The 57671-nt window shown below is 45.8% G+C and carries 42 protein-coding genes, 1 tRNA gene and 1 riboswitch (1 of these 44 running past the window's edge); of the genes, 33 read left to right on the top strand and 10 right to left on the bottom strand.

The annotated features are described in order from the left end of the window. Nucleotides 1–43 precede the first annotated feature (43 nt). Nucleotides 44–120: transfer RNA gene (locus tag ABMY42_RS23190), tRNA-Asp, on the top strand. 650 nt (nucleotides 121–770) lie between these two features. Here ABMY42_RS23190 and ABMY42_RS23195 read toward each other — a convergent pair. Then, entirely contained in the window at nucleotides 771–2096 is a 1326-nt protein-coding gene (locus ABMY42_RS23195) for a sodium:proton antiporter (RefSeq protein ID WP_005444304.1), read from the bottom strand. A gap of 189 nt (nucleotides 2097–2285) precedes the next feature. Between ABMY42_RS23195 and metH the strand changes: the two genes are divergently transcribed. Continuing rightward, nucleotides 2286–5966: a methionine synthase gene (metH, locus tag ABMY42_RS23200; RefSeq protein WP_349266842.1), complete on the top strand. Its 3681-nt coding sequence runs from the start codon at nucleotides 2286–2288 to the stop codon at nucleotides 5964–5966. A 67-nt stretch (nucleotides 5967–6033) separates the two neighbouring features. Here the strand turns inward: metH and lysC are convergent, their stop codons facing one another. Next, nucleotides 6034–7386 (bottom strand): lysine-sensitive aspartokinase 3, encoded by a 1353-nt coding sequence (gene lysC, locus ABMY42_RS23205; RefSeq protein ID WP_005444309.1) that lies wholly within the window; start codon nucleotides 7384–7386, stop codon nucleotides 6034–6036. A 123-nt stretch (nucleotides 7387–7509) separates the two neighbouring features. Next, a riboswitch (Lysine riboswitch) is annotated at nucleotides 7510–7688 on the bottom strand. Nucleotides 7689–7911: 223 nt separating this feature from the next. On the opposite strand from lysC, the gene ABMY42_RS23210 reads away from it, so the two are divergent. Then, nucleotides 7912–9033, top strand: coding sequence for an alanine--glyoxylate aminotransferase family protein (locus ABMY42_RS23210; protein WP_349266843.1), 1122 nt, complete (start codon nucleotides 7912–7914; stop codon nucleotides 9031–9033). A 56-nt stretch (nucleotides 9034–9089) separates the two neighbouring features. On the opposite strand, the gene ABMY42_RS23215 is transcribed toward ABMY42_RS23210, so the two are convergent. From ABMY42_RS23215 to ABMY42_RS23230, 4 genes are all read right to left on the bottom strand, one after another. After that, nucleotides 9090–10880 (bottom strand): PglL family O-oligosaccharyltransferase, encoded by a 1791-nt coding sequence (locus ABMY42_RS23215; RefSeq protein ID WP_349266844.1) that lies wholly within the window; start codon nucleotides 10878–10880, stop codon nucleotides 9090–9092. A gap of 67 nt (nucleotides 10881–10947) precedes the next feature. Beyond that, nucleotides 10948–13770, bottom strand: a complete 2823-nt coding sequence (gene uvrA, locus ABMY42_RS23220; RefSeq protein WP_029789689.1) for an excinuclease ABC subunit UvrA — start codon at nucleotides 13768–13770, stop codon at nucleotides 10948–10950. Nucleotides 13771–13907: 137 nt separating this feature from the next. Next, on the bottom strand, nucleotides 13908–14780 hold the full coding sequence (gene galU / locus ABMY42_RS23225) for a UTP--glucose-1-phosphate uridylyltransferase GalU (protein ID WP_005444317.1): 873 nt from the start codon (nucleotides 14778–14780) through the stop codon (nucleotides 13908–13910). A gap of 161 nt (nucleotides 14781–14941) precedes the next feature. Next, nucleotides 14942–15586, bottom strand: coding sequence for a LuxR C-terminal-related transcriptional regulator (locus ABMY42_RS23230; RefSeq protein ID WP_009698824.1), 645 nt, complete (start codon nucleotides 15584–15586; stop codon nucleotides 14942–14944). Between the two features lie 294 nt (nucleotides 15587–15880). On the opposite strand from ABMY42_RS23230, the gene ABMY42_RS23235 reads away from it, so the two are divergent. From ABMY42_RS23235 to tldD, 26 genes are all read left to right on the top strand, one after another. Beyond that, entirely contained in the window at nucleotides 15881–16417 is a 537-nt protein-coding gene (locus ABMY42_RS23235) for a single-stranded DNA-binding protein (RefSeq protein WP_038898313.1), read from the top strand. A 251-nt stretch (nucleotides 16418–16668) separates the two neighbouring features. Further along, nucleotides 16669–18678, top strand: a complete 2010-nt coding sequence (gene csrD / locus ABMY42_RS23240; RefSeq protein WP_009698823.1) for an RNase E specificity factor CsrD — start codon at nucleotides 16669–16671, stop codon at nucleotides 18676–18678. Between the two features lie 11 nt (nucleotides 18679–18689). Next, nucleotides 18690–20138, top strand: a complete 1449-nt coding sequence (locus ABMY42_RS23245; protein ID WP_005444325.1) for an MSHA biogenesis protein MshI — start codon at nucleotides 18690–18692, stop codon at nucleotides 20136–20138. Continuing rightward, nucleotides 20135–20785 (top strand): type II secretion system protein GspM, encoded by a 651-nt coding sequence (gene gspM, locus ABMY42_RS23250; RefSeq protein ID WP_005444327.1) that lies wholly within the window; start codon nucleotides 20135–20137, stop codon nucleotides 20783–20785. Before ABMY42_RS23245 ends, gspM begins: the two co-directional genes overlap by 4 nt. Next, nucleotides 20778–21107, top strand: a complete 330-nt coding sequence (locus tag ABMY42_RS23255) for a hypothetical protein (RefSeq protein ID WP_009698822.1) — start codon at nucleotides 20778–20780, stop codon at nucleotides 21105–21107. The genes gspM and ABMY42_RS23255 overlap by 8 nt, the downstream gene beginning before the upstream one ends. 20 nt (nucleotides 21108–21127) lie before the next feature. Then, the gene (mshL, locus tag ABMY42_RS23260; protein WP_029789687.1) at nucleotides 21128–22771 is read left to right on the top strand and encodes a pilus (MSHA type) biogenesis protein MshL; all 1644 of its coding nucleotides are present in this window, start codon (nucleotides 21128–21130) and stop codon (nucleotides 22769–22771) included. A gap of 45 nt (nucleotides 22772–22816) precedes the next feature. After that, entirely contained in the window at nucleotides 22817–23662 is an 846-nt protein-coding gene (locus tag ABMY42_RS23265) for an AAA family ATPase (protein ID WP_017187907.1), read from the top strand. Then, nucleotides 23647–24744: a tetratricopeptide repeat protein gene (locus tag ABMY42_RS23270; protein ID WP_349266845.1), complete on the top strand. Its 1098-nt coding sequence runs from the start codon at nucleotides 23647–23649 to the stop codon at nucleotides 24742–24744. The genes ABMY42_RS23265 and ABMY42_RS23270 overlap by 16 nt, the downstream gene beginning before the upstream one ends. Continuing rightward, entirely contained in the window at nucleotides 24741–26465 is a 1725-nt protein-coding gene (locus ABMY42_RS23275; RefSeq protein ID WP_045491885.1) for a GspE/PulE family protein, read from the top strand. Before ABMY42_RS23270 ends, ABMY42_RS23275 begins: the two co-directional genes overlap by 4 nt. Nucleotides 26466–26473: 8 nt before the next feature. Continuing rightward, entirely contained in the window at nucleotides 26474–27697 is a 1224-nt protein-coding gene (locus ABMY42_RS23280; RefSeq protein ID WP_005444339.1) for a type II secretion system F family protein, read from the top strand. Nucleotides 27698–27701: 4 nt separating this feature from the next. Next, nucleotides 27702–28163 carry a hypothetical protein gene (locus ABMY42_RS23285; protein ID WP_053050432.1) on the top strand — a complete coding sequence of 154 codons (462 nt, stop codon included), beginning with the start codon at nucleotides 27702–27704 and terminating at the stop codon, nucleotides 28161–28163. A 290-nt stretch (nucleotides 28164–28453) separates the two neighbouring features. Beyond that, nucleotides 28454–28945, top strand: a complete 492-nt coding sequence (locus ABMY42_RS23290; protein WP_017187904.1) for a type II secretion system protein — start codon at nucleotides 28454–28456, stop codon at nucleotides 28943–28945. 68 nt (nucleotides 28946–29013) lie between these two features. Beyond that, nucleotides 29014–29244: an MSHA biogenesis protein MshA gene (locus ABMY42_RS23295; RefSeq protein WP_005432800.1), complete on the top strand. Its 231-nt coding sequence runs from the start codon at nucleotides 29014–29016 to the stop codon at nucleotides 29242–29244. A 119-nt stretch (nucleotides 29245–29363) separates the two neighbouring features. Continuing rightward, a complete protein-coding gene (locus tag ABMY42_RS23300) occupies nucleotides 29364–29912 on the top strand; it encodes a prepilin-type N-terminal cleavage/methylation domain-containing protein (protein ID WP_017187903.1) in 549 nt (182 codons plus the stop codon). Then, nucleotides 29909–30490: a type II secretion system protein gene (locus tag ABMY42_RS23305; RefSeq protein WP_349266846.1), complete on the top strand. Its 582-nt coding sequence runs from the start codon at nucleotides 29909–29911 to the stop codon at nucleotides 30488–30490. Before ABMY42_RS23300 ends, ABMY42_RS23305 begins: the two co-directional genes overlap by 4 nt. After that, nucleotides 30490–31203, top strand: a complete 714-nt coding sequence (locus tag ABMY42_RS23310) for a prepilin-type N-terminal cleavage/methylation domain-containing protein (RefSeq protein ID WP_017187901.1) — start codon at nucleotides 30490–30492, stop codon at nucleotides 31201–31203. The genes ABMY42_RS23305 and ABMY42_RS23310 overlap by 1 nt, the downstream gene beginning before the upstream one ends. Continuing rightward, nucleotides 31193–31636 (top strand): hypothetical protein, encoded by a 444-nt coding sequence (locus ABMY42_RS23315; protein ID WP_005533762.1) that lies wholly within the window; start codon nucleotides 31193–31195, stop codon nucleotides 31634–31636. Before ABMY42_RS23310 ends, ABMY42_RS23315 begins: the two co-directional genes overlap by 11 nt. 8 nt (nucleotides 31637–31644) lie before the next feature. Then, entirely contained in the window at nucleotides 31645–36066 is a 4422-nt protein-coding gene (locus ABMY42_RS23320) for a DUF6701 domain-containing protein (protein WP_349266847.1), read from the top strand. Nucleotides 36067–36218: 152 nt separating this feature from the next. Beyond that, nucleotides 36219–37262: a rod shape-determining protein gene (locus tag ABMY42_RS23325; protein WP_005381144.1), complete on the top strand. Its 1044-nt coding sequence runs from the start codon at nucleotides 36219–36221 to the stop codon at nucleotides 37260–37262. Nucleotides 37263–37409: 147 nt separating this feature from the next. After that, the gene (mreC, locus tag ABMY42_RS23330; protein ID WP_005444357.1) at nucleotides 37410–38300 is read left to right on the top strand and encodes a rod shape-determining protein MreC; all 891 of its coding nucleotides are present in this window, start codon (nucleotides 37410–37412) and stop codon (nucleotides 38298–38300) included. Then, nucleotides 38290–38778, top strand: a complete 489-nt coding sequence (gene mreD / locus ABMY42_RS23335) for a rod shape-determining protein MreD (protein WP_005444359.1) — start codon at nucleotides 38290–38292, stop codon at nucleotides 38776–38778. The genes mreC and mreD overlap by 11 nt, the downstream gene beginning before the upstream one ends. A gap of 4 nt (nucleotides 38779–38782) precedes the next feature. Continuing rightward, the gene (locus ABMY42_RS23340; RefSeq protein WP_009703017.1) at nucleotides 38783–39352 is read left to right on the top strand and encodes a Maf family protein; all 570 of its coding nucleotides are present in this window, start codon (nucleotides 38783–38785) and stop codon (nucleotides 39350–39352) included. An 18-nt stretch (nucleotides 39353–39370) separates the two neighbouring features. Beyond that, nucleotides 39371–40840: a ribonuclease G gene (gene rng / locus ABMY42_RS23345; protein WP_005444363.1), complete on the top strand. Its 1470-nt coding sequence runs from the start codon at nucleotides 39371–39373 to the stop codon at nucleotides 40838–40840. An 11-nt stretch (nucleotides 40841–40851) separates the two neighbouring features. Further along, complete coding sequence (locus tag ABMY42_RS23350) at nucleotides 40852–44730, top strand: YhdP family protein (protein WP_349266848.1); 3879 nt, start codon at nucleotides 40852–40854, stop codon at nucleotides 44728–44730. 39 nt (nucleotides 44731–44769) lie between these two features. Beyond that, nucleotides 44770–45591 (top strand): carbon-nitrogen hydrolase family protein, encoded by an 822-nt coding sequence (locus ABMY42_RS23355; protein ID WP_349266849.1) that lies wholly within the window; start codon nucleotides 44770–44772, stop codon nucleotides 45589–45591. An 11-nt stretch (nucleotides 45592–45602) separates the two neighbouring features. Beyond that, nucleotides 45603–47048: a metalloprotease TldD gene (gene tldD, locus ABMY42_RS23360; RefSeq protein ID WP_005444369.1), complete on the top strand. Its 1446-nt coding sequence runs from the start codon at nucleotides 45603–45605 to the stop codon at nucleotides 47046–47048. Between the two features lie 70 nt (nucleotides 47049–47118). Here tldD and ABMY42_RS23365 read toward each other — a convergent pair whose 3' ends face one another. Next, nucleotides 47119–48495 carry a PhoH family protein gene (locus ABMY42_RS23365; RefSeq protein WP_005444370.1) on the bottom strand — a complete coding sequence of 459 codons (1377 nt, stop codon included), beginning with the start codon at nucleotides 48493–48495 and terminating at the stop codon, nucleotides 47119–47121. 536 nt (nucleotides 48496–49031) lie between these two features. Here ABMY42_RS23365 and rapA point away from each other — a divergent pair. Beyond that, complete coding sequence (gene rapA, locus ABMY42_RS23370) at nucleotides 49032–51941, top strand: RNA polymerase-associated protein RapA (RefSeq protein ID WP_349266850.1); 2910 nt, start codon at nucleotides 49032–49034, stop codon at nucleotides 51939–51941. Between the two features lie 99 nt (nucleotides 51942–52040). Here the strand turns inward: rapA and ABMY42_RS23375 are convergent, their stop codons facing one another. Then, nucleotides 52041–53306, bottom strand: coding sequence for a divalent metal cation transporter (locus tag ABMY42_RS23375; RefSeq protein ID WP_105067007.1), 1266 nt, complete (start codon nucleotides 53304–53306; stop codon nucleotides 52041–52043). 238 nt (nucleotides 53307–53544) lie between these two features. Between ABMY42_RS23375 and rluA the strand changes: the two genes are divergently transcribed. Next, a complete protein-coding gene (gene rluA / locus ABMY42_RS23380; protein ID WP_349266851.1) occupies nucleotides 53545–54297 on the top strand; it encodes a bifunctional tRNA pseudouridine(32) synthase/23S rRNA pseudouridine(746) synthase RluA in 753 nt (250 codons plus the stop codon). Nucleotides 54298–54329: 32 nt separating this feature from the next. Next, nucleotides 54330–55292 carry a D-2-hydroxyacid dehydrogenase gene (locus tag ABMY42_RS23385; RefSeq protein ID WP_069687490.1) on the top strand — a complete coding sequence of 321 codons (963 nt, stop codon included), beginning with the start codon at nucleotides 54330–54332 and terminating at the stop codon, nucleotides 55290–55292. A 65-nt stretch (nucleotides 55293–55357) separates the two neighbouring features. On the opposite strand, the gene yjgA is transcribed toward ABMY42_RS23385, so the two are convergent. After that, nucleotides 55358–55882 (bottom strand): ribosome biogenesis factor YjgA, encoded by a 525-nt coding sequence (yjgA, locus tag ABMY42_RS23390; protein WP_005444375.1) that lies wholly within the window; start codon nucleotides 55880–55882, stop codon nucleotides 55358–55360. 110 nt (nucleotides 55883–55992) lie between these two features. Between yjgA and pmbA the strand changes: the two genes are divergently transcribed. Further along, a complete protein-coding gene (pmbA, locus tag ABMY42_RS23395) occupies nucleotides 55993–57336 on the top strand; it encodes a metalloprotease PmbA (RefSeq protein ID WP_069218935.1) in 1344 nt (447 codons plus the stop codon). 83 nt (nucleotides 57337–57419) lie between these two features. Here the strand turns inward: pmbA and mgtE are convergent, their stop codons facing one another. Next, on the bottom strand, nucleotides 57420–57671 hold the final stretch of the coding sequence (gene mgtE, locus ABMY42_RS23400; protein ID WP_005444378.1) for a magnesium transporter. Its footprint extends 1104 nt past the window's final position; only the last 252 of its 1356 coding nucleotides appear in the window; the start codon falls outside the window, past its right edge — the gene reads right to left on this strand; its stop codon occupies nucleotides 57420–57422.

Genomic DNA, 57671 nt, shown 5'->3' on the forward strand with positions numbered 1-57671 from the left:
AAAAAGTGAAGACAAAAACTTAGACTTTAGGTCTAACCAGTGCGGAGCGGTAGTTCAGTTGGTTAGAATACCGGCCTGTCACGCCGGGGGTCGCGGGTTCGAGTCCCGTCCGCTCCGCCACTTATTCAGACAAAGCCCTAGCAGAAGTGCTAGGGCTTTTTCGTTTGCGCTATTATTTTGGTTTACGACCAACGAGTCCCGCTCGTGTGCAGTCCAATTGAGTGCAAGTCCAACCGCTCCGCCACTTATTTAGAAACCCAGTCTCCGGACTGGGTTTTGTCGTTTCTAGAATACGATTCCCTCTTTCTAGGAAACGAGCCCGTAAAAGTTTCAGGTAACCTGCAATTTCTTCCGACGTCCCTACCTTAATTACTCTTATTCAGAAAAACACCACACAACGACGTGGTTCGACAGAACAACTTTTATATTTAGATACTCATTGACTTTTCAACTAGAGCTCAGTGGCTCGTAAATTTGCTTGAGCATTAATGTTTGGACTTCGTCACACTCACATAGAACGTTTTGTCCTCGCTAGTAAAGATCTCGAGGTTTGCAAAAGTGAATCTGATAGATTTTGCTAGCCATCTTTATGCATTCCTGTAGATTTTTCTCAAGTTGAAGCTATTCATTACCACTTTGGCTGCATTTGGTTGATCGAACTATAAAAGGTGCTGGGCTAGGGAATAGAATATTGTCTAGAGGTCTAGTCGCGAACAAAGTATAAAAAAGGCAGCCAGTTGGCTGCCTTTTTTTAAGAATTATCGCGGTACTTATTCTTGAGATGCTTTTGCTTCTTGTGGTTCCGATGAAACTTCTGCTTCCATGTCTTTCTCTGCTTGTTTCGCTTTCTCGATCATTGGCGTAATGGTGGAGCCTTGAATCAGGATTGAGAACACAACCACCGAGTAGGTCATCACCATGATGATCTCTTTCACATCAATCAATTTCTCTGGAATAACTAAGATACCCGATGGGATTGATAGTGCCATAGCTAGAGCGAGGCCGCCGCGCAAGCCACCCCAAGTTAAGATCTTAATAGACCAAGGATTATATTTTCTATAGCGCTTAAATCCGATGTAAGAAATGAACACGCTTAGATAGCGAGCAGCCAGTACTAGTGGTACTGAAATTGCCATCATGATCCAGTCTTCTTTGTGGAATTCGAACAACAGCATCGACATACCAATAAGAAGGAATAGCACCCCATTTAGGAACTCATCGACCAATTCCCAAAAGTGGTCTAGATGATCTTCACTCTCTTTAGAGAAGCCAATGAAGCGCGTCCAATTACCGATCATGATACCCGATACCACCATCGCAAGTGGTCCAGATACGTGAAGGTATTCTGCAAATGCGTAACCAGCGGTTGGTACACCTATAGTAAGTAGTAGTTCCATTGAGTGGTCATCAGTTGCGCTGATTAGGTAATGGAAAATTAAACCTAGTACGAAGCCGTAAACGATGCCACCAATCGCTTCTTGAATGAATAGCATTGTCACACTACCTACCGTTGGAGCTTCAGTACCGAAGGCGATGGTGAATAGTGTTACGAAAATAACCAGACCAAAGCCGTCGTTAAACAGAGATTCACCTTCGATCTGTGTAGAGATTCGTTTTGGTGCATTAAGCTTTTTAACAATGGCGAGTACTGCAATCGGGTCGGTTGGGGAGATAAGCGCACCGAATAGCAGGCAGTAGACGAGGTCGAATTGAATGCCGATAGCTTGGCAGAAGCCGTAAAGTACAAAACCAATAAAGAAGGTTGAGAAGAGTGTTGCACCTAAAGCGAGTACGGTGATTTCCCATTTTTGGTCTTTGAGGTTAGGGAGTTTTATACCCAAACCACCGGCAAAAAGTAGGAATCCGAGGATACCTTTAAGAAGAAAGTCCTCGAAGTTAATGCTGGTAACCGTTTCGGTCGCTATCTCGGTGAGATGAAACCAATCATTTTGACCTGCGATTAGAATGAGGAGTGAAAGAATCATCGAACCGGCAGTGATTGCGATGGTGGTTTGCATCTTTCCTATCTTACTGTTTACAAAGGCAATAACCATTGCCGCTGCAGATAGAAAACATAAAGTATGATAGACCGACATAGAGCTCTCTATTTGTAACATTTTATGAATGGAATTCTCGGACGATGTTGACTAAATAGCAAACATTTTTTCGAGATTATTTTGTAACTCGACGGAGACAAAATAATCAGTAATTCGTATTTTAGACGTCTAGACTCCTTTAATTTGTGTGATAGGATGGAGAAATAACTAAAGGAATGAGGCTGTACTGTGGGAAGTAATGTAAGACAACAGATTGAAGCTCAATTAAAGCAACGTATCTTGCTGATCGATGGTGGTATGGGCACCATGATTCAGGGATATAAACTTGAAGAGCAAGACTATCGAGGAGAGCGCTTTGCAGATTGGCATTGTGATCTAAAAGGCAACAACGATTTGTTGGTGCTTACTCAGCCTCAATTGATTAAGGAAATTCACAGCGCTTACTTAGAAGCAGGCGCTGATATTCTTGAGACCAACACCTTTAACGCGACGACGATCGCGATGGCTGACTATGAAATGGAAAGCCTGAGTGAGGAAATCAACTTCGCCGCTGCAAAGCTTGCTCGTGAAGCCGCTGATGAGTGGACGGCAAAAACGCCAGAGCGCCCACGTTATGTCGCGGGTGTGCTTGGTCCAACAAACCGTACTTGTTCTATCTCCCCTGATGTAAACGATCCGGGCTATCGTAACGTCAGCTTCGATGAGCTTGTTGAAGCTTATTCAGAATCAACTCGAGCGCTGATCAAAGGTGGCTCTGACCTTATTCTGATCGAGACTATCTTCGATACACTTAACGCGAAAGCTTGTGCCTTCGCGGTTGATAGCGTCTTCGAAGAACTAGGCATCGAGTTACCAGTTATGATCTCCGGTACCATTACCGATGCTTCTGGACGTACGCTTTCTGGTCAAACAACGGAAGCCTTCTATAACTCTCTTCGTCATGTTAACCCGATTTCATTTGGTTTGAACTGTGCGCTTGGTCCTGATGAACTGCGCCCGTACGTAGAAGAGCTTTCTCGTATTTCTGAATCTTTTGTTTCTACTCACCCAAACGCGGGTCTACCGAACGCTTTTGGCGAGTATGACCTTTCGCCAGAAGATATGGCGGAACACGTTAAAGAGTGGGCGGAGAGCGGTTTCCTCAACCTAATTGGTGGTTGTTGTGGTACCACGCCAGAGCATATTCGCCATATGGCAATGGCAGTTGAAGGTGTGAAACCTCGTGATTTGCCTGAGCTTACGGTTGCGTGTCGTTTATCCGGTCTTGAGCCTCTTACTATTGAAAAAGAGACGCTGTTTATCAACGTGGGTGAACGTACTAACGTAACTGGTTCTGCTCGATTTAAACGTCTGATCAAAGAAGAACTCTATGATGAAGCGTTAGAGGTCGCCCGACAACAAGTTGAGAACGGCGCTCAGATCATCGACATCAACATGGATGAAGGCATGTTGGATGCAGAAGCCTGTATGGTACGCTTCCTAAACCTATGCGCATCTGAGCCTGAGATCTCTAAAGTGCCTATCATGGTCGACTCCTCTAAGTGGGAGGTCATTGAGGCGGGGCTGAAGTGTATTCAGGGCAAGGGCATCGTAAACTCCATCTCTTTGAAAGAAGGTAAAGAGAAGTTTGTTGAGCAAGCAAAACTGATTCGTCGCTATGGTGCTGCAGTTATCGTTATGGCGTTTGACGAAGTTGGTCAGGCAGAAACACGTGAGCGTAAGCTAGAAATCTGTACTAATGCTTATCGTATCTTGGTTGATGAAGTCGGCTTCCCACCAGAAGACATCATCTTTGACCCGAACATCTTTGCGGTTGCGACGGGCATCGAAGAGCATAACAACTACGCCGTGGATTTCATCGAAGCGGTTGCCGACATTAAGCGCGACTTGCCTCACGCGATGATCTCCGGTGGTGTCTCTAACGTTTCCTTCTCATTCCGCGGTAACAACTACGTTCGTGAAGCGATTCACGCGGTGTTCCTATACCACTGTTTTAAAAACGGTATGGACATGGGCATCGTGAACGCGGGTCAGTTAGAAATTTACGATAACGTTCCTGATAAGTTACGTGAAGCAGTAGAAGATGTGGTTCTTAACCGCCGTGATGATTCGACCGAGCGACTACTTGATATCGCGGCAGAATACGCCGGAAAGGGTGTTGGCAAAGAAGAAGATGCTTCTGCACTAGAGTGGCGTACTTGGGCGGTAGAAAAACGTCTAGAGCATGCGCTGGTTAAAGGCATTACTGAGTTCATCGTTGAAGATACCGAAGAAGCTCGCCTTAATGCCTCTAAGCCACTTGAAGTCATTGAAGGTCCATTGATGGACGGCATGAACGTGGTGGGTGACTTATTTGGTGAAGGTAAGATGTTCCTTCCGCAGGTAGTGAAATCAGCGCGTGTTATGAAGCAGGCGGTAGCGCACTTAGAGCCTTTCATTAATAAAGAGAAGCAAGCCGGTTCTTCCAACGGTAAGATCTTACTGGCTACGGTAAAAGGTGACGTGCACGATATCGGTAAAAACATTGTTGGCGTGGTTCTGCAATGTAACAACTACGAGATCATCGATCTTGGCGTAATGGTGCCATGTGAGAAGATCCTCAAGGTAGCCAAAGAAGAAAACGTCGACATCATTGGTCTTTCTGGTTTGATTACTCCGTCCCTCGATGAAATGGTGCATGTAGCCAAAGAAATGGAGCGTCTTGACTTTGATCTTCCGCTTCTGATTGGTGGTGCGACAACATCCAAAGCGCATACGGCGGTAAAGATTGAGCAAAACTACAAACATCCAGTGGTTTACGTCAATAACGCTTCTCGTGCGGTTGGTGTATGTACATCATTACTTTCAGACGAACTTCGTCCTGGCTTTGTTGAGAAACTTGACGTGGATTATGAACGCGTACGTGATCAGCATAACCGTAAGAAGCCGCGCACTAAGCCTGTTACTTTAGAAGAAGCAAGAGCGAACAAAGTCGCGATTGATTGGGATAAGTATACGCCTCCTGCTCCGGTGAAGCCGGGCATCCATATCTTTGATGACTTTGAAGTGTCTACTTTACGTAAGTACATCGACTGGACACCTTTCTTTATGACTTGGTCATTAGTCGGTAAATACCCAACAATCTTTGACCATGAAGAAGTGGGTGAAGAGGCGCAGCGCCTGTACAAAGACGCTAATGAGTTATTGGATCGTGTTGAGCGTGAAGGCTTACTCAAAGCGCGAGGTATGTGTGGTCTGTTCCCTGCTGCAAGCGTGGGTGATGATATCGAAGTCTACACCGACGAGTCGCGTACTGAAGTGGCGAAAGTGCTGCATAGCTTGCGTCAGCAAACGGAGAAACCAAAAGGCTTCAACTACTGTCTGTCTGATTATGTTGCACCGAAAGAGTCTGGTAAGCGCGATTGGGTTGGTGCTTTTGCAGTAACTGGTGGTATCGGTGAGCGTGAACTTGCCGACGAATACAAAGCGCAAGGTGATGATTACAATGCCATCATGATTCAAGCGGTAGCGGACCGTCTGGCGGAAGCATTTGCTGAGTATCTACATGAGCGTGTGCGTAAAGAGATTTGGGGTTACGCTGCGGATGAAGCTCTGTCGAATGAAGACCTGATTCGTGAGAAATACCAAGGTATTCGTCCTGCTCCTGGCTACCCAGCATGTCCAGAGCATACTGAGAAAGGATCGCTTTGGGAGCTTATGAATGTTGAAGAAAACATTGGAATGTCACTGACATCGAGCTATGCGATGTACCCAGGTGCATCCGTTTCGGGTTGGTACTTCTCGCACCCTGACTCTCGTTACTTTGCGATCGCTCAGATCCAAGAGGATCAGCTGCAAAGCTATGCTGATCGCAAAGGCTGGGATAGGATCGAAGCGGAAAAATGGTTAGGTCCCAACATTAACGGTTAACCAAACCAGATCGAAACGAAAAGGGCTGCCATGTGCAGCCCTTGCTTATTAGTGGATGAAAGAGTTTTTATTGCTCGAACAATTCAGTATGCAGTTTTTGAATCGCTTGGCGAGATACCGACTCGTGAACAAGGAAGCACAGGTTATGTGGACTTGCTCCGTAACAGATCATACGTAGGTTGAAGTCTTCTAGCGTGCCAAATACTTGCTTCGCGTAGCCTTTGCTTTCACTCATGTTGTTACCAATCAGAGCGACGAGACATAGGTCGTGTTCTACTTCTACTTTACATAGCTCTTCAAGCTCTTCACGCGCGGCTTGTGGTAACTGAGGAGCACCGCCAGACGTGTCTGTTTGGTCAAGAGTGAGTGACACACTGATTTCAGATGTGGTGATCAGATCTACAGAGATTTTGTGCTTCGCTAGGATCTCAAATACTTTGGCTAAGAAGCCGTATGCGTGGAACATGTTAGCACTGCGTAATGTCACCATGGTTTGGTTGCAGCGCAGAGCAAGTGCTCGGAATAAAGGTGAGCTCTCTACTTGGTGGCGGATCCATGTACCACCTTTTTCCGGTTCTTTAGACGAGCCTACGAATACAGGGATGTCGTGACGAAGTGCCGGAACTAGCGTTGAAGGGTGTAGAATTTTTGCGCCGAAGTTTGCCATCTCTGATGCTTCGCTAAAGCTGATCTCTGGGATTGGCGCTGCTTTTGAGGCGATACGTGGGTCTGTGGTATAGATGCCCGGTACGTCGGTCCAAATCTCTAGACCTGCTGCTTTCACACCTTCTGCAATGAGTGCTGCACTGTAGTCACTGCCGCCACGACCAAGCGTGGTGGTATTACCTTCTTCATCTGAGCCAATAAAACCTTGGGTGATAACCACATATTCTTGGCAAAGTGGTACTAACTTTTCTTGTGCTAGCTGCGAAATTGTCTCGACATTAGGTTCAGCTCGACCAAAATTACCATCGGTTTTTAGCACGTCGCGAATATCAAAACGAACTGCGTTCACACCACGCTCACGCATTAGTTGTGCAAGGATATGAGTCGACATTAATTCACCACAAGCGACTAAATGGTCTGTCAGTTTGGTGCTTGCTTGGATTGAAGCAGCCTCTGCCAAGCTCGTGACGGTATCAAGAATCGAATAAACCTCAGCTGCTGCTTCGGTTGCGTTTTCTAGCTGCGACAGAATCGATTCGTGGATACCTGCTAGTTTCTGAAGTACTTCTGCTCGATGTTCTTGGTCTTGAACACCATTTGCCAGCTCAACCAATAAGTTAGTGACACCTGAGCAAGCGCTGCTGACGACAAGACGAGTATTTGGGTTGTTTTCTATGATAGTGGAGCAACGACTCATTGCCTCAAAGTTGGCAACACTGGTTCCACCGAATTTTGCTACGTTAAATGCGCTCACTGCGTTCTCCCACGACTTCCTGAAAAAATAACAACAATTAATTGGTTGCCCAATACATCCAATGTTTGGTGAGGAAAGGAACAGAGCAAATAGAGAGGTAGTTAGAATGTAATTTGAAAATTTACCCTCAGAAGCTCTTCATCATACGGCGCTGATGACAGTTGATGGGACTCAACCCAAGTCAACCGACAAGTCAAATCCTGCAACTTTGACTTACCTCGGCACTACTCCCCCTGAGTGATTGGTATTGGAATTGCGGCTCCACAAATCACCTGCCTGGGTAGTGCTCCTCTTCTGCATAAAGCTTAAACATTGAACGGTTTTGCTGTCACATTGTCAACCAATATCTCAACCATTATGAAAGTTTTTATTAACGAATTTGTGACAGTGGTTTGACCTCTATACTTAGGGCTAATTGCCGATAGAGGAAAAATCTATTAGGGTGAAAACTCCGATGCCTGAGCCAGCATTTTACATAGAACTTTTATAACGCTCAGGATGAATGACTGCAATCAAGGAGCTGACATGCCGATCCAAAGCTTTATTCCCCCACATCGTATTTTAATGGGACCTGGTCCATCTGATGTTTCACCTCAGGTTTTACAAGCGCTTAGCCGTCCAACGGTTGGTCACCTAGACCCACTTTTCATTGCTATGATGGATGAACTAAAACAACTGCTTAAATACGCTTTCCAAACGGAAAATGAATTTACTATCGCAGTCTCTGCGCCGGGTAGTGCAGGTATGGAAACGTGCTTTGTCAACTTGATTGAAAAGGACGACAAAGTCATCGTCTGCCGCAATGGTGTTTTCGGTGAGCGTATGCGTGAAAACGTGGTTCGTGCTGGTGGTGAAGCGGTTGTCGTCGATGATGAGTGGGGAACGCCTGTATCGGTCGATAAAGTTGAAGAAGCATTAAAGCAGCACCCTGATGCGAAGATTCTTGCTTTTGTTCATGCAGAAACGTCGACGGGCGCGGTGAGTGACGCTCAAGTCTTGGGTAAGCTTGCGAAGCAATACGGTCTGCTATCGATTGTCGATGCCGTGACTTCGCTTGGTGGTGTACCTCTCAAAGTCGATGAATGGCAGTTAGATGCTGTGTATTCTGGCAGCCAAAAATGTTTGTCTTGTGTTCCCGGCTTATCGCCAGTGACTCTTTCTCCGGCTGCTATTGAGAAGATTCAATCCAGGACGACACCGGTTCAAAGCTGGTTCTTGGATCAAAGCTTAGTATTAGGTTACTGGAGTGGAGAAGGCAAACGCAGCTATCACCACACTGCGCCGGTGAATAGTTTGTATGCGCTACATGAAGCTCTACTTATCCTTAAAAATGAAGGCTTAGAAAATGCATGGGCGCGTCACCAGTTAATGCATGAGAAGCTTAAAGCGGGTCTGCAAAAACTAGGTTTTGAATTCGTGGTAGAAGAAGAATATCGACTACCGCAATTGAATGCGATTTATGTCCCTGAAGGAATTGATGAAGCAAAAGTGCGCAATCACTTACTTGAAACCTACAACCTAGAGATTGGTGCAGGTCTTGGTGCACTTGCTGGTAAAGCATGGCGAATTGGACTGATGGGCTATGGTGCTCGACCTGAAAATGTTGCTTTGTGTTTGCGAGCTTTAGAAGAGTCACTGACTGAATAAATCGCCTCGGTAATGAGGTAAAGAAAAGCGAAGGTTATTCCTTCGCTTTTTTGTATTTATTGCTCAGCGCTGGACGTTGGTGTTGGTGTTGGTGAGGCTGAGATAGCTTGAGAAGGTGGCTGATAGTTGACGCCACTGAAATCAATTTTAGGGAACAAGAACTGTGCCTCTGCACGAATTTGTTCTGCCTTGCTTGTGTCATCCAACCCTTGATATGCCAGTATCAAGTTGTTGTAAAACGCTGGGCGTGGCTTGTCTTTAATGATTTCCAGAGACCAATCAATGTAAGGCTGAATCAAGGTTGGATCTTGTTTATATAAGCCGATGTTTAAGAAAGTACTGTATACATCCCAATCGAAACGATCTTTCCAAACCACAGGATTTGTCACCTGATTCAAGATGTCCGGGTTGGTCGGGCGCGTTGTTTCAAACTTGGTTAAGACATAGTTGGTGTGCAATGCGCTAACCATATAGAAAGTAAATACTGCTGGAATGACGAGGCTACATACTCGCAATAAACTTTTGGTTACTTTGCTAAACGGTGCTTGGCGGTAACGAGAAACTCGTTGGTCGACCCAATAAAGCAGAATCACAAAGATCAGCCAATGCACCAATGAATGATAGAAGGGATATTCTAATTGCGAGTGCAGCACGATTGGAATAAACAGTGCCAGCAGTGCTAAGCGAGTACCGCGTTTGGCTTGGTAGATGCGATATAGCACTAACGCCATTGCCAAAAAGATCCCCAGAATTGGCAACAATCCGCCCTCTACTGCCCAGTACAACAATTCATTGTGCGGGTGATCCATCGATGGCAAGCCCGCAGGATAGCTTTCATTGAGTGCATGCTGACGCGCTGTGTATAGCATGTATTCTGACTCAAACTTGCCGTAACCGTACCCAGTGAATGGCTTCTCAATCACCATGTCCAATGTTTGTGGGAAGGTGTAAGCACGTGGTGACTCCATATTCACCTTTTCACTGGCAAGACCGTTTCCATCTGGGAAGGCAATATTCATCACCACAATCGACAGCGCGAGACCTGTTGCCATCGCCATTACCCATCGAACAAAACGTGCACGCGTTGCAAAGCGATACATGTATGGAATCACCAGCAAAATAGCAATGATGGATGCTAGCCAACCAGTACGAGAGGCAAGGGCAACAATAAGAGGCAGTGTCAGTACAGGTACGGCGTACAACAGGTAAATATCGCTGAGTTTACGAGAATATTTGTAAGATTGTCTGGCGAGTAGATAGCTGGCAATCACTAAACCAGTTGCAAGGAAGCTCGCCATGACATTTGGTTGCTGGAAGATGCCATAAGGGCGGTTAGCTATCGTGTCGTATCCAAATACGTTTCCTGGTTTAAGGTAAAGATATTGCGTTAAACCGAAAATCGCTTCGATAACAACGGCAAGGACAATAAACCACAACAAGCGCTGGCGATGCTTGTTACTGAAGTGGAACTGCTGCAGTACAACGAAGAACAACATGCCGCACCACAAGCCAATCAGTTTATTTGCTGCGAGCGCACTATCCGCATTGGGGTAGAAGATAGGTAGCGTCATGATGATACAGCTGATCAACAGACCGATTGTTAATTTGGAATAGCGTAATACACGATTGGTCGCAAGTTGGTAGCAGCCAATACCAAGTGCAAAGCTGAACGCAATCCACGTGGTCGCATTAAAAGACAGTGCTAGTCCAGAGCCACCCGGATTTGGCATAAAGAAGTGCATCGCCAACAGAAAGAGAGCTGCTAACGCGATGAGAAACTTGCGGTTAAGAGGAACTTGGACTTTCCCTGGAGAAAGCTTAGTTCCACTGACGTGTATAGTTGCCATAGTTATTGTGTTGTTTTGAATGAAAAAAGACCAGCATTGGCTGGTCTTTGTACTTTACCTGTTTTTTCTACTTCAACATAGGCTTAAGGAAGCGAGCTGTGTGCGAACCTTCGATCTGAGACACATCTTCAGGCGTTCCTTGTGCGATGATCTCACCGCCGCCTTGTCCACCTTCAGGACCTAAGTCAATAATCCAGTCTGCCGTCTTAATTACATCGAGGTTGTGCTCAATGACGACAACGGTATTTCCGTGGTCTCGCAGACGGTGCAGTACAGTTAGTAGCTGCTGGATATCGTGGAAGTGCAGACCGGTTGTCGGCTCATCCAAAATGTATAAGGTTTTACCAGTATCACGCTTAGACAGCTCTCGAGCCAGTTTCACTCGCTGAGCTTCACCACCTGACAACGTAGTTGCTGCTTGACCTAAGCGAATGTAAGACAAACCAACATCCATTAGCGTTTGCAGCTTACGAGCAATCGCTGGCACTGGGTCGAAGAAAGTACGTGCATCTTCTACCGTCATTTCTAGTACTTCATCAATGGTCTTGCCTTTGTAACGAACCTCAAGTGTTTCGCGGTTGTAGCGTTTACCTTTACACACATCACAAGGAACGTAAACGTCAGGTAAGAAGTGCATTTCCACCTTGATTACGCCGTCGCCCTGACAGGCTTCACAGCGACCACCACGAACGTTAAAGCTAAAGCGCCCCGGTTTGTACCCGCGAGAGCGCGACTCTTGTGTACCCGCAAACAGTTCACGAATCGGAGTAAATATGCCTGTGTAAGTGGCAGGGTTTGAACGTGGTGTGCGACCGATAGGGCTTTGGTCAATGTCGATAACTTTATCGAAGTGCTCTAAACCTTTGATCGCTTTGTATGGTGAAGGGTGCGCCGTTGTTGCACCGTTTAATTGAGTATGGGCAATCTTAAAGAAGGTATCGTTGATCAGAGTCGACTTACCTGAACCGGATACACCGGTGATACAACTGAACAAGCCAACAGGAACGGAAAGATCGACATTCTTTAAGTTGTTACCTGTCGCGCCAAGTAGTTCAACGGTTTTCTTTGGATCGCGTGGCGTACGCTCTTTTGGTACCGCAATCTCTTTCGCGCCACTGAGGTACTGACCAGTCAGTGAGTTCGGATTGGCGATAATCTCGTCCATCGTACCTTCAGCGACCACGTTACCACCGTGTACACCTGCGCCTGGACCGATATCGATCACGTGATCAGCGCAACGAATCGCATCTTCATCGTGCTCAACCACTAATACTGTGTTACCCAAATCTCTTAGGTGGGTTAGGGTTTTCAATAGGCGTTCGTTATCACGCTGGTGGAGACCAATCGATGGCTCATCTAGAACATACATGACGCCCACTAAACCAGCACCAATTTGGCTTGCTAAACGAATACGTTGAGCTTCACCACCCGATAGGGTTTCCGCGCTGCGCGATAAGTTGAGGTAGTTCAAACCCACGTTCACTAAGAACTGCAAGCGGTCGTTGATTTCCTTCATCACTTTTTCAGCGATTTGGGCGCGTTGGCCTTCGAGCTTCAAAGTGTGGAAGAATTCCAATGCGTCGGCGATGCTGAGCTCAACGATCTCTGGTAGTGTCGTATCAGCAATAAAAACGTTACGAGCTTCTAGGCGCAGACGTGTACCGCCACAGCTTGAGCAAGACTTAGTCGAGATGTATTTTGCGAGCTCTTCACGTACTGAGTTAGATTCAGTGTCGCGGTAACGGCGTTCAAGTGTATTCAGAATCCCTTCAAAAGGATGGCGCTTAACACGAATGTCACCACGATCGTTAATGTACTTAAACTCGACTTCAGTACGCCCCGATCCTTTAAGAATGATGTCTTGGGTTTTCTTTGGTAGAGAGTTAAATGGTGCGTGAAGATCGAAACCGTAGTGATCCGCCAGTGCAGTCAGCATCTGGAAGTAGTAATAGTTCTTTTGATCCCAACCTCGAATCGCACCTTGTGCCAAACTCAGCGTTTCATCTTGAATGACTCGGCTTGGATCAAAGTATTGCTGCACGCCTAAACCATCACAAGTGCCACACGCGCCTGCAGGGTTGTTGAACGAGAACAAGCGAGGCTCAAGTTCTTGCATGCTGTAGCCACAAATTGGACAAGCAAAGTTGGCTGAGAAGATCACTTCTTCGCCTTCGCCGTCCATTGGTGCCACAACCGCAATACCACCAGAAAGCTCTAGCGTGGTTTCGAAGGATTCAGCTAAACGTTGCTGCAAATCTGGGCGAACTTTAAAGCGGTCCACAACTACTTCAATAGTGTGTTTCTTGTGCAGTTCTAGCGGCGGTGGATCAGAAAGATCGCAAGTTTCACCATCGATACGTGCGCGGATGAAACCTTGAGCTGCTAGGTTCTCCAGTGTCTTAACGTGCTCACCTTTACGCTCTTTCACGATAGGAGCAAGTAGCATCATTTTGCTGCCTTCTGGCAACTCTAAGACTTTATCGACCATTTGGCTGATGGTTTGTGCTGCTAGAGGCGTATGGTGTGTTGGACAACGAGGTTCACCAACGCGTGCGTAAAGCAGACGCAGGTAGTCGTACACCTCAGTAATAGTACCAACAGTAGAGCGTGGGTTATGTGATGTTGATTTCTGCTCAATCGAGATTGCAGGAGACAAACCTTCTATGTGGTCAACATCTGGTTTTTCCATAAGAGACAAAAACTGGCGTGCGTAAGCTGATAAGGATTCGACGTAACGTCTTTGACCTTCAGCATACAAAGTATCGAATGCGAGAGAGGATTTACCAGAACCACTCAAACCAGTAATGACAATCAGTTTATCGCGGGGGATAGTGAGGTTGATGTCTTTGAGGTTATGGGTGCGGGCACCACGAACTTCTATTTTATCCATCGTTTTTGCTCTATGTATAACCAAGTGACGCAAGTATTACATAGTGTGAGAAATGTGCAAAGAAAATACTGGACAAAAAAACAGTAAAAGAAAGCCCAGCATTAAGCTGGGCTTTAGAATCAGTAAGTTTGAGTTATTTACACTTCTTTCTTCGTTGCGTGTTTACCTAGCTCAGACTTCTTTTCGTCTTTTAGGTATAGGTTTTCGAAGCAGTAGTTTGTGGCTTCGATGTAACCTTCTACGCTACCACAGTCGAAACGTTGACCTTTAAATTTGTACGCCAATACACAACCTGCTTTTGCTTGCTTAAGCAGTGCGTCAGTGATTTGGATTTCGCCGCCTTTACCCGGTTCCGTGTTTTCGATCAGTTCGAAAATGTCTGGAGTCAGGATGTAACGACCGATGATCGCTAGATTACTTGGTGCAGTGCCTTGTTCTGGTTTCTCAACCATGTCGTCTACGCGGTAGATGTCATCTTTAATCATCTCACCAGAGATTACGCCGTATTTATGAGTTTCTTCTTCTGGTACTTCCTGAACAGCAACGATTGAACAACGGAACTGTTTGAATAGCGCTACCATTTGAGCCAACACGCCTTCCTGCTCGTTCACACAAAGGTCATCGGCAAGTACTACTGCAAATGGTTCATCACCGACCAATTCGCGACCAGTAAGGATTGCGTGACCTAGACCTTTCATCTCACGCTGGCGGATGTAAGTGAAGTTTGCAGAGTCAATGATTTCACGGATATCAACCAATAGTTCTTCTTTGTTTGTTCCGCTGATTTGGTGTTCCAGTTCGTAGTTTTTATCGAAGTGGTCCATGATTGAGTGCTTACCACGACCTGTTACGATGCACATGCCATTCATGCCAGCTTGGATGGCTTCTTCTACACCGTACTCAATCAGTGGCTTGTTCACTACAGGCATCATTTCTTTAGGCATAGACTTAGTCGCTGGGAGGAAGCGCGTACCATAGCCAGCTGCAGGGAACAGACATTTTTTAATCATTGGGGGAATATCCTTTCTCATTTTTTAATCAAGAATCTGGGCATCACTTTAACACGAGAGATGCATATGAATCATGAATTAAGTAGGAAAAAGTACGTCAATTTGAGCCTAAATAAGCATGAGCCATCACTGTATGAGCGAAATTGTGTTGTTCATCTGATTTATGACAACAGGTTTTGGTCTGCCCAAGCGATAGCTTGAACGCGATTCTTTACGGAGAGCTTTTTGAATATCTGATAAAGGTGAGATTTAATGGTGAATTCACTGACGAACAATTCTTCTGCCATTTGATTGTTAGATGCTCCTGCTTGAAGACAACGTAAAACTTGCAACTCACGGATGGTTAAGTCCACGGTTGCTGGGGCGGTGTGCGTGCTGAGGACATTGCGATAATAGTGAAGCAATTGACTAGTGACATTTCTTGGCAACCAGTTCTGACCATTCACGATTTCTCTCAAGCCTTCACCTACCTGCTCTAGAGAGTCTTCCTGATAAAATACGCCTTTTAGTTGCCCAAAAGACAACAACTCATCGGTGGTTAAGCGTTTAGGAACATTGAATATGACCGTTTCAAAATTCTTCCAAATTAAAGGCAAGTTTTTGATCGATTGTACGAGTGTTTTATGTTCACTAAAGTCAATCAACAGGATTTTATTGCGATGCTTTGGATTGGCTTCCATCAGTGCTTGTGTGGAGATGACAGGGATATCAATATCAGTGTATTTCACGAGTGCTTCGACTTTTTTCTCTGCGTCGTCTTCCATACTGATCAAAAACAATTTTCTCGCATAAGCTGATTTTTTCACGCGCCCTAATCTCCTTGAGTGAAGTTCCATGAGGTCAAAAACGCAAATACGGTGTCATCAATCACAATTTGGAGCCATAGCGTTAGAGAGGAAATGCGTTGAGATTCAAAGGTTCGCGAAACGATATCTGCAAAACGAATCAAAAATGCTACGCCTAGAGGTTGGAGTGAGATTTTGATTCCACAATTTCTAATCTCAGAACACAATGGGATTAGGCTTTAATCAAAACACCAAAGCGTGTATTCTTATGCGCTAAAATTTTATATATAGATCCAGAGTGAAACGGAGCACATCATGGCCAGCCGTGGAATTAACAAAGTTATTTTGGTGGGGAATCTAGGTAACGACCCTGAAATTCGTTACATGCCTAATGGCGGTGCAGTAGCAAACATCACGATTGCAACTTCTGAGTCATGGCGTGATAAAGCGACTGGCGAACAGCGCGAAAAAACAGAATGGCACCGTGTTGTGTTATTCGGCAAGCTTGCTGAAGTAGCGGGTGAGTACCTACGTAAAGGTTCTCAAGTTTACGTTGAAGGTCAACTTCAAACTCGTAAATGGCAAGACCAAAGTGGTCAAGATCGCTACTCAACAGAAGTGGTTGTTCAAGGCTTCAATGGCGTAATGCAAATGCTTGGCGGTCGTGCTCAAGGTGGCGCTCCAATGGGTGGCGGTCAACAACAGCAACAAGGCGGCTGGGGTCAACCTCAACAACCGGCTCAACAGCAGCAATACAACGCTCCTCAGCAACAGCAACAACAGGCTCCGCAGCAACAACAGCCGCAATATAACGAGCCGCCAATGGATTTTGACGACGATATCCCGTTCTAAAATCTAATTGATATTGAATTTAAAAGGCCGCGAATTTCGCGGCTTTTTTATTCCCGTTATGTTCTGTCATTGTGGTTCACATTATTTCCGTATCGCCACAAAAAGGCAGCAACTCTCAAATATCGAATGATGCCTTGTTTCTTTCCGCCTCAGCTTCTCACATTCATACGAATGCGATTGTTTACTGAACGCTTATCAAGTATAAACATTTCAACAAGGTATATGATGAATAGAAAAGGAATTTGGTATTCATGAGGTATACCCCAACTCTTAAGCTAAGCACGCGGCTGGTGGCTTTTGTCACCATGATCGTCATTTGCGCAATGTTTATCTTGTTTGTCGGCGGCACCCTCTCTTTTAAGCGACTAGGGCAAGAGTATCTCAACCATTATTTGGAAGGGATCGTTGAAGTGGTTGATAAAGAGATGGAAGACCCTGACGCAGCATATTCCATGCAGCGTTGGATGCCAAAGATGCTACAGGCAAGTAACATTGTTGAGATGACGCTCTCGACGAATAACGCCGTCGTATACCGCTTCAAAGACACCTCCCACAAGATAGACAGTTCCATGTTGTTTGAGCATGAGTTTCAGCTCACTCACAACCAAGACTATGTCATCTACTTTAAGGCTATTCCTCCTTATTTAGGCTACGGCTATTCAATGCAAGCTTTGTGGTCGATTACGCTCGCGGTCATCTTGATCATCTTCTGCTTGATGCGTGGTGTTGCATGGCTCAAAGAACAACTTGCTGGCTCTGAAATGCTCGAAGAGCGCGGTCGTATGATCTTAGCTGGGCGGGTTGAGCAATACGCGAAAGGTGATGAGCGAGAATGGCCATACACGGCAAGCGAAGCATTGGATGTATTAATTGAAGAGCTGCAAGATGCCCGCCAAGAGCGCAGTCGCTTTGATACCTTTATTCGTACTCAAACTTTCCTCGATAAGTTAACTGGTACAGCAAACCGAGTTTTGTTTGATAGTAAGCTTGAATCGGCGCTGTTAGAAAGTGGGGCTCGTGGCGCAGTGATGCTGATACGAGTTCAAGATTGGAAATCTGTAGAAGAAGAACAGGACAAACAAACTTGCGATGAATTTATCGTTGAGATTGGTAGTTTACTGTCCAATTTAGTTCAACGTTATCCCGATGTCGTATTTTCTCGTTACTACGATGCTGACTTTGCGCTTTTCTTACCTCACCAAGCAGCGAAAGATGTCGCAAATTTGGCGTCTCAATGTATTCGCCAATTAGAAAAACTCCATCCTCCTTATCCATTGGATTCTGATAACTGGTGTCATATCGGAATCACCATGTACAAAGAAGGAGAGCGTCATAGCCAAATCATTGATGAAGCAGAAACCGCATTGCGTAGTGCCCAATTGCAGAACAACAATAATTGGAGCCGTTTTAAAAAGTGGAATCATGATGAAGAAGCACGAGGCAGTGTGAGATGGCGTACGCTATTTGACACAGCACTCACGTCTGAAAATGTGATACTCTACGCACAATCAGCCTATTCAATAAGTGATGTGGCGCATAAAAAACCATTGCACGAAGAGTTAACATGTCGGATTCGCGATCCGGAAAATGGCATTGTTAAAGCTTCTCGTTTTATTTCTGCCGTTCGTCAAGTCGGCTATGAAGCGCAAATGGATCGCGCCGTTATTGGTACATTCTTAAAAGACTTTAAACACAACTTTGATAGCTCTAAGCAATATGTACTTAATCTTCATGTTGTGCCTTTTGGGCAGCGAGAATATTTCAAGTGGTTCCGTGATGAACTCTTACAATTGTCACGGGAGCAAAGAAAGTGTCTCATTTTTGAGTTTGTGGAAGCACAATTTGTAAGACACTTAGACTTTATGCGACCAGTCGCTAAAATGCTGTCCGGTTTAGAATGCTACGTAATGATTGGGCAGGCCGGACGTACCATTGTCAGCACGCATTACTTAAAAGAAGTAGACATTCGTTATCTCAAGCTTCATCGCAGCTTGGTAACAAAGATCGATCAGAGACATGAAAACCAGTTGTTTGTTCGCAGTATGTTGGGTGCGGCCGCAAACAGCAAAACAAAAATAATAGCAGTGGGTATTGAGAATAAGCACGAGTTGAACACGCTTAATGAGTTGGGTGTTCACGGTGGGCAAGGGCGTTACTTCTCTTCTGAAGAGCAGTACCTTCCTCGTTCTACACCGGCGCCGACTTCTCAATCTGAATCCCAAGTTAAACTGGGACGAAGAAATCGCTGGCGAAAAAAATAAAGATAATAATCATGGATTTTAAAGCAGTACTCGACAAGCTCAAGCGATCATCGGTCGGTGGTCGCACTTGCTTTTTGGTTATTCAGCCAGACGCAGTTTATTTATCATCACCGACGAAAAGCAGCCGACCATCTAAATTTGAGATCTCAGAATCAAATTGGGAACGTGCCTGTGAACAGGCATTAAGTGTAGCTGCAAGCTCTTATGATTCGTTAACGGTTGTGTTAGCTCACAACTACTATCAGATGTACCAAATCGACAAGCCTGCTATGCCTCGCAATGAGTGGCCATCGGCGTTGCCGTTTTTGTTAAAAGAGCTGATATCAGAGCGTGCTATTGACATTATTGCCGATGCAGTAGAGCTACCAAACTCGAATAAAGTCCAAGCTTATGTTCTTTCTCGCAAAATTCTCGATAAGATTGTACTGCTTGCGAGTCGAGTTCAACTGAGCCTTGAAGCGATTATTCCTGAGGATGACATCTGGGGTGATACCTCAGGTGAACTTGGTAATTTCTTATTACTACAACGCAGCGCACGCGGACACTTCCGTATCAGCGCATTCGTTGATCATACTATCGCTTTCCACCGTTCTATTCGCAGTGTAACGCCACCACTAACGGGCGTACCTTCGAGTGACTTGCAAATGGATAGCTTGTCGCTAGAGCTACAGCGTTCAATCGATTACCTCTCTTCTCAACTGCGTCATGTTCAGTTGCACCAACTGAAGGTGTGTTGTGACGATGAAGATGAACAAGAACTGGTGGAATCGCTTAACTACCGCTTAAGCACCAAAGTCTCTCCGCTGCTTACTGAAGAACACGAACTATCTGGTCATGTATTGGCAGATACGGCGTTAGCTACGTCCAGTGAGCGACGTGTCAATCTTTATCCAGACTTCCTTAAACCGAAGAAGAATTTATTAACCCTCAAAAACGTTGCTATTTCTTGGGGTGTTGCGGCTGCGTTGATCTTTGTTTCTTACGGTTATGTGACTTGGCAAAGCCAAGGTGTAGAAGATGAAATTGCGATTGTGAAAAGCAAGGGCGATATCATGAAGTCAGAACTTCAACACCAACAAGCCAAATTACGTAAGCATCAGCCAGACACCAATAAGATCGCGGCCAAAGCGCGTTTAGAGCGTGAAGTAAAAGCGAAGCGTGACTCATTAAAAGCCGTTGGTAAGTACGATGATTCACAACGTACAGGCTATTCTGGCGTAATGCAGGCTTTAGCCAAGTTGGGCAGCAACAATATTTCTTTGTCTGCAATTCGTATTGATGCATCGACCTTAGATCTCCAAGGTTTGGCGAGATCGCCAAGCGCAGTTCCGAATTGGGTAAGCCAGTTTAAAAATGAAATTAGCCTTGTAGGGCGCACGTTTGATGACGTAAAAATCGGACGTAATGAAGACAACATCGTGACCTTTGAATTGAAGACGCGCGGAGACAAAGAGAAATGAATGAGTTTTGGTCCTCGTTAGAAGAGCGCTTCGATGAAATGAGCGGGCGTGAAAAAGTACTCATCGCACTGTGTGGTTTAGTGACGGTAGTGATGTTGCTTTTCACTTTGGTCTTGGAGCCAAAACTGAATGAGGTTACGAGTAACGATAAGCAGCTGCGTAACTTAAAACAGACGAATCAACAGACAGAAATCGAGATCTTACGTATTCAAGCGCAGTTGAAAAAAGATCCGAACGCGGAAATTGATCAAGCTATCTCTCAATTGCTTATGGAAAGCCAACACCTTTCCATGCAACTTTCAGAGATCATCGAACATTTGATTACTCCTTCGCAAATGGCAAGTTTGTTGGAGAGTGTCTTAGAGCAGCAAAGTGGTATTCATTTGGTATCTCTACAAACTTTACCTGCTGAACCAATTACAGAAGACAAAGAAGCGTCGCAATACTCGGGTTATTACGTACACCCTGTGCGCATGGAGCTGACTGGCGATTACTTTTCAATTGCTAACTATCTGACGAAATTAGAAGGTTTACCAGCGAGTTACTACTGGCGAAGCTTTAGCTACAACGTGGAAGAATATCCAAAAGCAAAACTTGTACTGGAAGTTTACACCTTAGGTTCACGAGAGGAGTTTATTGGTGGTTAAGCAAATCATAATCTCCCTAATGCTGACAGTTGTTGCTGGTCATAGCTGGGCAAGCCAAGACCCAACAGCACCATTAGGCTGGCAAAAGCCAGTCACAGAGCAAACAAAGCCGAAAGCAAAACAATATCGCTTGCCAACACTGAACAGTATTGTATGTAAACCAAATACTCAATGCGTGGCGATTTTGAATAACCGTATTGTTGAGCCAGGAGCGAAACTCAATGGCTACCGTGTAGCCAGTATCAACAGTGAATTTGTAACTTTAAAGCGTGGTGACCGTCAGTGGAAACTAGAGCTTTTTGGTTTAAACGTAAAAAAATAATAACCAGAGCCTGATCAGATATGCGCAAATTAGTTGTAGGAATCGTGGTTGCTTCCTTAATGGGTTGTTCTATGGGTCACCGAGACCCAGTGGAAGTGAAGCAAGCACTTAATGAGTCTATCAATGAAGCAAATAGCCGTGCACTAGAAGAGATCCCTTCTTCTGTAGAAGCCGATCTTATGCCGAACTTAGACACTAGCGTGTCTTCAGAGCAAGGCACTTTAAAGCGTTTTAGAATCCAAGCGAACGCAGTAGAAGCTCGTAGCTTCTTTGCCTCTTTGGTGAAAGGAACTGAATACAGTGTGGCTATCCACCCAGCAGTGCAAGGCAACATCACCGTTAACCTTTCCGACGTCACCCTAGATGAAGTGCTCAACGTTGTACAAGACATGTATGGCTACGATGTTGTGAAATCAGGCAAAGTGATTCAGGTTTATCCTGCTGGTATGCGCACAGTGACCATTCCTGTTGATTATCTTCAGTTCAAACGTTCTGGCCGCTCACTGACCAGTATCGTGACGGGGTCTGTGACATCTGCGGGCACTTCTAGCTCTGGTGGCAGTTCTGACGATTCAGATTCTTCTGATTCAAATAACAACAACGGTGATAGCTCAACCACATCGACTGGCGGTACACGCATTGAAACCATCACCGAAAGTGATTTTTGGCCGATGCTGCAACAAGCCGTTGCAAACCTAATTGGCTCAGGTCAAGGTCAAAGTGTTGTTGTTACGCCACAAGCGGGTGTGATCACCTTACGTGCTTTCCCTGATGAAATTCGTGAAGTTCGTGAGTTCTTGGGCGTTTCTCAGGAGCGTATGCAGCGCCAAGTTATCCTAGAAGCGAAGATTTTAGAGGTGACGCTAAGTGATGGTTACCAGCAAGGTATCAACTGGTCGAATATGACTGCTTCTATTGGTAATTCAGGTAGCGTAGTTATCAACCGTCCAGGTCCTACAGGTGGTCTACCTCCATTGGATGCGATTGGTTCACTTTTAGGTGGGCAAACTAATATCACCATCAGTGATGGTAACTTCTCAGCCGTGATGAACTTTATGGCGACGCAGGGCGACTTGAACGTGCTTTCTAGCCCACGTATTACCGCAGCAAATAACCAGAAATCAGTTATTAAAGTCGGTACCGACGAGTACTTTGTAACCGAACTTTCTAGTAATGCGGGTAATGGTGAAAACTCTAATGCGGTTCCTGAAGTTGAGTTGACGCCTTTCTTCTCAGGGATCTCTCTAGATGTTACGCCACAGATTGACAACAAAGGTAACGTATTCCTGCATGTTCACCCTGCCGTAATTGAAGTGGAAGAAGAGATTAAGAAGCTAAACCTTGGTGGTGACTTCAACAACGTTCAACTCCCGCTGGCAAAAAGCTCGATTCGAGAATCTGACTCAGTGATTCGCGCAAAAGATGGCGATGTGGTGGTTATTGGCGGCTTGATGAAACAGCAAAATATCGAGCAAGTGTCAAAAGTACCGTTCCTAGGTGATGTGCCTGCTCTTGGTAACTTGTTCCGAACTATCAATAACGTATCGCAGAAAACAGAACTCGTCATTCTTTTGAAACCAACAGTTGTGGGCGTAAATACATGGCAGAAAGAGCTAGAGCGCTCACGTGATTTACTGCAAGAGTGGTTTCCTGACGCTGAGTAATTGGCGTTAGGAAGTCTCTGTTTAACGTGGTGTTGTGATTCGAGTATGTACCTGTCACATTTTGGATTTCGAGTTCAACCTTTCTCACTAACCCCAAATACAGAAATGTTTCTGGGGCTGGTACCTCATTATGAGGCGATTCAGACCATTATGGCAGCCGTCAAAATGGGGGAAGGGGTCATCAAAATCACAGGTGAAGTGGGCACGGGTAAAACCATGGTGTGCCGAAAACTGATTGAGCAAATTGAATCACAAGTCGAATTAGTTTATCTGCCAAATCCGGTTCTAAGTGGTGAGCAATTGCAGTTTGCTGTGGCCAGAGAGCTTGGGATTGAAGATACTGACCCACTTAAAGTCGTTTCACTGATCCAAGAGCGGCTGATCCAAGTCCATGTGTCAGGAAAAAAAACGGTACTGATTGTTGATGAAGCACAAGCTCTGTCTTCTGAAGCGTTAGAAACCTTGCGCTTGTTTGGCAACTTGGAAACGGAACAAGATAAGCTGATTCAATTGGTCTTGTTTGGTCAGCCCGAATTAGATGAGCGATTAGAGACTCACGAGTTGCGCCAATTTCGTCAACGCATTACGTTCAGTTGCCAACTGCGTCCTCTCTCGATCGAAGAGGGCGTTGCCTACATCAACAATCGTCTAGATAAAGCGGGTAATGGGGCGCATATCTTCTCTATTGAACAAAAGAAAGCCATTTGGCGCTCGGCGATGGGCATCCCGAGATTGATTAATCAGATCAGCCATAAAGCTTTACTTACTGCGTTCAATGACCGTTGTACGCTTTTGAAAAATCATCATGTTTACGTTGCCATGCATGACACTTTTGACGCACGTAAACCTAAGTTTAAATCTCCCGTATTTTGGGGATGGAGTCAGCCTTGAGTGCCATCAATAAAGCATTATCAGAACTTGCTGAAAAAGAATCGCCTTCGGAACTAACCAAGGCAGAGATCCCGAGTATTTCTCGAAGCAAACCATGGCTATGGCTTGTGGGGGGCTTTTCGTTGAGCTTAGCTGTCGGTGGTTGGGCGGTATCTCAAGGTCCCGCTCCTATTGAAGAGATTGCAACAGTTTCGTCTTCAACGACTAATATGGAGAATGTTCCACCTTTGCCTGTAGTTGAAGTAAGCCAATCTCCAACCAATAAGACAACGCCACAATTAAATGATGTGGTGTACACGCAACGAATTGAAAAACCGAAGGTAAAAGTCGCATTATCTGCTGCGAAATCAACGCCAGAGGTGGATGATTATGTTCCTCGTAATGAGGTGAGCAGCACGGTCGAGCAGCCAGTGTTGTTGGCGAGTCTGAGCAATAATGTGACGAATTCATCGAATGTTGGGCAAGAGCATTCGATGCGAATTGAGCAAGTAGAACTGACCCATCAAGAGTTAGCTGAAAAAGCGTTGGCACGTGCGGATAAAGCGATGGATGCGAATGACATGAAAACCGCATTGTCATCTTTTAATGAAGCACTTCGTTACCAACCAACGAACCTTGAAGCTCGTCAAAAGCTAGCCGCATTATATTTTGGCAAAGGTGACACGCGCAAAGCCTACGAAATCCTACAAGCTGGTATCTCGCTAGATACGAATAACCAGTCACTTCGCTTAGCGTTATCAAAGTTATTGGTGAAAGCAGATCAACCAGAAGCGGCGCTGAGCCCTCTAGTGCATCTGCCTCCTGCACCAAGCCGTGATTATCTAGCGATGCGTGCCGCTTTGGCACAAAAGCAAAAACAAAACCAAATTGCTCTAGAAAGCTACCAACTGCTGACGCAGCGCGAACCTGACAACGCGCGCTGGTGGCTTGGTTTAGGTATTCAGCAAGAGCGAGCATTGGATTTTTCTGCTGCTATTGCCGCTTATCAACAAGCATTGGGGAAAGTGGGTATTTCGAATCAGTCTCAGGCATTTATTCGTGACCGTTTGAACATCTTAAAACAACTGGAGAACACGCAATGAAAATTCAGTTGAGAAAGCGCTTAGGTGATCTACTTGTTGAAGAGGGGATTGTCTCTGAAGAACAAATTCAGCAAGCATTGAGTGCTCAGCACAGCACAGGACAAAAACTGGGTGATGCGTTGATTGACCTTGGTTTTATCAGCGAAAAGCAGATGCTGGAGTTCTTATCTCAGCAGCTCGGTTTGCCATTGATTGATTTGAGCCGAGCCCCGATTGATGCCGATGCTGTACAAGTTTTGCCCGAAGTGCACGCGCGACGCTTGCGTGCCATGGTCGTTGCTCGAAACGGTGACACGCTACGCGTTGCAATGAGTGATCCTGCGGACTTGTTTACTCAAGAATCCCTGATGAACTTGCTTGGTGAATATGACCTAGAGTTCATCATTGCGCCAGAACGTCAGTTAGTCGAAAGCTTTGACCGTTACTACCGTCGTACAAAAGAAATCGCCTCGTTTGCTGAGCAGCTTCAGGCTGAGCACCAAGACGTTGAAGGCTTTGACTATGGTATTGATGAAGGTGATAGTGAAGAAGTTACCGTCGTAAAACTGGTTAACTCGATGTTTGAAGATGCGGTGCAAGTCGGCGCGTCAGATATTCACATCGAGCCTGATGACAAAGTGCTTCGCTTACGCCAACGTGTTGATGGTGTATTGCACGAGACGCTTCTAAATGAAGTTAATATTGCCTCTGCGCTGGTTCTGCGCCTCAAACTGATGGCGCACTTAGATATTTCTGAAAAGCGTTTGCCACAAGATGGTCGCTTTAATATCAAAGTTCGTGGTCAATCGATCGATATTCGTATGTCGACACTACCAACGCAATACGGTGAGTCGGTGGTGATGCGTTTGCTCAACCAATCTTCTGGTTTGCGCAAACTTGAAGACTCTGGCCTACCTCCAGAACTGCTTGCTCGCTTACGGCGACAGCTTTCTCGTCCTCACGGTATGATTTTGGTTACGGGACCGACAGGTTCTGGTAAAACCACCACGCTTTATGGCGCGCTGAGTGAGTTGAATGAGCCGGGTAAGAAGATCATCACTGCAGAAGACCCGGTGGAATATCGCCTACCACGTATTACTCAGGTTCAGATCAACAGTAAGATCGACCTAACGTTTTCTCGCGTGCTACGTACCTTCCTGCGTCAGGACCCGGACATCATCCTCGTTGGTGAGATGCGTGACCAAGAAACAGTAGAGATTGGTTTACGCGCTGCACTGACTGGTCACTTAGTGTTAAGTACGTTACACACAAACGACGCAGTAGACAGTGCGCTACGTATGATTGATATGGGTGCGCCTGGTTATCTAGTTGCGAGTGCGGTCCGTGCTGTGGTTGCTCAGCGTCTGGTTCGTCGTGTTTGTCCCGACTGTAAAACCACGGATGTATTGGATGAATCGCGCCAGCAATGGTTGGCTGGTCGCTTCCCGAATCAAGTCGGCACCACTTTCCGCAAAGGTGCGGGTTGTCAAAACTGTAACTTGACGGGCTATCGAGGTCGAATCGGTGTGTTCGAAATGCTTGAGCTAGAGAATGAAATGATGGACAAGCTGCGTGCGAATGACGCGGTAGGGTTCGCTCAAGCAGCGAGACGTTCCGAGAATTACAAGCCACTACTTGCTTCAGCGATGGAACTGGCATTGCAAGGTATTGTTAGTTTGGATGAAGTGATGACCCTAGGTGAAGGGGATGCTTCTGGTAAAACCGACCCAATTTTCATGTAGGTAAGTGAATGCCAACTTTTCGTTATCAAGGTCGCACTTTAGACGGCTCATCCACCAGTGGCAAAGTCGATGCTGTGAATTCTGAAGCTGCAGCGGAAGCATTGATGAATAAGGGGATCATTCCTCTTAACCTGCGTTTGGAAAAAGAAGCGGTAAAGAGCAAAGTTAGCCTGTCTAAATTGTTCGTACCGGCGATTCCGCTTGAAGTGATTATCCTGTTTTCTCGCCAGCTATTTAGTTTGACGAAGGCTGGTGTACCACTGCTGCGTTCTATGCGTGGGCTGCTGCAAAACTGCGAAAACAAACAGCTCAAAGAAGCGCTTGAAGATGTGGTAGCGGAGCTGAGCAATGGTCGTGGCTTGTCCTCGGCAATGCAGCCACATTCCAAGGTATTCAGCCCGTTGTTTGTTTCTATGATCAACGTTGGTGAAAACACAGGTCGACTAGACCAAGCTTTATTGCAATTGGCGAATTACTACGAGCAAGAACTAGAAACTCGTAAGCGAATTAAAGCAGCAATGCGTTACCCAACATTCGTTATTGTGTTCATCACTATAGCAATGTTTATTTTGAACATTCTGGTGATCCCAGAGTTTGCATCGATGTTTACCCGTTTTGGGGTGGAGCTTCCTTTGCCAACCAGAATCCTGATTGCGACCTCTAACTTCTTTGTGAATTTTTGGGGGCTGCTCATTGCGGCAATCGTTGGGGCATTCTTTTTATTTAGAGCTTGGGTTGCAACCGCAGATGGTCGAGAGAAGTTCGATAAGTTCCGTCTACGATTGCCAATCGTGGGCGATATCGTAAACCGAGCACAGCTATCTCGTTTCTCAAGAACCTTTTCGTTGATGCTGAAATCCGGTGTACCTCTAAACCAGTCTTTAGCTCTGGCCGGTGAGGCGCTTGGCAACAAGTTCTTGGAAAACCGAATTTTAGAAATGAAGTCTGCTATTGAAGCGGGCAGTACCATTTCTGTCACGGCAATCAACAGTAAAATTTTTACGCCTTTGGTTATTCAAATGATAGCGGTTGGTGAAGAGACTGGTCGTATCGATGAGCTTCTCTTAGAAGTGTCGGACTTCTACGATCGAGAAGTGGATTACGACTTGAAGACACTGACCGCTCGAATTGAACCACTACTTTTGGTCATTGTGGCAGGCATGGTTATGGTGCTCGCACTGGGTATTTTCCTTCCAATGTGGGGGATGCTGGACATCATCAAAGGCGGCTAAACCAGTGGTTGAAAATCAGAGTCGCGCAACGCTTATCCTTGCAGGCGTTATTGGGTTAATTTTGCTGGTGGCGTTTGTGCACAGCCTCAAGCCAGTAGAACAGCAAGCGCAAGTCACCGGAGCCAAGCTTGCCAAGGTTTGGATGCAAGATAGCGTGCAACGTTATCGTCAGGCGTGGATAGTTCATGGTGAGCCCAAACATATGTCGATGGATGGGTTTGAACTCGATATGACAGAAGCAGGTCTAGTATCGCCATTTCGTCAAGATGGGGTTCTGGATTGTGGCTTTTGGTTAGCGGTGCATTACCCGCAACGTAAAATTATGGCGAGCGAGTTGTTAGAAATTCGTGGAGCAATTAAAAGTAATAGTTATACATGTCACTATACTTATGAAAATGGACAGAGAGTTGTCGTTATATCTGACGCTAATTACCTGAAAATAGACGTCGAAATGTCGGCGGAGTGAATTTTTTGACACTTAAGTACTATAAATAGGAATGAAAGTCGGTATAATGCAAACATTACCATAAGAAAAAGGTTGTAATTGAAAGTAAACCATTTGGTTATTTACTTTTTAGCGCAGCTTTTACTTAACAATGGCGAATCGTCATTCTGCTCAAGCGGTAGAGAAAGTACTCACCTAACTAATTTCGCTTAGTGTGTTGAGACGCAAAACCGTTTTGACAATATCCAAAATGGTCGTGTGACCGATAAATTTTGCAGTCACTCTGCATGCTTACATAGAGAGAGTAAACAATGAAAAGACAAGGTGGTTTCACCCTTATCGAATTGGTAGTGGTAATTGTAATCCTAGGTATTCTAGCGGTAACTGCAGCACCACGTTTCCTTAACCTGCAATCGGATGCTCGTGAATCTTCATTGCAAGGTCTAAAAGGTGCGATTGATGGTGCTTCGGGTATTGTTTTCGGTAAATCAGCAATTGATGGTATCGAAACTAAAGCTCCAGGAAGCGATGTTAAAGTTGAGGATGTTTTAGTTGGTTACGGTTACCCAGTAGCAGCAGATAACGGCCTTAACAATGCAGTAACTGGTCTGGATGAAGATTGGGCTTTAGCTTTAGAGGGTACGACTCCTAATAAACTTGTTGCTACGTTTATTAGTGGTGACCTTAAAAAAGGTTTAGGCAACACTGCAGCTAAGGTAAAAGCAGGTAACTGTTACGTGACTTATACTGAAGCAACTTCAGCAGCAGTTTCTACAACTGTTGTAACAGATACTGGTTGTTAATCGGTGTTATAAAGGCCAGCTAGTCTGGCCTTTATCTCCTTATTTTGATTAATCTCGGAATAGTTCATATGCGTAAATCATCGGGTCTTAGTGCAATCGAATTTGTAGTTGTGCTGATTATCTTAGGTGTGATCGGTTATGTGGTATTGCCAAGATTTATCAGCTTTGAACCAGAAACTTACGAAGCGAAGTGGGAGCAAACTAAGCAAACCGCTGAGCACGTTTCTGAAACGCTAAGCAATAAAGAAACCTACGATCGAATTGAAGAAGAATTGGAGCGCTCGAAAGGAGAGAAATAACTTGTTGGTGGTTATTTGTACACTTGCTCACACTTCGAATTTAAAACTTATAAGCCTATCATTATTCTCATAATTTCATCGTATACTTACTTCGCTTGTCTTAAGCCTAAGGTTGGGTTATGAAAATTCGCAGCTCCACATTAGGGTTTACCTTGATGGAATTGATCTTAGTGATCGTTCTCTTATCTATTCTCTCCCTGTTTGCTGCCAGCCGTTTTATGGGCAAAGGCAGTGTGTCTGCATTTGCACTTCAAGAACAAGCCATTTCTGTGATTCGCCAAGTTCAAGTGAATCGCATGCAGTCGAATATCAATATCCCAAACAAGTCTTATCCTGAAAGATGTCTACCCAGTAGCTACAAAGCTGGAGAGGACTCTAGCTACACTAACTTTTGTCTATCGATTACGAGTACTTGTATAGGAGCCAGTGCAGCGTGCAATCTGGCTAGTAAGGAACGAGATGCTCGAAGCGATGTTGTTGTCGATAACTCAGCACAGTTTTCTATTATTAATGGTGCCTCTAGTCCCATTGAATTTGATCTATTGGGTAATCCTCTCAATGTTTCCTCTGCTGGTATTTCTATTCTTATTCAAGATAAAAACAGTCAAAGCCAGTGCCGAGTATTGATCAACCCTCAGGGTTATGTTTCGGAGGGAGCATGCTCATGAGAAAGCACATTGGTATGACGCTTATTGAGATGATCATTGCCATCGTTCTTATGGGGATTGCGATGGTAGCGTTTACGTCTTTTTTAGTTCCTCAAATTCGTGATTCAGCAATGCCTCATTATCAAATGCGTGCAGCAGCCTTAGGGCAGGGATTTATGTCGCAAATATTGGCGCGCGGCTTTGATGAAAACAGTGACTTCGATGGTGGTACTGTTCGATGTGGTGAGAACGGTGTGAATTGCACTGAGGTGAGTAAATTAGGTGCTGATAGAAAACTCGACGGTTCTTTGGAGGCAACGCCTAATGATTTTAATGATGTAGATGACTATATCGGGTGTTGGAGCACGTCTACAACGGTAGGTCAGTGCCAAGGAGTGAAGCGTGGGAGTATTGCTGATGTATTAGGAAAGAGCGGTGAAGATAAATATCGCAATTTCCGTGTTGAGGTCGAAGTTGCGTACGACAACTTATCTGCGGCGAAAACGACAGGCACCACTAACTATAAAAAAATCACTATTACTATTTTTGCAAGCAACACTCAGCCATTAATACTCACTGCCATAAGAGGGAACTACTGATGAAAGCTCGTGGTTTTACCTTAATGGAAATGATCGTCACCATTGTGATCGGGAGTTTTATCATGCTGGGTATTGCGGGTTATGTTCAGCTTGGTATGAAAGGTTATGCGGATACAATTGACCGACAACGTATGCAAACTCAAGCCCAGTTTGTGTTGGAGAAAATGTCTCGAGAAATTCGCCATGCGGTACCGAATAGTTTTCATGAGCCTGATGACACGACGAAGTGTTTAGAGTTTGTACCTATTGAGTATTCAGGGTTCTACACACTGACAAATAACGACTTGGAGTTCTTATTGGGCAATGACGCCACGTTAAACCCAATGCCCGCTAACGCTTGGATGGTTATTAATCCGAGCCGTTATGAAGATCTGCAACCTTCTTCTTCACAAAGTTTAGATGTTGGTGGTCTAGCCAAAACTGGTGATGTCTTTGTTATTAGTGGGGCTGCCAGTACGATTGGGGGCTCTTCTATTTCGAGCCGTCATTACGTCTATCAAGATAAGTCTGAAGTACGCTACTGCTTCGAAAATAATCAAATAACGCGCAATGGAATTACAGTCGCGGATAGTGTCGATACTTCTGTAAGTGATATGTACTATCTAGAGCCAACGTTGCAGCGTGGTGGTCTTGTACACATCAATTTAGAGTTCACTCAAAACGGGGAGCGTAGTGTTTACCAACAAGACGTGCAGGTGCTCAATGTTCCGTAGAAATGTCCAACAAGGTAGTGTTCTGATCGTCGTGTTGTTTGTCATCATAGTGATGGGGTACTTAGCTGCTTCTTTGATGAGAGTAAGTTGGTCAAACCAAAGTACATTAACGAAAGAATTCTTGGGCACCAAAGCTTGGTTTATTGCTCAATCTGCCAATGAGTGGGCACTAACTCAGCTTTATCCATTAAACACAGATGGCTCCGTCATCGCTGATGTTTGCTCTAAGATTGAAAACGGTAATACATCTCCTCCTACACAGATTACACAAGGCTCGGGTTGCCGAATCAATACTATGACATGTTCAAATATCGGTACCTTTAATGCAGGTACCTCTGAAGCTGAATCTCTTTTCAGAGTGCAAGCCACAGCAATTTGTGGTTCCGGGGTTGCACAAGTACAGCGCCAACAAGAGATTTGGGTTAGGGAGTAAATAAAATAATGAAAAAAATAATGATGTTTGGGGCTCTCACATATAGCTTGCTGTCTGCTCAATCTCTTGCTGGAGTTATGTATGACCTTACTCCTCGTTGGTCTTGGAGCGACAATGAATATGTGGCTTGGAATAGCCCTTGCCCCAATAATGGCTACTATACAAGCAACTACTCCACTTACGTATGTACAGTAGGCGTTAATCTAAATTATGGCGATAGTATTGTTGCCGGTCCTTATGTATCACAACTGTATTTGGATCGATATTCTTCTTTCGGTGGTAATAATACGATTGGTAGTAGTAATCGGAATCTTTCCCTTAACCTAGACCGAAATTCTTTTAGTGCTCGTAACTTATATATTTACGGTAGTATCGATAATGGTGGTTACATCAATTTAACAGACGCTACTGTATCTAGGTTTATAAGGAGCTCTAACAATGATGTTGTATTTGATAATGTCAATGTTGGAGAAAGTGTCATAGCTCAAAAACACATTAATGGTGCCAACAGTGATGTTGGTGGCTATGTTGATAGCTATGCCGGTGGGGTGACACTGAATAATGTTGATGTAGGCTCGTATATCGAGGCGAGAGATCAGATAAAAACAACGAATGGTGATGTGGGCGGACACATTTCCTCTTCCCACGGTGGTATTCAGGCTGTATCAAACAGCGCGCATCTCATTTCTGGGTATGTTAGTGCTCAAGAATCCATAAAAGTGACTAACTACAGAATCAATCAATACATATTTTCTGAAGACTATGTGCAACTCAATAATACGAATGTGAATGGAGATGTTACCTCTCGTAGCAGTGGTAACCCTGCGGTTGAAGTATTAAATAACTCGTCTGTTTCTGGTGATATCACCGCCAAAGGTTTTATTCGTGTATCTGACTCTAGTGTGTCTGGCGATATTGATAATACTCAAGGGCGCAATCAGAGCATGGCAATTAATAGCAGCCAAATTGGCGGAGATATTGCTGCTAAGGGATACGTCGATGTGCAATCTTCACAAGTGTCAGGCACTGTTTCTAGTGCAAATGAAGGTGGGCGAATTGAGCACTCTAAAGTTAAAGGTGATGTTAATGTTAAAGAGTACCTTCACGTAATTAATAACTCCTATATTTGTGGAGAAGCGTCAAGCTCTGGTGATGGTGCAAATATTAACAACTCATTTGTTGGTGATGATGTATCAACTAAAAAGTATCTGCATGTCACAAATGCCTCTGTATTTGGCACTGTAAGTACCAAAAATAAAGGGATGGCTCTTTCTGGAGCGAAAATTCTTGCTGACATGAAAGCAGTAGGTTTTCCCAATAACAAGTATGTCAGTATTTCTAACAACTCTACGTTGTGTGGGCAGTTGAACTCTTCATATTATTACAACGGAAATTTGGTTGCGTTTTGTGGGTTAAATGACCCAAGTTGTAACAGCTCCCAATCAAAAGGCGAATGTCCAGTTAATGTAAGTTCAGGATCCGGTTACGATGACTTCTATGAGTTTTGTGGTACTACCCCCCCTGACCCTGAACCAACACAATGTAACTTACTTCCAATGGAAGACTTTAATGCTAATGATATTAGCAACTGGTCTGTTATTGGCTTTGGGCAAAGCATCAAACCTACACCATCTGGTGGACGATTCGTTTTAAACTCGTCTCAAAGAAATCAAGCAACAGCATCGGCATACAACTATCTATTCCCTTCGAAAGATAACTATCTTGAAGTGGAGTTTGACCACTATGCGCACTCCGGATCTGGGGCTGATGGTGTGGCATTGGTTTTATCTGATGCTAATGTGCCGCCACAAACTGGGGCATTTGGTGGTCCACTTGGCTATGGTGTGAAACCTAACATACAAGGCTTTGCTGGCGGTTGGCTTGGGTTTGGTATCGATGAATACGGCAACTACTCAAGAGAAGGTAGCTTTGAGGATAGTCATTACCGACCAGGGTTTAAGCCAAATACAGTCGCAATTCGTGGTTCTGGGATTAAGAACGGGTCTGGGCAATGGATGGGAGGTTATCGCTATATCAAAGGTAACCACAATGTTGGTGACTTAGATAGACGCCGCGATCCTAATCATAGATACAAAGTTATCATCGATTCTAAACAACAAGGTAAAGTCTACATTACGATTCAGCGTAAGATCGGTAGTGCGAACTCTTGGACAACATTGATCTCCAAATTTGATGTTATGAGAGGTTTTGGGCAAACCACGCCTCCAGAAAATTTCCGCGTGTCGATTACCGCCTCGACTGGTGACATTACCAACGTACATGAAATGGATAACTTCCAAGTTTGTGCCGATAAATACCAGAAAATAACGGAAGGCATTCACCACTTCGAATTTGATTACGCTGGTACTGGCAGTATTTGTCAGGCGTCCGAGGTAACACTACGAGCATGTATGGATGCTTCTTGTTCAAAAACGTACCCATCTTCAGTATTGAGCTCGAACCCAGGAGCAACGGTTGATCCTGTGACGGTGTCCTTATTGCCACAATCGGATTCTCTTGTCGCATGGGAAGGGGGAGATCATGTTACGTTCTCTGACTCTGTTTCGTTGAAGCTACAAGCGTTCCAATCAGGTTCAGCAAAACTTGGAATTGCAAGTAGCTCGGTTCCACAGTTTGGTTTTGACGGAGCGAAGTGTCGTATCGCTGGTGGTCCGCTATCTGAGCAAAACTGTAATATCGTATTTAACTCTGCGGCGTTGGGTGTAACGGTTCCAGATAAGGTCGCTGGTAAGCCATTCTTCAATACCAAAGGACAGGCACAATATAGCAATCAAAGTTCGCCTTATTTGGAGTTTTGTAGTTCACCAAGCCAACAGGGCGGTGACGGCGAAAATCGAGATGTTCAGTTATCCATTGAAAGAATCGAACCGACAAGCAATGCAGTATCAGTCCCCGCTTATGTCTCTTTCAAAAAGAGAGATGGTTCTTTCAGTAACGAGGTTACCGTTGGGACAAATACTGTTGAGGTTGCTGATGTCTACTTTAATAAGCAAGGTAAAGCTTACTTCAACTTAAAGTATCCAGAGGCAGGCAAAGTCGCGCTGAAGGCGAAAATAAAAGATGAAAAGGATTCGTTAGGACAGAATAGCTTTGTGAGTTTTCCAGCATATCTCAAATTGACGGTTGATGGTGGTCTGTGCGGTTCAGGCTCTTGTAGCCAGAAACTTGTTGCTGCTGGAGAAGAGTTCACAATGAAAGTGACGGCTTATCAATTTGGTGATGACAAGAAGCCAGCACAAAACTATCAACAATCAGGTTTAACGATTAGTCATAAAGTATCTTACCCGCAGTTTGATAGTGCGATTCCTGGTACTTTAGGGACGACCACATACGATCATATCAATCTAACTAATGGTACGGGGTCAGTGACGCAAACTGTGTCCGAAGTTGGTGCTTTTGACTTTACGATTACACCACCTGAAACGTATCTCGGTAGTAAAGCTTTCACCATTACGCCAGCAGAAGAAAATATTGGTCGTTTCTACCCTAAGTATTTCCGAGTTGATGAAGCGAAAGGAAATCAATGGGCTTACCCACATAAAGAAAACTTTGCTTATATGAGACAAAGCTTTGGCGTCGAGGAGTTTTATGTTGAGGCATTAAATGCGGATAAAGGCGCTTTAACAAACTACGCCTTCTTCTCTAGTGGCTTACAAGCAAAATTTGGTTTGAAAGATACTAGCTCTTATCAGCCTCGTTTTATTTTGAACAAAACCTATACGGGGACTTGGGTGAATAATGGTGCTGCTTATGTCACTTCAAGAAGTCTAGGTAAGTTTACTGGTTCAACGACGGATGGGTTAAAGCTATTAAAAGGTTCTGGCTCAAGTTACCCAGATGGTCCGCTCAACTTTAACGAGAACGCGAAAGATACGGCGATATCAATCAAATCTGCGGATGATAATAAGGATCCAGTATCTATCGATGGAAGCGAGGGGTTATTGCCTACCCAACCTGACATCCGCTTTGGCCGTGTAGACCTAGATGATGTCGGTGGCAACCAAGGCTCGACGTTGAGAGTGCCATTACGAGTTGAATACTGGAATGGTAGCCGTTTTATTGCTAACCCAAATGACAGCCAAACCGATGTTACTGGTGTGAAGGCTAAACAAGAGCATATTTGGCCAAAAGGTAATAATGCGAAACCTAAGGATGTCACGTTAGGGGCTGGTGGAGAGGTCGCTTCTGGTCATTCTCGTTCTGTAACAGCAAAAGAAGCAGAGCCGTATCGCCAGCAAACTCGCGTATGGCTTAATCTTGAAGGTGGTGGCAATTCGCTCCCTTGGCTCAAATACGACTGGGATAAAGATGGCTCCGAAGAAAACCCATCATCGGTAGTCACGTTTGGTATTCATCGAGGCAATGACCGAGTGATTTATCGTGGTGAACCGGGCTTAACCGGACAATAACAAACTTCGGTTTCTTGCGTTAAGTAAGGAAACTGCAAGAAATTGAGGCTTTCTGCTCATGTTTGTGTACCAATGCCTTGCTGTGACAGCGAGGCATTGGTACATTTAGGACAATTTTTGTCTTCTAAATTTTTGCAGGATGAGCGAAGAATATGTTTAAAAAACTTCGTGGCATGTTTTCAAACGACCTATCTATCGATTTAGGTACTGCCAACACTCTAATTTACGTAAAGGGACAGGGTATTGTCCTTGATGAACCTTCTGTAGTTGCTATTCGTCAAGATCGTGTAGGTTCTGCAAAAAGCGTTGCTGCTGTAGGCCATGCGGCAAAACAGATGCTTGGTCGTACGCCAGGTAACATCTCAGCTATCCGTCCAATGAAAGATGGCGTTATCGCTGACTTCTACGTAACAGAAAAAATGCTTCAACACTTCATTAAGCAAGTGCATGACAACAGCATCCTTAAACCAAGCCCACGTGTACTGGTTTGTGTTCCTTGTGGTTCTACTCAAGTTGAGCGTCGTGCGATTCGTGAATCTGCACTAGGTGCCGGTGCGCGCGAAGTTTACCTAATTGATGAGCCAATGGCGGCAGCAATCGGTGCAGGTCTGCGTGTCTCTGAGCCAACAGGTTCAATGGTGGTTGATATCGGTGGTGGTACAACTGAAGTTGCGGTTATCTCACTAAACGGTGTGGTTTACTCTTCTTCTGTACGTATCGGTGGTGACCGCTTTGATGAAGCTGTGATCAACTACGTACGTCGTAACTACGGCAGCTTGATCGGTGAAGCAACGGCTGAAAAGATCAAACACGAAATCGGTTCTGCTTACCCTGGTGATGAAGTTCAAGAGATCGAAGTTCGCGGTCGTAACCTTGCAGAGGGTGTGCCACGCAGCTTTAGCCTGAACTCAAACGAAATCCTAGAAGCATTACAAGAGCCACTGTCAGGCATCGTATCGGCAGTGATGGTTGCACTAGAACAGTGTCCACCAGAGCTTGCGTCTGATATCTCTGAAAACGGTATGGTGTTAACAGGTGGTGGTGCACTACTGAAAGACCTTGACCGTCTACTAATGGAAGAAACTGGTATTCCAGTGGTTATCGCTGAAGATCCACTAACCTGTGTGGCTCGTGGCGGCGGTAAAGCACTAGAAATGATCGACATGCACGGTGGCGATCTATTCTCTGAAGAATAAAGTGCAGGGTGGAGTCCATATGGGCTTCACCTTCATTTCCGCTCTCTGTAATTTCAATCTGCTCCATACCTAGAATCTCTTCATGTCAGATTCTCAGGTTGCCAAGTAAGGCTCAATAATCATGGTAGCAATCAGGTTAAAAACAAGATGAAACCGATTTTTGGCAGAGGTCCATCTCTGCAATTGCGTCTGTTTTTTGCTGTCATCGTGTCGGCGAGCTTGATGCTGGCTGATAACCGTCTAGATACGTTTTCCAACGTCCGATACCTATTGAACAGTATGGTTGCGCCAATCCAATACGCAGCTAATTTGCCTCGTAGCATGTTCGATGGAATGTTCGAGAGTTTAAATACTCGTCAGGCACTGATTGAAGGCAATCGCAATTTGAAGCGCGAAGTGCTTCGCCTGAAGAGCGAGCTGATCTTGCTCGACCAGTATAAAGAAGAAAACCAACGCCTGCGTAAACTGCTCGGCTCTTCATTCGTCCGTGACGAGAAGAAAGTCGTCACAGAAGTGATGGCTGTGGACACGTCACCGTACCGTCACCAAGTGGTGATAGATAAAGGTCGTATTGATGGCGTTTACGTTGGTCAACCTGTGATCAACGAGAAAGGTATCGTTGGTCAGGTAACGTTTGTGGCCGCGCACAACGCACGTGTCTTGTTGTTAACAGATGCGAAAAACGCAATTCCAGTCCAAGTGATTCGTAACGATATTCGTGTTATCGCTTCCGGTAATGGTGAAGTGGATGAAATCCAACTAGAGCACATCCCAACCAGTACCGATATCCAAGTCGGCGATTTGCTGGTGACATCGGGTCTTGGTGGTATCTATCCAGAAGGCTACCCAGTCGCAACTGTTACGAATGTGGATCACGATACTCGCCAAGAATTCGCATCAATCAAAGCGGAACCTGTGGTTGAGTTTGATCGTCTGCGCTACTTGCTATTGATTTGGCCGAATGAAGACCGTCAACACAAAGTACTGCAGTCCAATGTAGAAGAAGGTTCAGAACAAGAGGTAACCGATGGCCAATAGTGTATTTAGAAGCCGAATGGTCATCGGCGTCAGCTTCTTCGTTGCGCTAGTCCTGCAAACTATTCCATGGCCAGGCGTTTTGGATTTACTACGTCCATCATGGCTGTTCCTCGTTACCTGTTATTGGGTGCTGGCACTGCCGCATCGTGTTAACGTTGGTACCGCTCTGGTTTTAGGTTTGCTTTGGGATATTTTGATTGGCTCGACGCTCGGGATCCGAGGGATGATGATGTCGATCGTTATCTACTTGGTTGCGTTGAACTTCTTGGTGATTCGTAACATGGCATTGTGGCAACAATCGATTTTGATTGCCTTTTTTACCGTGCTACTGGAACTTCTTATATTCTGTGGGGAATATTTGAACCAGGACGTAGTATTTAATCCATTATCTCTGTGGACTGCGGCAATAAACTGTATACTTTGGCCATGGATGTTTTTATTAATGCGACGCGTCCGTCGCGCATGGCACGTAAGGTAGCGTTGTGAAAAAGGGCTTATCCCTCGTTCTCGCATCGGGTTCTCCGAGAAGAAAAGAGTTGCTTGCTCAACTAGGTTATGACTTTGATATTGTGCTTCCTGATATAGAGGAAGCCAAACAAGATCACGAGCAAGCAAAAGACTATGTTTTGCGTCTCTCTCTGGAAAAAGCTCAAGCAGGCTTAGCGATGGCTAAGCCTGATTCCGTTGTATTGGGCTCCGATACCGTGGTGGTGTGCGATAACCACGTATTAGAAAAACCAAAAAATTTCGAAGATTCAAAACGCATGCTCAGCGATTTATCGGGTCGTCAGCATCAAGTGATGACTGCGGTGAGCGTCGTATCAAAAGAACAACAACACTCAGTGGTCGTTATCACTGACGTGTGGTTCAAAACTCTGACTGAAGAAGAAATAGAACGATACTGGCAGTCAGGCGAACCATGCGATAAAGCTGGAAGTTATGGTATTCAAGGACTCGGTGGGCGTTTCGTCACCCGAATCGAAGGCAGTTATCACGCCGTAGTAGGCTTACCTTTGTTCGAAACCGATCAGCTAATTCAAGAATTTTTATAATTGTTTTGAGGTGTGCACATGAGTGCAGAATTGCTGCTTAACGTGACCCCGAGTGAAACTCGTGTGGCCATGATTGAAGGTGGAGTACTACAAGAAGTTCATATAGAACGAGAATCGCGCCGTGGCATTGTTGGCAATATTTATAAAGGCAAAGTGAGCCGAGTATTGCCGGGCATGCAAGCGGCGTTTGTCGATATTGGTTTAGATAAAGCGGCATTCTTGCACGCGTCAGATATTGTTCCGCATACTGAGTGTGTGGCGGAAAACGAAAAGCAACAATTTCAAGTTCGTGATATTTCTGAGTTGGTTCGCCAAGGTCAGGATATTGTTGTGCAGGTGGTTAAAGACCCACTAGGTACCAAGGGCGCTCGCCTGACGACTGATATTACCCTCCCATCACGTTATCTTGTCTTTATGCCTGGGGCTAGCCATGTTGGCGTTTCTCAGCGTATCGAAAGTGAAAGTGAACGTGAGCGTCTAAAGAAAGTGGTTAACCACTACTGCGACGAGCACGGTGGTTTTATTATTCGTACTGCGGCAGAAGGTGCAGACGAAAAAGAGCTCTCTCAAGATGCGGCATTTTTGAAGCGCTTATGGCAGAAAGTCATGGAGCGTCGCTCGAAGTACAAAACCCGTTCGACCTTGTACGGTGAGTTAGGCTTGGCACAACGCATCCTGCGTGATTTTGTTGGCACTGAGCTAGACAAGGTTATGGTTGACTCTCGTCTTGAATACGAGAACCTGAAAGAGTTTACGTCTGAGTATGTTCCTGAGCTGACTGATAAGCTTGAGTTGTACGAAGGCGATAAGCCAATCTTCGATATGTACGACACAGAGAACGAAATCCAACGCTCTCTGGAACGTAAAGTTGAGCTTAAGTCAGGTGGCTACCTAATCATTGATCAAACTGAAGCAATGACAACGGTCGACATCAATACTGGCGCGTTTGTCGGTCGTCGTAATCTTGAAGAAACCATCTTCAACACTAATGTTGAAGCGACTCAAGCGATCGCTCGTCAGCTGCGTCTACGCAACTTAGGCGGCATTATCATTATCGACTTTATCGATATGGCGTCAGAAGAACATCGTAAGCGTGTACTAACTTCGTTGGAAACGGCGCTCTCAAAAGATCGAGTGAAGACCAACATTAATGGCTTTACTCAGCTAGGCTTAGTTGAGATGACTCGTAAGCGTACGCGCGAAAGTATTGAACATATCTTATGTTCTAGCTGTCCTACTTGTGAAGGTCGCGGTAGCGTGAAGACAGTAGAGACCGTGTGTTACGAGATCCTACGTGAAATTACCCGAGTGAACCGTGCTTATGATGCAGACAACTTTGTCGTATACGCGTCACCATACGTAGCGGAAACACTATTGGGTGATGAATCTCACGCACTGGCTGAACTCGAAGTATTTATTGGTAAGCAAGTTCGTATTCAAGCTGAGCCCCTGTACATTCAGGAGCAGTTTGACGTCGTCATGATGTAATTGGAAAATTTGTGAATTCTGGTTTTAACCGTTTCGGGCGTTTCTGCGCGTGGACTTTAGTGACGTTATTGGTGCTTTTAGCCATCTTAGTAACCACACTACGCGTAGCATTGCCACAACTTAACCACTTCCAAGATGAGATCAAAACCTGGGTCAAGCAAGGCACAGGTTTTGACTTTTCTATTGCCAGCGTTGCTGGCTCTTGGCGTAATAGCCATCCCTCTATCGCACTGCAAGGCTTAGAAGCGAATCTGCCGAATAACCAAGACGCGCGCTTTGCCGTGGATGAAATTCATATTGAATTCGACTTGATTCAATCTCTCCTAAAGTTTAAGCCTGTGGTCGCAGATCTCACCATTGATGACTTGGCGTTAGATATTCGTACCGTTGATTTGTTGTCTAAATCAGAAAATAACGACCCAGCAGCGAATGTCAGCCAAAGTGAATCAAAGCTGATTGATCAGTTGGACTCCTTGTTACTGCGTCAGTTTGAAGATTTCACGATTACCGACTCACGTATTTGGTACAAGTCAGTGTCTGGTGAAACACGCCGCTTGGACATCGAGCAATTACGTTGGAGCAACCAAGGTAAGCATCACTTAGCGGAAGGCACAGTGAGCATTGCGGACGCAAGTCTCAACTCATTGTTAGTGCGTGCTAACTTCAAAGATTATGGTTCGCTGCGTGATATCTCAGGTGAATTTTACGTAAGTGCAAAAGATGTGTCTGTGACGCCTTGGCTAACCACTTACATGCAAGATGAGTCTGGCGTTGAGTCAGGCAAAGTGAGTCTCAACACTTGGTTGACGTTGCAACACAGCCAACCAAGTTACGCTTATGTCGATCTGCAACCCTCTGAGTTAGTGTGGAATGAGAAAGGGCGTCATGAACTGCTGCTGGAGTCTGGTATTTTCAAGCTTTCACCAGATAAAGAAGGCTGGAAAGTAAATGGTCACTCACTGCAAATCCGCACCGATGACCGACCATGGCCTGAGCTGGATGTTGCCTTTGATTGGCAACCAGGTGGCTGGCTACTCAACTTATCCCAATTAGACATTGAAGCGTTAACCCCGCTCGTTAAGCTAGCACCTAAATCAGAATCCACTACGGATTTGCTAGATAAACTAGCGCCGAAAGGACGAGTGGAGGACATTCGCCTGTCGATGAATGGTGGTTTAGATACACTACGTTACTCAGCCGAACTGGATGAATTGGGTTTAACGCAGTGGGAGCTGCTGCCTGGCTTTAGTCATGTGCAAGGCAAAGTATCGGGTAACCTAGAACAAGCAAAAGCGAAAGTGACGGTTATCGATGATGTCTTCCCATATGGGGACGTATTCCAAGCGCCTTTAAACATCAAGCAGGGTGAAGTCGACATCGTTTGGCAGCAAGATGAAGATGGTTGGCGTTTGTGGTCTGATAAAGTGACTGCGGCGACACCCGATCTGCAAGTGCTGGGTGCGTTCCGTCTCGATTTCCCGAAAGAGCAAAGCCCATTTCTGTCGTTTTATGCAGAAGCTGATCTCTACAACGCTGGTGAAACGTGGCGTTACCTTCCAACTCTAGCACTTGGGCAAGATTTGACAGACTACCTATCTACTGCGATTCAGGGTGGTAAGGTCAATACTGCGAAGCTGCTTTGGTATGGCGAGCTAGGTGACTTCCCGTATAAAGAGCATAACGGCATGTTCCAAGCATGGGTTGGATTGAAGAATGCGAAGTTCAGCTTTGATACTGCTTGGCCAACCATTACAGATTTACAACTCGATTTGTTGTTTGAAAATGATGCCATGTACTTGGATTCGAAGTCTGCCACGTTAAATGGCGTGAAAGCGAAGCGAATCACAGGTCGCATTCCCGAGCTTGCAGAAGGTGGCCATATCGAGATCGAAGCGAAAGCAAGCGCACCGGGTAATGAAGTTCGTGACTACATGATGGCAACACCACTGGTTGACTCTGTGGGGGCTGCGTTGACCGCACTGCAAGTTAGTGGTCCTGTTTATTCAGAATTCCAACTCAATATCCCATTTGATACCGAGAAAGACGCTCGCGCATGGGGCTATGCGGATCTTAAGAACAACCGCGTAGATATTGATGCGCCGCCGATGACGTTAGAGAACGCGACTGGCCGTATCAAGTTCGATAACGATGTAGTGACTACTTCTGGTCTATCTGCTGAATTGTTGAAGCAGCCAATCTCACTGGACTTTCGTGGTGAGAACGCCGAACAAGGCTACAATGTGGCCATCAATACCCTTGGTGATTGGGAGGTAGACCCACTCAAACCTTACCTTGGCGAGCGTTGGTTAAGCCTTGTTTCAGGTCATGCACCATGGCAAATGGACATCGATCTACAACTCAACGATGTGGGTTTTACCTATCAAGTGGATGTGCTTGCTCAGCTTAGTCAGTTAGCAAGTGAATATCCGTACCCGCTTGGGAAAAAACGGGGCGAAAAAGGGCAAGCGAAGCTCCAAGCTTCTGGAAACCAAGAAAGTGTTTCGGCTCGTTTGCAGATCCCAAATGCGAAATACCAAACGGAAATCGACATTTCAGGCGATGTCCCAGTATTGACCGCAACAAATCTCGTTGTGGGGAACGGCGGTTTCAAAATCAGCCCTGTGGTAGGACACGACGCCTCAATTCGTTTGGATGATTTGAGCCTCGATAAGTGGGCGGATTTAATGCACGTTCCACAAAGTACCACACAGTCTGTTTTGTCGAGCATGAAAACACCGACTGTTCCACTTCCAACGCGTATTAGCATGGATGTGAAGAATTTGGAGCTTGGTGGTATCGAGTTTCACGATGTGGATTTGAATGCACGTAAGAAGAATCTAAGCTGGCAGCTCGATGTTGATAGCCAAGAAGTGAAAGGCAAAGCCAATTACCTCAAACCGTATGATTTGTCCGTCTCATTGGAGCATTTACACCTGTATATTCCAGGTTTTGATGAGATGACGAAAGAGCGCAGTTCTCTGTTCGCTAGTGAAGACCAGAGCGCACCACTGATCTCAAACTTTGACCGCAAGTTCCATGCAGAAATGCCAAACTTAACTTTGAACATTGATGATTTCTGGTTGCAAGGTTACAAGGTCGGCAAGGTAAACGTGGATGTCGAGCGTGGCAATAATCGACTTGAATGGAAGAACGTAACTTTCAGTAGTGGTCAAAACCGTATTGATATGAACGGTTGGTGGGAGCTAACCAAAGAGCGAAGTCATTCAAACCTATCCATGAAAGTTAAGGGTGATAATAACAGTGATTTGATGGAGCGCTTTGGGATAACCTCTGGCATCCAACAAGCGCCGTTTGAAATCAATGCCAACCTAGACTGGGATGGCGCGCCGTGGTCGATGAAGACTCAAAGTTTGCAAGGTGACGTCTCTACCGAATTTGGTAAAGGCGTGATCACCGAAGTGAGTGGCGCGGCGCGATTGCTTGGTCTGTTTAGTCTTGATTCGATCATTCGTAAGATGCAGCTCGACTTTACTGACGTGTTCGACAAAGGGATGGCATTCAACTCAATCACGGGTACAGGCAAAATCCAAGATGGCGTATTTATCACCAACGATATTGTGATGGATGCACTGGCCGGTGAAATGAAGATTCGTGGCATCGCCGATATGAACACCCGCTTGGTGGATGCGGAAGTGAACTTTACTCCGGACATTACTTCAGGTTTGCCTATGCTGACTGCCTTTGCTGTAGCGCCTCAAACGGCGTTGTACGTACTGGCGATTTCGACGGTTATCTCTCCAGTAGTGGAAGTCTTCACGCAAGTTAACTACGAAGTGAAAGGTCCTCTGGATTCACCTACTGTAAAAGAGATTTCACGAAGCAAAGGTGAATACAAGTTGCCAGAAAAACTGCGTGAGCAAGCGAAGTAATTGCGCGGTTAGTCTTCTGACGAACAAGGAATTGAATACATGGAACGTGTTGGCATCATTCAAATGACATCAGGTCCAGATATCGAGGAGAATCTGGACTTCATTGCCAAGCAATGTGCATTGGCTGCTGAGCAAGGTGTGAAGCTGGTTGTGACACCAGAAAACGCTACGCAGTTTGCCAATCGAGAGGCGTATCACCAGAACGCAGAAACTTTGGGTGACGGTCCTATCCAGCAGTGTTTATCTGAGATCGCACAACGCAATAAATTAACGCTAATAGTCGGCAGTATGCCGATTCGCACTGAACAAGGTGTGACTACCACGACATTAGTTTTCTCACCGCAAGGTGAGCGTATTGCTCATTACGATAAGCTGCATATGTTTGACGTGGATGTAGCCGATGGGCATGGCAGCTATCGTGAGTCGGATACCTTTAGTGCAGGTAATCGCATCGTGACGGCAGAGACCAATATTGGTACGGTAGGCTTAAGTATTTGCTACGACGTACGCTTTCCTGAACTGTTTAAAGCACTACGCTTAGCAGGAGCACAAGTTATCGTTGTGCCCGCTGCGTTTACCGCTGTCACGGGAGAGGCGCATTGGGAAGTACTGCTAAGAGCGCGTGCGATTGAAACCCAATGCTGGATTCTTGCCTGCGGGCAAACGGGGACGCATCCATGTGGTCGTCAAACCTGGGGGCATTCCATGGTGATTGACCCTTGGGGGCGTGTTCACCAACAATTGAATGACCAAGTAGGACTGCTGGTGGCAGAGATAGATTTGTCACACAACCAGCAAGTAAGGCAGAATATGCCGCTGACTCAACACAGTCGCTTTCAAAATGAATTGAAACGGAAATAAAAGAGCTAACTATGAGCATAAACCAAATAGAACAGGCACTCCTTGCCCCAAACGGTCTGACAGAGCAAGACATCGCTGACACACTAGCGAGCATTGCGACGCGCCAGATCGATTATGCGGACATTTACTTTCAGTCCAGCTGGCATGAGTCTCTGGTTCTAGAAGACAGCATCATTAAAGATGGCTCTTTCAATATTGACTGTGGTGTCGGAGTACGAGCAGTCACAGGCGAGAAAACCGGTTTCGCCTACTCAGACCAAATTCAACTAGAAGGTTTGAAGCAAAGTGCGATTGCAGCGCGTGGTATTGCGCAGCAAGGTCAAAACGGCAAAGTGCACGCATTCAAGCGTTCTGATAACCAAGCTTACTACGATGCGGTAAACCCACTAGCAAGCTGGGAAAAGCAACAAAAAACTGAACTGTTATTGTCTCTGGATGCGTACATTCGTACCAAAGAGCCACTCATCAAAGAAGTGTCGATAAGCATCAGCGGTGTGCACGAGCAAATGCTAGTTGCAGCAACCGACGGTACTTACGCTGGCGATATTCGCCCGCTTGTTCGTCTATCAATCAGTGTTCTTGCTGAAAAAGGCGATCGCCGTGAACGCGGTAGCGCTGGTGGTGGTGGTCGTTTCGGTTACGACTTCTTCCTATCTGAAACGAACGGCGTGAAACAAGCCTTCCAATTCGCAGATGAAGCGATTCGTATGGCGCTAGTGAACTTAGAAGCAGAAGCAGCACCTGCAGGCATGATGCCTGTGGTACTTGGTTCTGGCTGGCCGGGCGTATTGCTGCACGAAGCGGTAGGTCACGGTTTAGAAGGTGATTTCAACCGCAAAGAGTCGTCAGTGTTCTCGGGCAAGATGGGTGAGCAAGTGACATCTCCGCTTTGTACGATCGTGGATGATGGCACGCTAAAAGATCTGCGCGGTTCATTGAACGTGGATGATGAAGGTGTGAACGGTCAATACAACACACTTATCGAAAATGGTGTGCTTAAGGGCTACATGCAAGATAAGTTGAACGCACGCCTAATGGGTGTGAATCCTACAGGTAACGGCCGTCGTGAGTCTTACGCGCATCTACCAATGCCACGTATGACCAACACTTACATGTTGCCGGGTGAGCACACGCCAGAAGAGATCATCTCTACAGTGAAGAAAGGTCTGTACGCACCAAACTTCGGGGGCGGTCAGGTGGACATCACTTCTGGTAAGTTCGTGTTCTCTGCATCGGAAGCGTACTTGATTGAAGATGGCAAAATCACTCGCCCAGTGAAAGGCGCAACGTTGATAGGCTCAGGCATCGAAGCAATGCAACAAGTTTCTATGGTGGGTAACGACCTAAGCATCGACAGAGGCGTTGGCGTATGTGGTAAGGCGGGTCAAAGCGTACCAGTTGGCGTTGGTCAACCAACATTGAAACTCGACTCCATTACCGTTGGTGGTACTGAGTAAACTTCATCTGAAATAGAATTAAAAAGAGCGCTCATTGAGCGCTCTTTTGTTTTTAGGGGGAGGGTATTCGCTATAGGTTCTCTTCAGCAAATTCAGCCAAGCGGCTGCGCACCACACCATTGAGGTGAATATTGGCACTGCCTTCAAAGTTTTTGAAGCGTTCTACCATATACGTCAAACCAGACGTCACTGGGGTTAGGTAGTGTGAATCAATCTGTGCCAAGTTACCCGAGCACACAATCTTGGTGCCTTCACCACAACGGGTGATGATGGTTTTGATTTGTGAAGCGGTTAAGTTTTGGCACTCATCGAGCAAGACAAACGCATTCTGGATAGAGCGGCCACGCATAAAGTTGATCGATTTAAACTGAATGTTGGCTTTATCACAGATGTACTTCATCGAACCTTCGGTGCAATGGTCGTTCTTGTGCAGCGCTTCCAAGGTGTCGGTCACCGCGGCTAACCAAGGCATCATTTTCTCTTCTTCCGAGCCCGGCAAGAAACCAATCGACTCACCAATATCTGGCGTGTTCCGCGTTACGATAATTTTATCGAACATGCCTTTTTCAATGGTTTGCTCTAGTGCTGCTGCCATTGCAAGGAGCGTTTTACCACTACCTGCAGCACCGGTTAGAATCACCAAATCAATATCAGGATCAAGCAGGGCATCCATTGCCATGCCTTGATAGATATTTTTCGGTGTAATGTCCCAAGCGCGACGATGCATCATGCGCTCACGACTCAGGTCGAGCAGCGTAACCTTATCCTCATTAATGGTTTCTACTCGACCTACAAAATCACTCTCTTCATCAATCACGTATTGGTTGATAAAGGTCGGCTCGAACGGTTCGCGGTTGAGTTTATGGAACGTTTTTCCGCCCAGCGCGTAACTCTCAACTTCATCCACATCACTCCAAAAATCACCTTCACGTTGTTGGAAGCCTTTGGTGAGGTATTGGATATCATCAATCAGTTGATCCGTACGATAGTCTTCAACGAAACGTACGCCAGCGCCTTTGGCTCGCAAACGCATGTTGATGTCTTTGGTTACGAGCACGACTTCACGTGGTGCGCGTTTGTTTTGCAGATAAAGCACCGCATTGAGTATGCGGTTGTCACCGGCTTTGTCGGCGAAGGCTTTGACGGTTTCCTGCAATTCGAAGTCCGCCAAAATAGAGATGGTGCCTTGGCTTGGGTTGTCTTTAGAAACTGGAATACCTTCTGAGATTTCATCGGGTGTTGCGTCTTTAAACAGATCTTCCAAAGCGCGAATCGCAACGCGTGCATCCCTTGCTACATCACGTTTACTGTCTTTGATTCGGTCGAGTTCTTCCAACACGGTCATTGGGATGACGACATCGTGTTCTTGGAAAGAGAAGATGGCGAAGGGTTCATGAAGAAGAATGTTGGTATCGAGTACAAACAGTTTCCGATCGGTATCGCCCATAGCGTCTCCTTGCCGCAGCGCGGCTTTGCTGGCTAGTAGCTAAGAAGGAACAGTCTTCCTAACTCTGATTGCTTGCAATAGAGGTTGTCGGGCAATGTCGGTTAGTGCGCAACCGAGTAGCAAGACAACTTACTGCAAACCCGTGTTGATCCTAATCGTGTACTTAATGCGCTCAAATCATGCTTGATGACTCTAAGCGCCCCTCATTAGAAGTATACGTAAAATTTACTTCTTACAACTTAATAATTGTCATGAGTTTTTTACAATTTGATTGCATTCCTAATTCAGGAAAAAAAGTTGCCCCTCTGGGCGGTTTCGGCGTGACCTAAATCACAGCTTCAAGTAAGATTAGCGACCTTTTTCTGCGTATAGGCTACGCCCGATTTATCATGTGCAGCTGGCTTAAAAATGCACAGCACAAAGTGGCATGACAAGCACGATTGGCATAGCAGAAGCCAGAATCAGATCTAAACTATTATCCATGCCCATCGGGATGGGTAGAGACCAACAAGAAACAACAACGAGGTAGTCAATTCATGACATTTGCTTTGGGGCAGCGCTGGATTAGCGATACGGAAAGCGATTTAGGTTTAGGTACCGTAGTAGCAATGGATGCTCGTACTGTGACATTGATGTTTGCAGCATCAGAGGAAAACCGAGTTTACGCACGTAACGATGCACCAGTTACCCGAGTAACGTTCAACGTCGGTGATGTCATCGATTGCCAAGAAGGTTGGTCATTAAAAGTTGAAGAAGTACTGGAAGATGAAGGTCTATACACCTATTTCGGTACTCGTGAAGACACGCAAGAAACGGCGATCGTGTTGCGTGAAATCTTCCTAAGCAACCACATTCGTTTTAACAAGCCGCAAGACAAGTTGTACGCAGGTCAAATCGATCGCATGGACAACTTTGTACTTCGCTACCGTGCGCTACAAAACCAATTTGAGCAACACAAGAGCCCAATGCGTGGTCTGTGTGGCATGCGTGCAGGCTTGATCCCTCACCAGCTTTACATCGCGCACGAAGTCGGTCGTCGTCACGCGCCTCGCGTATTGCTAGCAGATGAAGTTGGTCTGGGTAAAACCATCGAAGCGGGCATGATCATCCACCAGCAAGTGCTGTCAGGTCGTGCTGAACGTATCCTTATCGTGGTGCCAGAGACACTGCAACACCAGTGGCTCGTTGAGATGATGCGTCGTTTCAACCTGCACTTCTCTATCTTCGATGAAGAGCGTTGTATTGAAGCGTTCGCAGAAGCGGAAAACCCATTTGATACGCAGCAATACGTGCTGTGTTCACTGGATTTCCTACGTAAGAGCCGCAAGCGTTTCGAGCAAGCGCTAGAAGGCGAGTGGGATCTATTGGTTGTCGATGAAGCGCACCACTTAGAATGGAGCCAAGACAAACCAAGCCGCGAATACCAAGTGGTAGAAGGCTTGGCAGAACGCACTGCGGGTGTGCTACTGCTAACGGCAACACCAGAGCAGCTAGGTCGTGAGAGTCACTTCGCTCGTCTACGTCTTCTAGATCCAGATCGTTTCTACGATTACGACGCATTTGTTGAAGAAGAAGAACAATACGCACCAGTGGCGGATGCTATCACTTCGCTGTTCTCTGGTGAGAAACTGCCTGACGAAGCGAAAAACCAAATTACAGAACTGCTTTCTGAACAAGACGTTGAGCCGCTATTCCGCATTATCGAAAGCGACAGTGATGAAGAAGCGAAAGCGTCAGCGCGCCAAGAGCTGATCGACAACCTGATGGACCGTCACGGTACAGGTCGCGTTCTGTTCCGTAACACGCGTGCAGCGATCAAAGGTTTCCCGAAGCGTAACGTGCATCTAATGCCAATGGACATTCCGCAGCAGTACACCACGTCAATGCGTGTATCAGGCATGATCGGCGGCAAGATGACACCGGAAGCGCGCGCGGTGAAGAACCTTTATCCAGAAGAAATCTTCCAAGAATTTGAAGGTGAAGATTCAAGCTGGTGGCAATTTGACTCACGTGTGAACTGGCTGCTCGAGAAAGTAAAAGAGAAGCGCAGCGACAAAGTGCTGGTTATCGCTTCTCGTGCAAGTACAGCGCTGCAACTTGAGCAGGCACTGCGTGAGCGTGAAGGTATTCGTGCAACCGTATTCCACGAAGGTATGTCGATTCTTGAGCGTGACAAAGCGGCTGCTTACTTTGCGCAAGAAGAGGGTGGCGCGCAGGTTCTCATCTGTAGCGAAATCGGCTCAGAAGGTCGTAACTTCCAGTTTGCTAACCAGCTTGTGATGTTCGATTTACCGTTCAACCCAGATTTGCTAGAGCAACGTATTGGTCGTTTGGACCGTATCGGTCAGAAGCGTGATATCGACATTCATGTACCTTACCTAAAAGGCACATCACAAGCGATCCTTGCGCGTTGGTTCGATGAAGGTCTAAATGCGTTTGCTGAAACCTGTCCAACAGGTCGCGCGGTTTACGATAAGTACTCTGATGCGCTGATTGAAATGCTGGCGTCTGGTGATGTTTCAAACCTTGATGAAGTGATTGAAGAATCAGCGAAAATGAACAAAGAGCTGAAATCACAACTTGAGCAAGGTCGTGACCGTCTGTTAGAGATGCACTCAAACGGCGGCGAGAAAGCGCAGCAGATTGTTGAGAAAATCTCATCGACAGATGGTGATACAAACCTAGTAACGTTCGCATTGTCTCTGTTCGACACCATTGGCTTGAACCAAGACGACAAAGGCGAGAACGCACTTGTGGTAACGCCATCTGAGCACATGATGGTGCCAAGCTACCCAGGCTTGCCATACGAAGGTGCGACTATCACATTTGACCGTGATACAGCGCTATCTCGTGAAGACATGCACTTCATCAGTTGGGAACACCCAATGATTCAAGGTGGTATTGATCTGCTGATGAGCGAAGGTGTGGGTACCTCTGCGGTTTCTCTGCTGAAGAACAAAGCGCTACCAGTGGGCACTATCTTACTTGAGTTGGTTTACGCGGTGGATGCACAAGCACCAAAACGCAGCGGCATTACTCGCTTCCTACCGAAGACGCCAATTCGTATGATGATGGATGCTCGTGGTAACGATCTGTCTTCTCAGGTTGAGTTTGAAGGCTTCAACCGTCAGCTTAGCCCGGTAAACCGTCACCTAGGCAGCAAGCTAGTGACATCAGTACAGAAAGATATTCACAGCCTAATCGAAGCGGGAGACGCATTGGTTGAGCAGAAAGTGGAAGAAGTTCGCAAGCAAGCGCATCAAGACATGCAACAAAGCTTGAATTCCGAGCTTGAGCGTCTACAAGCACTGAAAGCGGTTAACCCGAACATCCGTGATGAAGAAATTGAATCGATTGAAGAACAAATCAAAGAGCTAACAGGTTACATCAACCGAGCTCAGGTTCAGTTAGATTCGCTACGTCTGATTGTGGTCAGCCATAACTAATCAGCGTTCAAACACACGAAAAAAGGTCTTCAATTGAAGACCTTTTTCTTTATCTGAGCTTGGTTTATCTCAGCGGTTCGGTTAATCGCTCGTAGCTAATTACATTAGCCACTTCCACCAAATAAACAGCGCTAAGAAGCCGAATAAGTAAATCAAGCCAGCAATCGACAACCACTTCAATTTACGACCCAGCGCTAATGGCTCAGGTAAGTCGGTTTTGCTCACTAAAATGTAGTTCAGTAGCGCAAAGAACGGTGTCGTCATAAACGCCAGTACCATGGCAAAGTTCAGCATTGGTAGCAGTGCTGACGCCCAGAACACCACAATACCTAATGCCAAGACCGATACCATTAGCATGATCGCTGACGTGGCTTTTGGGTTAGTCTCTGGTTGTGAGCGCAGTAGACGTTGAGAGTCTGAAATCACACGAGAGTATCCATCAATTACCGTAATTGTACTGCCGAAGATGCAGAAGAACGCAATCACCGCAATTAGGTAGCGTGACCACTCACCAATAGTCGCAGCGTACAAGCCAACAAGCTGGTGGGAGAAGCCAACACCGGAGCTTTTAAGCTCGATGCCTGAGCCGTGCAACATCAACGCACCTAAGGATACAAATACCAACGCCAATACTGCTGTACCAATGTAGCCGACGTTAAAATCAAACAACGCAGATTTGGCGGTGACTTCTTGTTGGCTGGTTTGGCGCTTTAGCCACGCAGACGTTAAACAAGAGATCTCGATTGGAGCAGGCATCCAGCCCATGGTCACGACGATAAAGCCGATTGCTGCAATTGACCACGGAGAAGGAGATTCAAAGTTCGCAACAGGCTCTACCGGATTACCAAACGCAATCGCTACTGCTAGTAATGTCGCAATGGTCAGTACTGTCATGATGACTTTCGAGAGCGTATCCAGCGCTTTGTAATGACCAGCAAATAGGATCACCAAGCACGTGACCAATACAATGATGCTGAGTGATGCCATCGACAATGAAAATGGAATGAAGTAGCCCAACAAGCTCGCACTGAACATCAGAAGCGCTGCTGTGTTGATCACCGCAGAAACGGAGCTGAGAAACAAGAACAACCACAGGTAGGGGCGACCAAGCTTAGCGTAGCCTTCAACCAAGGTTTTACCTGTGCCCATGGTGTATTGCACGCCTGCTCGAAAAAATGGGTATTTAAAAAGGTTTACTAGCAGGATAAGCACGGCGAGTTGCCAGCCATAAATGGCACCAGCTTTCGTTGAAGCAACGAGGTGAGAGCCACCCACCGCCGCAGAAGCCATGAGAATGCCGGGACCCAACGAGCGTACAAATTGGGAGATTTTGGATTGGGGTTGATCTGGTACTGCCGATTCCATTTGTTATTGTCCTTGTTCATCAACGATAAACTATAAGTAACATGCCCAGTATGGTTGTCAATTTAAATTTACAACTTGGTTTGAATTTATTTTTATTGGTGATTTGACTTGTTAATTTTTATTATTTCAAAAAGTTATATCGACCCTTGTTGGTGAAAAAATTAAACGTGTTTTGTGCATGCATCTTGAGGGCTCTTGGGTATAATCAGCGCGTTTTTATTCTGTAGAGATCCTGCCCATGGCAATGCTTGAGTACAATCCACCAACCGATCCTTGGATTGATGTCGTTTTTGAAGATGAGCAAATATTGGCTGTGAATAAGCCATCCGGTCTGCTCTCTGTGCCGGGCCGTCTCGCTGAGCACTATGACAGTATGTGGAGTCGCCTCACTGAGCAGTATCCAGACATTCAAGTGGTACACCGTTTGGATATGTCGACTTCCGGTTTGATGCTTCTGGCGAAGAACAAACATGCAGAAAGTGCTTTAAAGAAGCAGTTTCAATATCGATTGACGCATAAGATCTACTATGCACGAGTTTGGGGGCACGTAGAGCAAGAAGAAGGTGAGATTGACCTGCCGCTGATTTGCGATTGGCCTAACCGTCCACTGCAGAAAGTGTGTTTTGAAGATGGCAAACCTTCTAAGACGCTATTCCAAGTGGCGAAGCGAGAAGAGCATCCTGATGGAGCGAAGACGACGATTGTACGTTTACTACCTATCACCGGTCGCTCACACCAATTGCGTGTCCACATGCAAGCATTAGGTCACCCGATTGTGGGGGATGAATTTTACGCAACTGAAGAAGCAAAAGCTTTCTCCAAGCGCCTAGAACTGCACGCCGCTGAGTTGAGCTTTTACCATCCGAAATGCCATTGGCTGCGCAGCATTTTTGTTCCTTGTGATTTTTACCCGGAAGCGGAAGCGATGATCTTTGACTATTTCGACCCAGCGCGTAAATTACCAGATTACAAAACACTGCCACGTCCATAAATTCACCTTTAGGCAGTGAACAAGGAGTTGTTATGTCACTGCCTAAAGTGGTCTTCCTCGACCGCGCGACTATTCCCGTTCAAATTCAAGTTCCTCGTCCAAGCTTTGCCCATGATTGGGTGGAATACGATCTGACTTCTTCTGAGCAAGTTGTTGAACGCCTTTCTGATGCAGATATCGTGATCAGCAACAAAGTGATGCTCGACCAAACCGTTCTCTCTCAACTTCCCAACCTCAAGATGATTGCTGTCGCGGCTACGGGTTTTAATAATGTCGATGTTGATTATTGCGCTGAGCACAATGTTGCGGTCGCCAACGTGCGTGGCTATGCGACTCGCTCGGTGCCTGAACACGTCATTGCGATGCTTTTTGCCTTGCGCCGCAACTTGTTTGGTTATCATCAAGACATTGCCGCAGGCGAGTGGCAACGTAATAAACAGTTTTGTTTCTTTACGCATCCAATTGGGGACGTTGCAGGTAGCACTTTGGGGGTGGTTGGCAGCGGCGCATTAGGTCTGGCGACGGCACAATTAGCGAAAGCGTTAGGTATGAACGTGGTGTTTGCGGAGCGCAAAGGCGTAACCGAGTGCCGAGAAGGCTATGTCTCTTTTACTGAAATGCTAAATCAAGCGGACGCCATCACTCTGCATTGTCCATTGAATGATGAAACACGTAATTTGATTGGCGAAGCGGAACTTAAGCAGATGAAGCCAACATCAATTTTGATTAATACCGGACGTGGTGGCTTGGTAGATGAGCAAGCCTTAGTGGATAGCTTAAAACAAGGTGAGATTGCTGGTGCAGGGTTTGATGTCTTTACCCAAGAGCCCGCCGATGAGAGTAATCCGTTGGTTGCCAATATGCACTTACCCAATCTATTGTTAACGCCACACGTCGCTTGGGGCAGTGACTCATCGATTCAGCGTTTGGCTGAGATCTTGATTGAGAATATTAACGCCTTTGAGCGTGGTGAAAGCCTCAATCGCTTGGCGTAATACCTGAAAATAGGCATGAAAAAAGCAGACTCACAGGTCTGCTTTTTACTTTCTTAAGCGTTGAATTACATTTCTTCTTCAAATGCTTTCAGAATTTGGAAGATTTCACGGTAAGATTTTGCTGGTTTACCGGCTTTCTTCTCTTTTGCTGCTTGGCGAGCAAGTTGGCGTAGACGTTGACGATCCGCTTCTGGGTACAATTCCATTACGTCATCAATCGCTTTATCGCCTTCTTCCACAACGCGGTCACGCAGCGCTTCTAGCTTGTGCAGAGCAGCTGTCGCTTGTGAGTGCTTGTTGCGGATTTTATCCAGTGCCGCTTGAATTGGTTCTGGATCTTCGTAGCGCATTAGCTTACCAATGCGTTGTAGCTGACGACGACGTGCTTCGTTTTTAAAGCGTTGTGCATCAGCAACCGCTTCGCGCAGTTCTTCGCTCAATGGAAACTTTTCTAGAACCGCCGGCTTAAGACCAACTAGCTCTTCACCAAGCTTTTGCAGCTCTTCCATGTCTCGCTTCATCTCGGATTTACTAACCCAGATGATCTCTTCTTCTGGTTCCCATGGCGCTTTTTGATTCTTACGTGCCATTTCAGTTGCCTGTGTTTTGATTAATATTATGACTATTTTAACAAGAATCGTGGGGAGAAAGCGAAATTCTTGTTATTCTATTGTGCATCGAATACATGATGTGAAAGACAATGGATATTAAACAGCAGGTTGCTGAGCAACGTACCGAGCTAGAACAAGCCGTTTCACGTGCACTAGAAATCGCTGCGGCGAAGTCTGATGCCGCTGAAGTCGCAATCACCAAGAGTACGGGTTTGAGTGTTTCCACTCGCATGGGTGACGTGGAAAACGTTGAATTCAACAGCGATGGCGCACTAGGCATTACTGTCTACCGTGGTCAACGTAAAGGCAGTGCTTCCACATCTGACTTGAGCGAAGCTGCTATTGAGCAAACCGTTCTAGCAGCACTAGACATCGCTCAATACACATCAGAAGACCCGTTCGCAGGTCCTGCTCCAAAAGAATACATGGTGAAAGAGGTGCCAGACTTAGACCTTTTCCACCCAGATGCTCCTGATCCAGACTACGCAGCGCAGGTCGCTATCGCAGCTGAAAAAGAAGCGCTGAACTACAGCGACGCAATTAAGCAAAGCGATGGTGCGAGCTACGATAGTCACTACGGCGTTAAGGTTTACGGTAACAGCCATGGCTTGTTAGCAAGTTACGCATCAAGCCGTCATAGCACTAGCTGTTGTGTGATTGGCGTGGGTCAAAACGGCGAGATGGAACGCGATTACAGCTATACCGTTGCGCGCCATCGTGACGATCTTTGGTCACCAGAAATGGTTGGCCGCAAAGCGGCAGAGAAAACCATCAGTCGCCTTGACGCGCAAAAGCTTAAGACGGGCAAATACCCAGTGATGTTTGCTGCGGACGTAGCGACAGGCTTGATTGGTCACCTAGTGATGGCAATCAGCGGTGGTAACCTGTACCGCAAATCTTCTTTCCTATTGGATCACCTTGGTAAGCAAGTATTGCCGGAGTGGTTCAACATTTCTGAGCGTCCGCACGTACTACGTGGGTTAGCTTCAAGCCCATTCGATAGCGAAGGTGTCTACACGCAAGATCGTGAAATCATCACCGATGGTGTTTTAGCTACCTACTTGCTAACTAGCTATGCCGCTCGCAAGATGAAGATGGACCCAACGGGTCACGCTGGTGGTATCCATAACTGGTATGTGAAGTCGACAGGTCAAAATTTCGAGCAAATGCTAAAAGAGCTGGGCACAGGTTTACTGGTAACAGAAACTATGGGTCAAGGCGTAAACGTTGTAACTGGCGATTACTCTCGCGGTGCAGCGGGTTTCTGGGTTGAGAACGGTGAAATCCAATACCCAGTGTCTGAAATTACCATTGCGGGTAACTTGAAAGACATGTTCAACCAGATTATTGCTGTGGGCAGCGACGTAGAAACACGCTCGCAAATCCAAACTGGTTCTATCTTGTTGGATACCATGAAGGTTGCTGGTGAATAAGCTTGCTAACCGCTAGATACGAAAAAGCCTGATGTGTTCATCAGGCTTTTTTATTGCTCGTTATTGGCGGTTCGCTACACAGCTTAAATCATTAAGGTTGCGAGACCGAGGAAGACTGATAGACCAATTACGTCCGTTACTGTGGTCAGAGCCATACCACCAGCGAGAGCTGGATCGATGTTCATTTTCTTGAGTAGGATTGGAATGGTAACGCCCGCAATACCTGCCACAAGCAGGTTGGTTAGCATGGCCGCCGAGATAATCCCACCAAGCATCCAGTTTCCTTTCCAGGCAACCACAATACCACCGATGATCAGCGCCCACATGATGCCGTT

It is taken from the genome of Vibrio sp. SSH13-20 (assembly GCF_040104475.1).
Lineage (GTDB): Bacteria > Pseudomonadota > Gammaproteobacteria > Enterobacterales > Vibrionaceae > Vibrio > Vibrio harveyi.

Bases quoted from the DNA above. Each gene is read 5' to 3' on its own strand.
- rluA (WP_349266851.1), top strand. From the start codon at position 53,545: ATGGCAATGCTTGAGTACAATCCACCAACCGATCCTTGGATTGATGTC.
- ABMY42_RS23295 (WP_005432800.1), top strand. From the start codon at position 29,014: ATGCGTAAATCATCGGGTCTTAGTGCAATCGAATTTGTAGTTGTGCTG.
- tldD (WP_005444369.1), top strand. From the start codon at position 45,603: ATGAGCATAAACCAAATAGAACAGGCACTCCTTGCCCCAAACGGTCTG.
- ABMY42_RS23235 (WP_038898313.1), top strand. From the start codon at position 15,881: ATGGCCAGCCGTGGAATTAACAAAGTTATTTTGGTGGGGAATCTAGGT.
- ABMY42_RS23385 (WP_069687490.1), top strand. From the start codon at position 54,330: ATGTCACTGCCTAAAGTGGTCTTCCTCGACCGCGCGACTATTCCCGTT.
- ABMY42_RS23320 (WP_349266847.1), top strand. From the start codon at position 31,645: ATGAAAAAAATAATGATGTTTGGGGCTCTCACATATAGCTTGCTGTCT.
- rapA (WP_349266850.1), top strand. From the start codon at position 49,032: ATGACATTTGCTTTGGGGCAGCGCTGGATTAGCGATACGGAAAGCGAT.
- csrD (WP_009698823.1), top strand. From the start codon at position 16,669: ATGAGGTATACCCCAACTCTTAAGCTAAGCACGCGGCTGGTGGCTTTT.
- mshL (WP_029789687.1), top strand. From the start codon at position 21,128: ATGCGCAAATTAGTTGTAGGAATCGTGGTTGCTTCCTTAATGGGTTGT.
- pmbA (WP_069218935.1), top strand. From the start codon at position 55,993: ATGGATATTAAACAGCAGGTTGCTGAGCAACGTACCGAGCTAGAACAA.
- rng (WP_005444363.1), top strand. From the start codon at position 39,371: ATGAGTGCAGAATTGCTGCTTAACGTGACCCCGAGTGAAACTCGTGTG.
- yjgA (WP_005444375.1), bottom strand. From the start codon at position 55,882: ATGGCACGTAAGAATCAAAAAGCGCCATGGGAACCAGAAGAAGAGATC.
- ABMY42_RS23270 (WP_349266845.1), top strand. From the start codon at position 23,647: ATGGAGTCAGCCTTGAGTGCCATCAATAAAGCATTATCAGAACTTGCT.
- ABMY42_RS23290 (WP_017187904.1), top strand. From the start codon at position 28,454: ATGAAAAGACAAGGTGGTTTCACCCTTATCGAATTGGTAGTGGTAATT.
- ABMY42_RS23300 (WP_017187903.1), top strand. From the start codon at position 29,364: ATGAAAATTCGCAGCTCCACATTAGGGTTTACCTTGATGGAATTGATC.
- ABMY42_RS23265 (WP_017187907.1), top strand. From the start codon at position 22,817: ATGTACCTGTCACATTTTGGATTTCGAGTTCAACCTTTCTCACTAACC.
- gspM (WP_005444327.1), top strand. From the start codon at position 20,135: ATGAATGAGTTTTGGTCCTCGTTAGAAGAGCGCTTCGATGAAATGAGC.
- ABMY42_RS23355 (WP_349266849.1), top strand. From the start codon at position 44,770: ATGGAACGTGTTGGCATCATTCAAATGACATCAGGTCCAGATATCGAG.
- ABMY42_RS23275 (WP_045491885.1), top strand. From the start codon at position 24,741: ATGAAAATTCAGTTGAGAAAGCGCTTAGGTGATCTACTTGTTGAAGAG.
- ABMY42_RS23365 (WP_005444370.1), bottom strand. From the start codon at position 48,495: ATGGGCGATACCGATCGGAAACTGTTTGTACTCGATACCAACATTCTT.
- ABMY42_RS23310 (WP_017187901.1), top strand. From the start codon at position 30,490: ATGAAAGCTCGTGGTTTTACCTTAATGGAAATGATCGTCACCATTGTG.
- mreC (WP_005444357.1), top strand. From the start codon at position 37,410: ATGAAACCGATTTTTGGCAGAGGTCCATCTCTGCAATTGCGTCTGTTT.
- ABMY42_RS23210 (WP_349266843.1), top strand. From the start codon at position 7,912: ATGCCGATCCAAAGCTTTATTCCCCCACATCGTATTTTAATGGGACCT.
- ABMY42_RS23375 (WP_105067007.1), bottom strand. From the start codon at position 53,306: ATGGAATCGGCAGTACCAGATCAACCCCAATCCAAAATCTCCCAATTT.
- mreD (WP_005444359.1), top strand. From the start codon at position 38,290: ATGGCCAATAGTGTATTTAGAAGCCGAATGGTCATCGGCGTCAGCTTC.
- ABMY42_RS23305 (WP_349266846.1), top strand. From the start codon at position 29,909: ATGAGAAAGCACATTGGTATGACGCTTATTGAGATGATCATTGCCATC.
- ABMY42_RS23280 (WP_005444339.1), top strand. From the start codon at position 26,474: ATGCCAACTTTTCGTTATCAAGGTCGCACTTTAGACGGCTCATCCACC.
- galU (WP_005444317.1), bottom strand. From the start codon at position 14,780: ATGATTAAAAAATGTCTGTTCCCTGCAGCTGGCTATGGTACGCGCTTC.
- ABMY42_RS23195 (WP_005444304.1), bottom strand. From the start codon at position 2,096: ATGTCGGTCTATCATACTTTATGTTTTCTATCTGCAGCGGCAATGGTT.
- ABMY42_RS23215 (WP_349266844.1), bottom strand. From the start codon at position 10,880: ATGGCAACTATACACGTCAGTGGAACTAAGCTTTCTCCAGGGAAAGTC.
- ABMY42_RS23315 (WP_005533762.1), top strand. From the start codon at position 31,193: ATGTTCCGTAGAAATGTCCAACAAGGTAGTGTTCTGATCGTCGTGTTG.
- uvrA (WP_029789689.1), bottom strand. From the start codon at position 13,770: ATGGATAAAATAGAAGTTCGTGGTGCCCGCACCCATAACCTCAAAGAC.
- ABMY42_RS23325 (WP_005381144.1), top strand. From the start codon at position 36,219: ATGTTTAAAAAACTTCGTGGCATGTTTTCAAACGACCTATCTATCGAT.
- ABMY42_RS23245 (WP_005444325.1), top strand. From the start codon at position 18,690: ATGGATTTTAAAGCAGTACTCGACAAGCTCAAGCGATCATCGGTCGGT.